General features: G+C 45.9%; 54 protein-coding genes (2 of these 54 only partly in view). 26 read left to right on the top strand and 28 right to left on the bottom strand.

Features of this window, described 5'->3' with window-relative positions; all coding sequences use genetic code 11:
* The 6 genes from VIC_RS25675 to groL all read left to right on the top strand — a co-directional run.
* Positions 1-1,345, top strand: the 3' portion of a protein-coding gene (locus tag VIC_RS25675; protein WP_006963354.1) for a phosphomannomutase. It extends 86 nt beyond the left edge of the window; the window shows 1,345 of its 1,431 coding nt (coding positions 87-1,431); its start codon lies beyond the left edge, outside the window; its stop codon occupies positions 1,343-1,345.
* Between the two features lie 114 nt (positions 1,346-1,459).
* Positions 1,460-1,888: a GNAT family N-acetyltransferase gene (locus VIC_RS25670; RefSeq protein ID WP_006963353.1), complete on the top strand. Its 429-nt coding sequence runs from the start codon at positions 1,460-1,462 to the stop codon at positions 1,886-1,888.
* A gap of 160 nt (positions 1,889-2,048) precedes the next feature.
* Entirely contained in the window at positions 2,049-2,381 is a 333-nt protein-coding gene (locus tag VIC_RS25665; RefSeq protein WP_006963352.1) for a DUF3135 domain-containing protein, read from the top strand.
* Positions 2,382-2,510: 129 nt separating this feature from the next.
* Positions 2,511-3,662 carry an LPS O-antigen chain length determinant protein WzzB gene (locus VIC_RS25660; RefSeq protein ID WP_006963351.1) on the top strand — a complete coding sequence of 384 codons (1,152 nt, stop codon included), beginning with the start codon at positions 2,511-2,513 and terminating at the stop codon, positions 3,660-3,662.
* A 197-nt stretch (positions 3,663-3,859) separates the two neighbouring features.
* Entirely contained in the window at positions 3,860-4,150 is a 291-nt protein-coding gene (locus VIC_RS25655) for a co-chaperone GroES (protein ID WP_006963350.1), read from the top strand.
* A 75-nt stretch (positions 4,151-4,225) separates the two neighbouring features.
* Complete coding sequence (gene groL / locus VIC_RS25650; RefSeq protein ID WP_006963349.1) at positions 4,226-5,872, top strand: chaperonin GroEL; 1,647 nt, start codon at positions 4,226-4,228, stop codon at positions 5,870-5,872.
* Positions 5,873-5,988: 116 nt separating this feature from the next.
* Here the strand turns inward: groL and glpX are convergent, their stop codons facing one another.
* Positions 5,989-6,996: a class II fructose-bisphosphatase gene (gene glpX, locus VIC_RS25645; RefSeq protein WP_006963348.1), complete on the bottom strand. Its 1,008-nt coding sequence runs from the start codon at positions 6,994-6,996 to the stop codon at positions 5,989-5,991.
* Between the two features lie 303 nt (positions 6,997-7,299).
* Here glpX and zapB point away from each other — a divergent pair, with 303 nt between their 5' ends.
* Positions 7,300-7,542 (top strand): cell division protein ZapB, encoded by a 243-nt coding sequence (zapB, locus tag VIC_RS25640; RefSeq protein ID WP_006963347.1) that lies wholly within the window; start codon positions 7,300-7,302, stop codon positions 7,540-7,542.
* A gap of 72 nt (positions 7,543-7,614) precedes the next feature.
* Here zapB and metF read toward each other — a convergent pair whose 3' ends face one another.
* The 3 genes from metF to VIC_RS25625 form a co-directional block, all read right to left on the bottom strand.
* Positions 7,615-8,505, bottom strand: a complete 891-nt coding sequence (gene metF, locus VIC_RS25635) for a methylenetetrahydrofolate reductase (protein WP_006963346.1) — start codon at positions 8,503-8,505, stop codon at positions 7,615-7,617.
* A 213-nt stretch (positions 8,506-8,718) separates the two neighbouring features.
* Positions 8,719-11,130 carry a bifunctional aspartate kinase/homoserine dehydrogenase II gene (locus tag VIC_RS25630; RefSeq protein ID WP_006963345.1) on the bottom strand — a complete coding sequence of 804 codons (2,412 nt, stop codon included), beginning with the start codon at positions 11,128-11,130 and terminating at the stop codon, positions 8,719-8,721.
* Complete coding sequence (locus VIC_RS25625) at positions 11,127-12,296, bottom strand: O-succinylhomoserine (thiol)-lyase (protein ID WP_006963344.1); 1,170 nt, start codon at positions 12,294-12,296, stop codon at positions 11,127-11,129. Before VIC_RS25625 ends, VIC_RS25630 begins: the two co-directional genes overlap by 4 nt.
* Positions 12,297-12,517: 221 nt before the next feature.
* Between VIC_RS25625 and metJ the strand changes: the two genes are divergently transcribed.
* Positions 12,518-12,838, top strand: coding sequence for a met regulon transcriptional regulator MetJ (gene metJ, locus VIC_RS25620; protein WP_006963343.1), 321 nt, complete (start codon positions 12,518-12,520; stop codon positions 12,836-12,838).
* Between the two features lie 87 nt (positions 12,839-12,925).
* Here the strand turns inward: metJ and VIC_RS25615 are convergent, their stop codons facing one another.
* Both VIC_RS25615 and rpmE read right to left on the bottom strand, forming a co-directional pair.
* Positions 12,926-14,203, bottom strand: coding sequence for a malic enzyme-like NAD(P)-binding protein (locus VIC_RS25615; protein WP_006963342.1), 1,278 nt, complete (start codon positions 14,201-14,203; stop codon positions 12,926-12,928).
* A 251-nt stretch (positions 14,204-14,454) separates the two neighbouring features.
* Complete coding sequence (gene rpmE, locus VIC_RS25610) at positions 14,455-14,673, bottom strand: 50S ribosomal protein L31 (RefSeq protein WP_006963341.1); 219 nt, start codon at positions 14,671-14,673, stop codon at positions 14,455-14,457.
* A 290-nt stretch (positions 14,674-14,963) separates the two neighbouring features.
* On the opposite strand from rpmE, the gene priA reads away from it, so the two are divergent.
* The 6 genes from priA (at position 14,964) to VIC_RS25580 (ending at position 22,012) form a co-directional block, all read left to right on the top strand.
* Positions 14,964-17,165 carry a primosomal protein N' gene (priA, locus tag VIC_RS25605; protein WP_006963340.1) on the top strand — a complete coding sequence of 734 codons (2,202 nt, stop codon included), beginning with the start codon at positions 14,964-14,966 and terminating at the stop codon, positions 17,163-17,165.
* Positions 17,166-17,413: 248 nt separating this feature from the next.
* Positions 17,414-18,421 carry a DNA-binding transcriptional regulator CytR gene (gene cytR / locus VIC_RS25600; RefSeq protein WP_006963339.1) on the top strand — a complete coding sequence of 336 codons (1,008 nt, stop codon included), beginning with the start codon at positions 17,414-17,416 and terminating at the stop codon, positions 18,419-18,421.
* A 114-nt stretch (positions 18,422-18,535) separates the two neighbouring features.
* Positions 18,536-19,084, top strand: coding sequence for an SPOR domain-containing protein (locus VIC_RS25595; protein WP_029236296.1), 549 nt, complete (start codon positions 18,536-18,538; stop codon positions 19,082-19,084).
* A gap of 161 nt (positions 19,085-19,245) precedes the next feature.
* Complete coding sequence (gene hslV, locus VIC_RS25590; RefSeq protein WP_006963336.1) at positions 19,246-19,791, top strand: ATP-dependent protease subunit HslV; 546 nt, start codon at positions 19,246-19,248, stop codon at positions 19,789-19,791.
* Positions 19,792-19,828: 37 nt separating this feature from the next.
* Positions 19,829-21,163, top strand: coding sequence for an HslU--HslV peptidase ATPase subunit (hslU, locus tag VIC_RS25585; protein ID WP_006963335.1), 1,335 nt, complete (start codon positions 19,829-19,831; stop codon positions 21,161-21,163).
* 165 nt (positions 21,164-21,328) lie between these two features.
* Positions 21,329-22,012 carry a nitroreductase family protein gene (locus tag VIC_RS25580; RefSeq protein ID WP_006963333.1) on the top strand — a complete coding sequence of 228 codons (684 nt, stop codon included), beginning with the start codon at positions 21,329-21,331 and terminating at the stop codon, positions 22,010-22,012.
* A gap of 58 nt (positions 22,013-22,070) precedes the next feature.
* Here VIC_RS25580 and frdD read toward each other — a convergent pair whose 3' ends face one another.
* Genes frdD through frdA form a run of 4 tightly spaced genes read right to left on the bottom strand, consistent with a single transcriptional unit; the run spans position 22,071 to position 25,427 of the window.
* On the bottom strand, positions 22,071-22,448 hold the full coding sequence (gene frdD / locus VIC_RS25575) for a fumarate reductase subunit FrdD (RefSeq protein ID WP_006963331.1): 378 nt from the start codon (positions 22,446-22,448) through the stop codon (positions 22,071-22,073).
* Between the two features lie 12 nt (positions 22,449-22,460).
* Positions 22,461-22,844, bottom strand: a complete 384-nt coding sequence (frdC, locus tag VIC_RS25570; RefSeq protein ID WP_006963329.1) for a fumarate reductase subunit FrdC — start codon at positions 22,842-22,844, stop codon at positions 22,461-22,463.
* A 1-nt stretch (position 22,845) separates the two neighbouring features.
* On the bottom strand, positions 22,846-23,610 hold the full coding sequence (locus VIC_RS25565; RefSeq protein WP_006963326.1) for a succinate dehydrogenase/fumarate reductase iron-sulfur subunit: 765 nt from the start codon (positions 23,608-23,610) through the stop codon (positions 22,846-22,848).
* A complete protein-coding gene (frdA, locus tag VIC_RS25560; RefSeq protein WP_006963324.1) occupies positions 23,610-25,427 on the bottom strand; it encodes a fumarate reductase (quinol) flavoprotein subunit in 1,818 nt (605 codons plus the stop codon). The genes VIC_RS25565 and frdA overlap by 1 nt, the downstream gene beginning before the upstream one ends.
* Before the next feature lie 390 nt (positions 25,428-25,817).
* Here frdA and epmA point away from each other — a divergent pair, with 390 nt between their 5' ends.
* Positions 25,818-26,789: an elongation factor P--(R)-beta-lysine ligase gene (gene epmA, locus VIC_RS25555; protein WP_006963322.1), complete on the top strand. Its 972-nt coding sequence runs from the start codon at positions 25,818-25,820 to the stop codon at positions 26,787-26,789.
* Positions 26,790-26,833: 44 nt separating this feature from the next.
* On the opposite strand, the gene VIC_RS25550 is transcribed toward epmA, so the two are convergent.
* From VIC_RS25550 to VIC_RS25535, 4 genes are all read right to left on the bottom strand, one after another.
* On the bottom strand, positions 26,834-29,017 hold the full coding sequence (locus tag VIC_RS25550) for a YjbH domain-containing protein (protein WP_006963320.1): 2,184 nt from the start codon (positions 29,015-29,017) through the stop codon (positions 26,834-26,836).
* Positions 29,017-29,757, bottom strand: a complete 741-nt coding sequence (locus tag VIC_RS25545; RefSeq protein WP_006963318.1) for a capsule biosynthesis GfcC family protein — start codon at positions 29,755-29,757, stop codon at positions 29,017-29,019. Before VIC_RS25545 ends, VIC_RS25550 begins: the two co-directional genes overlap by 1 nt.
* Before the next feature lie 5 nt (positions 29,758-29,762).
* Positions 29,763-30,425: a YjbF family lipoprotein gene (locus VIC_RS25540; RefSeq protein WP_039952728.1), complete on the bottom strand. Its 663-nt coding sequence runs from the start codon at positions 30,423-30,425 to the stop codon at positions 29,763-29,765.
* Positions 30,426-30,501: 76 nt separating this feature from the next.
* Positions 30,502-30,756 (bottom strand): hypothetical protein, encoded by a 255-nt coding sequence (locus tag VIC_RS25535; protein WP_006963314.1) that lies wholly within the window; start codon positions 30,754-30,756, stop codon positions 30,502-30,504.
* Between the two features lie 241 nt (positions 30,757-30,997).
* Between VIC_RS25535 and VIC_RS25530 the strand changes: the two genes are divergently transcribed.
* The 7 genes from VIC_RS25530 (at position 30,998) to cysE (ending at position 39,270) form a co-directional block, all read left to right on the top strand.
* The gene (locus tag VIC_RS25530) at positions 30,998-32,266 is read left to right on the top strand and encodes a hypothetical protein (protein ID WP_006963312.1); all 1,269 of its coding nucleotides are present in this window, start codon (positions 30,998-31,000) and stop codon (positions 32,264-32,266) included.
* Between the two features lie 41 nt (positions 32,267-32,307).
* Positions 32,308-35,010, top strand: a complete 2,703-nt coding sequence (locus tag VIC_RS25525) for an SLBB domain-containing protein (protein ID WP_039952726.1) — start codon at positions 32,308-32,310, stop codon at positions 35,008-35,010.
* 55 nt (positions 35,011-35,065) lie between these two features.
* Entirely contained in the window at positions 35,066-36,028 is a 963-nt protein-coding gene (locus VIC_RS25520; RefSeq protein ID WP_006963308.1) for a Wzz/FepE/Etk N-terminal domain-containing protein, read from the top strand.
* Between the two features lie 121 nt (positions 36,029-36,149).
* On the top strand, positions 36,150-36,584 hold the full coding sequence (locus tag VIC_RS25515) for a rhodanese-like domain-containing protein (RefSeq protein ID WP_021457395.1): 435 nt from the start codon (positions 36,150-36,152) through the stop codon (positions 36,582-36,584).
* A gap of 152 nt (positions 36,585-36,736) precedes the next feature.
* Positions 36,737-37,204, top strand: a complete 468-nt coding sequence (secB, locus tag VIC_RS25510; protein WP_006963304.1) for a protein-export chaperone SecB — start codon at positions 36,737-36,739, stop codon at positions 37,202-37,204.
* A gap of 150 nt (positions 37,205-37,354) precedes the next feature.
* Complete coding sequence (gene gpsA / locus VIC_RS25505) at positions 37,355-38,389, top strand: NAD(P)H-dependent glycerol-3-phosphate dehydrogenase (RefSeq protein WP_006963302.1); 1,035 nt, start codon at positions 37,355-37,357, stop codon at positions 38,387-38,389.
* 59 nt (positions 38,390-38,448) lie between these two features.
* Positions 38,449-39,270, top strand: coding sequence for a serine O-acetyltransferase (cysE, locus tag VIC_RS25500; RefSeq protein ID WP_006963300.1), 822 nt, complete (start codon positions 38,449-38,451; stop codon positions 39,268-39,270).
* A 65-nt stretch (positions 39,271-39,335) separates the two neighbouring features.
* Here cysE and VIC_RS25495 read toward each other — a convergent pair whose 3' ends face one another.
* From VIC_RS25495 to VIC_RS25480, 4 genes are all read right to left on the bottom strand, one after another.
* Positions 39,336-39,875 carry a PadR family transcriptional regulator gene (locus VIC_RS25495; RefSeq protein ID WP_006963298.1) on the bottom strand — a complete coding sequence of 180 codons (540 nt, stop codon included), beginning with the start codon at positions 39,873-39,875 and terminating at the stop codon, positions 39,336-39,338.
* Between the two features lie 400 nt (positions 39,876-40,275).
* On the bottom strand, positions 40,276-42,909 hold the full coding sequence (gene ppc, locus VIC_RS25490; RefSeq protein WP_006963294.1) for a phosphoenolpyruvate carboxylase: 2,634 nt from the start codon (positions 42,907-42,909) through the stop codon (positions 40,276-40,278).
* 148 nt (positions 42,910-43,057) lie between these two features.
* On the bottom strand, positions 43,058-43,690 hold the full coding sequence (locus VIC_RS25485; protein ID WP_006963291.1) for a uracil-DNA glycosylase family protein: 633 nt from the start codon (positions 43,688-43,690) through the stop codon (positions 43,058-43,060).
* Positions 43,690-44,610 carry a D-2-hydroxyacid dehydrogenase gene (locus VIC_RS25480; protein ID WP_006963289.1) on the bottom strand — a complete coding sequence of 307 codons (921 nt, stop codon included), beginning with the start codon at positions 44,608-44,610 and terminating at the stop codon, positions 43,690-43,692. The genes VIC_RS25485 and VIC_RS25480 overlap by 1 nt, the downstream gene beginning before the upstream one ends.
* A 70-nt stretch (positions 44,611-44,680) precedes the next feature.
* On the opposite strand from VIC_RS25480, the gene VIC_RS25475 reads away from it, so the two are divergent.
* Positions 44,681-45,268, top strand: coding sequence for a YjaG family protein (locus tag VIC_RS25475; RefSeq protein WP_006963287.1), 588 nt, complete (start codon positions 44,681-44,683; stop codon positions 45,266-45,268).
* A 32-nt stretch (positions 45,269-45,300) separates the two neighbouring features.
* Here the strand turns inward: VIC_RS25475 and VIC_RS25470 are convergent, their stop codons facing one another.
* Entirely contained in the window at positions 45,301-46,401 is a 1,101-nt protein-coding gene (locus VIC_RS25470; protein ID WP_006963285.1) for a CNNM domain-containing protein, read from the bottom strand.
* Between the two features lie 352 nt (positions 46,402-46,753).
* On the opposite strand from VIC_RS25470, the gene hupA reads away from it, so the two are divergent.
* Complete coding sequence (gene hupA / locus VIC_RS25465) at positions 46,754-47,026, top strand: nucleoid-associated protein HU-alpha (protein ID WP_006963283.1); 273 nt, start codon at positions 46,754-46,756, stop codon at positions 47,024-47,026.
* Between the two features lie 45 nt (positions 47,027-47,071).
* A complete protein-coding gene (locus tag VIC_RS25460; RefSeq protein WP_039952769.1) occupies positions 47,072-47,767 on the top strand; it encodes a DUF1481 domain-containing protein in 696 nt (231 codons plus the stop codon).
* A gap of 46 nt (positions 47,768-47,813) precedes the next feature.
* On the opposite strand, the gene purD is transcribed toward VIC_RS25460, so the two are convergent.
* Positions 47,814-49,103 carry a phosphoribosylamine--glycine ligase gene (purD, locus tag VIC_RS25455; protein ID WP_006963279.1) on the bottom strand — a complete coding sequence of 430 codons (1,290 nt, stop codon included), beginning with the start codon at positions 49,101-49,103 and terminating at the stop codon, positions 47,814-47,816.
* Between the two features lie 274 nt (positions 49,104-49,377).
* A complete protein-coding gene (gene purH / locus VIC_RS25450) occupies positions 49,378-50,970 on the bottom strand; it encodes a bifunctional phosphoribosylaminoimidazolecarboxamide formyltransferase/IMP cyclohydrolase (protein ID WP_006963278.1) in 1,593 nt (530 codons plus the stop codon).
* Between the two features lie 273 nt (positions 50,971-51,243).
* Between purH and zntR the strand changes: the two genes are divergently transcribed.
* Positions 51,244-51,678, top strand: a complete 435-nt coding sequence (zntR, locus tag VIC_RS25445; RefSeq protein ID WP_006963277.1) for a Zn(2+)-responsive transcriptional regulator — start codon at positions 51,244-51,246, stop codon at positions 51,676-51,678.
* On the opposite strand, the gene VIC_RS25440 is transcribed toward zntR, so the two are convergent.
* From VIC_RS25440 to aroQ, 7 genes are all read right to left on the bottom strand, one after another.
* Positions 51,675-52,661 (bottom strand): sensor domain-containing diguanylate cyclase, encoded by a 987-nt coding sequence (locus tag VIC_RS25440; RefSeq protein WP_006963276.1) that lies wholly within the window; start codon positions 52,659-52,661, stop codon positions 51,675-51,677. The genes zntR and VIC_RS25440 overlap by 4 nt on opposite strands.
* A gap of 283 nt (positions 52,662-52,944) precedes the next feature.
* Positions 52,945-53,241, bottom strand: coding sequence for a DNA-binding transcriptional regulator Fis (gene fis, locus VIC_RS25435; RefSeq protein WP_000462885.1), 297 nt, complete (start codon positions 53,239-53,241; stop codon positions 52,945-52,947).
* 72 nt (positions 53,242-53,313) lie between these two features.
* Positions 53,314-54,276 (bottom strand): tRNA dihydrouridine synthase DusB, encoded by a 963-nt coding sequence (gene dusB / locus VIC_RS25430; RefSeq protein WP_039952766.1) that lies wholly within the window; start codon positions 54,274-54,276, stop codon positions 53,314-53,316.
* Positions 54,277-54,415: 139 nt separating this feature from the next.
* Positions 54,416-55,303 carry a 50S ribosomal protein L11 methyltransferase gene (prmA, locus tag VIC_RS25425; RefSeq protein WP_006963274.1) on the bottom strand — a complete coding sequence of 296 codons (888 nt, stop codon included), beginning with the start codon at positions 55,301-55,303 and terminating at the stop codon, positions 54,416-54,418.
* Positions 55,304-55,440: 137 nt separating this feature from the next.
* A complete protein-coding gene (accC, locus tag VIC_RS25420; RefSeq protein WP_006963273.1) occupies positions 55,441-56,784 on the bottom strand; it encodes an acetyl-CoA carboxylase biotin carboxylase subunit in 1,344 nt (447 codons plus the stop codon).
* Positions 56,785-56,799: 15 nt separating this feature from the next.
* Complete coding sequence (accB, locus tag VIC_RS25415) at positions 56,800-57,270, bottom strand: acetyl-CoA carboxylase biotin carboxyl carrier protein (RefSeq protein ID WP_006963272.1); 471 nt, start codon at positions 57,268-57,270, stop codon at positions 56,800-56,802.
* Between the two features lie 82 nt (positions 57,271-57,352).
* On the bottom strand, positions 57,353-57,671 hold the 3' portion of the coding sequence (aroQ, locus tag VIC_RS25410; RefSeq protein WP_006963271.1) for a type II 3-dehydroquinate dehydratase. 131 nt of this gene lie beyond the right edge of the window; only the last 319 of its 450 coding nucleotides appear in the window; its start codon lies off the right edge, out of view; it ends in the stop codon at positions 57,353-57,355.

Genomic DNA, 57,671 nt, shown 5'->3' with positions numbered 1-57,671 from the left:
GTTCACTCCTGAAGTGTGCGCTGCGTTTACCGTAGCATTTTTAGATGTTTTAAAAAGAAATTTTAACTTTGAGACGATCGCATTGGCGATTGATAATCGACCAAGTAGTGAATTGATGGTGAAGGCTTGTGCGAGTGCTGCCAAGCAAGCCGGTATCAAGGTTGTGTATTATGGTGTCGTGCCAACTCCAGCCCTGGCTTTAATGTCTATGAAGCATCAAGTTCCATCAATCATGGTTACCGGTAGTCATATTCCCTTTGACCGAAATGGTTTAAAGTTTTACCGACCCGATGGAGAAATTACTAAGCAAGATGAATTGTCTATCCTAGAGTCGGAAGCTAGTGTTAGAGATATATCACTAATACCAGAATTAGAAATTAATAGTGAAGCGTCTAAAGATTATATAGATAGAAATACCCTTATTTTCGATGGGCTGCCACTTTCAAGAATGCGTATAGGTGTTTATGAACATTCCAGTTCAGGGAGGGATTTATATTCTTTGATTTTATCGAAGCTTGGAGCAGAGGTGATTTCGTTAGAGCGCAGTGACATCTTTGTTCCTGTGGATACCGAAGCAGTAGGAGAAGAGGAGCGTCGAAAGGCAAAGGTATGGTCTACCAAATATAAGCTCGATGCTATTTTTACAACGGATGGTGATGGAGATCGTCCTATGTTAGCTGATGAAAACGGAGATTGGCTTAGAGGTGATATTTTAGGTTTGCTCTGTGCAGAGGCCATTGGGATAGAGGCTGTCGCAATTCCGATTAGTTGTAATACGTCAGTTACCGAGTCAGGAAAATTCTCACATACAAGCTACACACAGATTGGTTCTCCATATGTGGTAGCTGAAATTGAAGAACTTAAAAAACGTTATTCAAGAGTAGCAGGCTTCGAAGCCAACGGTGGGTTTATACTGGGCTCTGATGTTTCAATGTCGAGATCACGCTTAGATGCGTTGCCAACTCGTGATGCAGTCTTACCTGCAATTGTGGTATTAGCTAAGTCTGCTGAACTGGATAAGAAAATTTCTCAGTTAGTGGAGGAGCTGCCAGACCGTTATACAGCTAGTGATCGCATACAGAACTTTGAGTACAATCGAAGCAAAGAGTTACTAGCTTTGGGCCATACTAGACCAGAAGAGCTGGTCGCTTTGTGGCAGCTTGGGCTTTCAGGTATAAAAAGAGTTGATCAGACTGATGGGCTCAGAATTTATTTCCACAATGATGATATTGTTCATATTCGTCCCTCTGGAAATGCGCCCGAGCTGAGGTGTTACTCTGAATCATGTACGCAAGAAAGGGCAGATTGGTTAGTACGCAATGTTCTATATGCGTTAGTGCATTAAGTGGTGTTGTGTGTAGAAAACCTAATTGTTAGCTCGAAATGGTAAACAACCTTTTCAATTGTTATTTAAATGATAAGAAAAGGTTGCTGTATCTTTGCTTAAAAGGTGTTCAGTGTGATTCTAAAAATCGACATACTCGACCCAGTATACACTCCAATTATCTCTCGTATATACAAAGCCTATTACCCTTCAGGTAAGGCGAAAAAAGATGAGCTGACCATTGCAGGATCAATCGATCAACAGATTGTCGCTCTAGTTCGCTTCAGAAATATTGAAAAATATCGTTTGCTGACCGGAATGTTAGTGATACCAGAACACAGGAGAGCTGGCTTGGGGCATCAGCTAATGGACTACTGTGTTGAATATGTTTTATCAGAGCAAGATTTCTGCTTTGCTTACGCTCATCTTGAAACATTTTATGCTCAACATAACTTCGAGACGATTGACGCGAGTCAGTTACCTAACTCGCTAAAAGGACTGTTTGAACGTTATAGCCTTAAGAAGCAACTCGTAGCGATGAAATACGTCAAACCAACTTGGTAAAGTTTTTTACATCATTACTGTTAGTAGAACGAATCGTCCATGATGATGCAGCTTTCAGTCTCAGAATTGAGAAGCTAGGGTTGACGTGTTTCATTTCTAATATTCTTCATCTAAGCTCTTTTTATGGTGTTGATAAAACTATCACCATTAAGGGGCAATTATGAGCGCGACGTTAATCAATCAAACCTTACCCACTTTTGATGAACTTATGGCTCTGGCGCAAGATAATCCAGAAGCCTTTAATCGCTTCAAAAAAGAGATGTGTGAAGAAATGATTCAGTCTGCTTCTAAAGATATGCGAGATAGGTTGTGGGCTCAGCAAAGTCATATTGATAGGGTCGTCGGTCATTGTAAAAACCCCAACCATACTAATGTAGTCTTAATGAGAGAGCTTGTCAGCCAGATGGGCAAATTTCACGAAGCTCTTGAAGGTGATGTTCGAGATAAGTTTGATAGGGACGTAGAAGTGATTCTGCTAGATGAATGGCGTTAAGATAATAAGTGTAATCTATTGTTCAAGTTAAGCCGAAGTCCTGTTCACTATATATTCGCTATGTTACACTCCCGCGCTGTATACAAATTTTAGAATAGTTAAGGTGCTATCGCCTTAAAAGGATCAAGTGTGAGCGGGCAAATTCAACAATCACCTAACGAGCAGCAATACTCACCTCAATTACCAAATTCTTTCCCAGTTAGTGACGAAATTGATCTTAGAGAGCTGCTCGAAGCTCTTTGGAATGGTAAGTTAATCATCATTATTACCACGTTAGTCTTCGCTGTAGGAGCTGTGGTCTTTGCACTTAACTCGCAGGAATGGTGGTCATCTAAAGCGAAAGTTACTAAAGCTCAACCTCAAGACATCGCAGCATATCAGCAGCAAGTAAAACAGTTTCAACCCGTATTCGATATCTATCAAGATGATGGCACAGTTTTAGTTAGCGAAGAGTTGGATAATCTAGTCGATACGGAGGTTTTGTTTAAACGTTTTGTTGACGCTTTTAATTCGAGTAATAACAAAAGAGATTTCTTAGACTCAAGCAGTGAGTTTAGAGCCTTTAAAGCGAAACTTGAGACTGAGACTGAGACTGAGACTGAGACTGAGGCTGAGGCTGAGGTAACTAGACAACTATATGCTGCATGGTTCCAAAAGATCACAGTTAAACAAGATGGCATAGGTAAGCAGAGTCCATATGATATCTCGCTTCAATCAACAACCAAAGAAAGTAGCTACTCTTTGCTAAATGAATATATTGGGATTATTAAACGTAAGGCTCATCAAAATGCCTTAAACAACTTACAGGCAGTGGTAGATGGCAAGCGCAATGAGCTTATTCAGCAGAAGCGAATTTTGGAAAGCCAAGCAGTTAACAAGTTAGTTGTTGAAATAGAAAGAGCTAAGTTCGCAATGGACATTGCGAAAGCTGCGGGTGTTACGCAGCCTATCCGCACTAATAGTAGTAATGAAATCTTTGGCATTGACTTAGGCACTAAAGCTCTTGAAGCTAAAGTCAAAGCATTAGAATTGGTAAAAAACTTAAGTGTAGTAGAGCCTCGCCTCCAACAAATTAATGCAAAATTGGATATGCTAGAGTATCTTAAAATAGATCGCTCGATTCGGTTTCAAACTTTTCGCTTCTTAGAAAGTGTTGATAAACCAATAAGCCGTGATAAACCAAAACGCACTCTGATTGTTATCTTGGGGACATTACTCGGTGGAACATTAGGTGTGGCTATCGTGCTGATACGTTTTGCTTTCCGTCGAGAGCAAGATTAAATAAATACCAACTTTTAGCCGGGCTCATTTAGCAATGAATCCGGCTTTTTGATTCTAAATCGCATCTAAGAGCTAGATCACACAAAAATTTTCATTTCCCCCTTGGGTTTCGCCTGTCTTTCCCTCATATAGACACCATTAGGCTGTTATAGCCATTCATCATATCAAATATGGAAACTAATCAGGAGAGACGACCGATGAACATTCGTCCATTACACGACCGAGTTATCGTAGAACGCCAAGAAGTTGAGTCTAAATCAGCGGGTGGTATTGTTCTGACTGGTTCTGCTGCAGAGAAATCGACTCGCGGCGTAATTCTAGCTGTAGGTAAAGGCCGCATCCTAGAAAACGGCACTGTGATGCCACTGGACGTTAAAGTCGGCGATACGGTTATCTTCGTTGAAGGTTACGGTACGAAGACAGAAAAAATCGACGGTAAAGAAGTGCTAGTGATGTCTGAAAATGACATCATGGCGATCGTTGAGTAATAGCAATCATTGAGTAATTTTTTGCTCAGATTCAACTGCAAATCAAAACAAAGAATTTAGAAAAGGAAACTAAAGATGGCTGCTAAAGACGTTAAATTTGGTAACGATGCACGTGTAAAAATGCTAGAAGGTGTAAACGTTCTGGCTGACGCTGTAAAAGTAACACTAGGTCCTAAAGGCCGTAACGTAGTTCTAGACAAATCTTTTGGTGCACCAACGATTACTAAAGATGGTGTATCTGTAGCGCGTGAAATCGAACTTGAAGACAAGTTCCAAAACATGGGCGCACAAATGGTTAAAGAGGTAGCGTCTCAAGCAAACGACGCTGCGGGTGACGGTACAACAACTGCAACAGTACTTGCTCAAGCTATCGTTAACGAAGGCCTGAAAGCGGTTGCTGCTGGCATGAACCCAATGGATCTTAAGCGCGGTATCGACAAAGCTGTCATCGCAGCGGTTGAAGAACTAAAAGCACTGTCTGTTGAATGTGCTGATACCAAAGCGATTGCACAGGTAGGTACTATCTCTGCAAACTCAGATTCAAGCGTAGGTAACATCATTGCTGAAGCGATGGAGAAAGTAGGTCGTGATGGTGTTATCACGGTCGAAGAAGGTCAAGCTCTACAAGATGAGTTAGATGTTGTTGAAGGTATGCAGTTCGACCGCGGTTACCTATCACCTTACTTCATCAACAACCAAGAAGCAGGTTCTGTTGACCTTGAAAACCCATTTATTCTTCTAATCGACAAGAAAGTTTCTAACATTCGCGAACTTCTTCCGACTCTAGAAGCGGTAGCAAAAGCATCTCGCCCACTTCTGATCATCGCTGAGGATGTAGAAGGCGAAGCACTAGCAACTCTAGTTGTGAATAACATGCGTGGCATTGTGAAAGTAGCGGCTGTTAAAGCGCCTGGCTTCGGTGATCGCCGTAAAGCTATGCTACAAGACATCGCTATTCTGACTGGTGGTACAGTGATTTCTGAAGAAGTCGGCCTAGAGCTAGAGAAAGTCGTTCTAGAAGACCTAGGTCAAGCGAAGCGTGTTGCTATCACTAAAGAAAACACTACCATCATTGATGGCATTGGTGAAGAAGTAATGATCTCTGGTCGTGTTGCTCAAATCCGTCAGCAAATCGAAGAAGCGACTTCAGACTACGACAAAGAGAAGCTACAAGAGCGTGTTGCTAAACTGGCAGGCGGTGTTGCAGTAATCAAAGTTGGCGCAGCGACTGAAGTTGAAATGAAAGAGAAGAAAGACCGCGTAGAAGATGCACTACACGCAACTCGCGCAGCGGTTGAGGAAGGTGTTGTTGCTGGAGGTGGTGTTGCACTAATCCGCGCAGCTTCTAAGATCACTGAACTTCAAGGTGATAACGAAGAGCAAAACGTTGGTATCCGCGTTGCTCTACGTGCAATGGAAGCGCCTATCCGTCAAATCACTACAAACGCAGGCGACGAAGAGTCTGTGGTTGCGAACAACGTGAAAGGTGGTGAAGGTTCTTACGGTTACAATGCGGCAACTGGTGAGTACGGCGACATGCTTGAGATGGGTATCCTAGACCCAACAAAAGTAACTCGTTCTGCACTTCAGTTCGCGGCATCAGTTGCTGGCCTAATGATCACTACAGAAGCAATGGTTACAGACCTACCTCAGAAAGATGCTCCTGCAATGCCTGATATGGGTGGCATGGGCGGTATGGGTGGCATGGGCGGTATGATGTAATCCCCCTGAGCTACTTCAGCCAAATAAAAACGGAGCCTTTAGGCTCCGTTTTCGTATCTGATGATCTGTGTTTATATAGCCAGAAACTTATTTGTCATCATACAAGCCCTCTGTCTCTAGAGAATAATCTCTCTTACTTCAGCGTCTTTGCGCTCAAGATAGTGAGTGGACTTAATACGGCGAATGGTGCGACATCGACCACGGATAAGCAGCGTTTCTGTTGTGGCAATGTTACCTTGGCGAGTGATGCCTTCGAGCAGGTCACCTTTAGTAATCCCCGTTGCTGAGAAGACCACATTATCACTCTTGGCCATGTCTTCCATCGTGAGTACGACATTTGCTTCTACGCCCATTTCTTTGCAGCGTGTTAGCTCTGCTGTCCCGTAAATACGGTTTTCTTCCGTATCGCCTTTGATTTCATGACGAGGCAGTAAACGGCCGTGCATGTCACCATCCAGAGCGCGGATGACTGCAGCAGACACCACTCCTTCAGGTGCACCGCCAATACAGTACATTGCATCAACTTCGCTGTCAGGCATACATGTCAGAATCGAAGCGGCCACATCACCATCTGGTACAGCAAACACACGCACTCCCATTGCCTGCATTTCTGCAATCACTTTGTCATGGCGTGGTTTAGCGAGCGTAATGACGACTAACGTATCTAGCGTTTTATTCAACGCTTGGGCGATGTTCTCTAGATTGTCTTTCAGTGGTTTGTTGAGGTCGATGCAGCCTTTCGCACCTGGACCTACTACCAGCTTTTCCATGTACATGTCAGGTGCTTTTAGGAAGCTGCCTTTCTCACCTGCGGCGAGTACTGCTAACGCATTTGATTGCCCCATAGCTGTCATGCGCGTGCCTTCAATGGGATCGACTGCAATATCGACTTCATCACCGCCAATTCCGACGTTTTCACCTATGTACAGCATAGGTGCATCATCAATCTCGCCTTCACCAATCACAATTTCACCACTGATATCGGTCTTGTTGAGCAAGATTCGCATCACTTCAACGGCAGCGCCGTCGGCCGCATTTTTGTCACCACGCCCTAGCCATTTATAACCAGCCAATGCGGCGCCTTCTGTTACTCGGGAAAATGCCATTGCCAAATCGCGTTTCATGATGACTCCAAATCTAGAGAATAGGGGAATGAATTAAACGCGCAGGATTTTAGCATAGTTGCAAGTAAACGTTTGCCATTTTCGCCCAGCGGAATTGAACTCGATCAAAATGAGGTGAAAATCGACAAAAAATTTGGCCTCAGCGCTTCTCCGTCAGTGCATTGTCAATGTATGCTGTTTTTTTGACCGAATGGTGCGAAATATAGAATATAGGGCGTGTTTATCACTCTCTGCCTGAGTAGAATGAGGACATTAGGTGGAGAAAGCTCTTCACAATAACCGGACAATACAAGGTAGGCTAAGATGTCTTTTGAAGTACTAGAAAAACTAGAAGCGAAAATCCAAACTGCAGTTGACACCATTGCACTTCTACAAATGGAAGTGGAAGAGCTGAAAGAAGAAAAAGAGAAGCTGGCAGTAGAAGCAAATGAGCTTCGTTCTAGCCGTGAAGAGATCGAACAAAAAGCGCAGCAGATGCAACAAGAGCATTCAGCTTGGCAGGAGCGTATTCGTAACCTGCTAGGTAAGATGGACGAAGTTGAGTAAGCATCGTCTAATGACAAAAAGGGTGGCCATGGCCACCCTTTTTGGGTTTTTAGAGGATAATGAGGGCTCAGGTTACACTTGAGGGCGCACGCCTAACGTATGGCACAGCGCGTAGGTCATTTCTGCGCGGTTTAGTGTGTAGAAGTGGAAGTCTTTCACACCTTCACGGCTCAGCACTCGAATCATATCGATGGCTTGGCTTGCGCCAACCAGCTGACGTGTCGTCGGGTCATCATCCAGACCTTCAAACTGTTTCGCCATCCAGCTTGGTACTTTAACGTTGTTTTGAGCGGCAAAGCGTGACGCTTGCTTAAAGTTCGAAACCGGTAAAATACCCGGTACGATTTCAACGTCGATGCCTGCTGCAACACAGCGATCACGGAAACGAAGATAGCTTTCAACGTCAAAGAAGAACTGAGTAATAGCGCGGTTTGCGCCTGCATCGACTTTACGTTTGAGATTGAGTAGATCCGCCTGTGCACTTTTGGCTTCTGGGTGCACCTCAGGGAAAGCGGCAACGGAGATATCAAAATCATGACGCTCTTTTAGAAGTTTCACCAGATCGGAGGCGTACATTTCTGGTTTACCGCCGCCCGGTGGGATGTCACCACGCAGCGCGACGATGCTCTGAATACCGTTTGCCCAGTAATCATCAGCAATGCGTGCTAGCTCTTCACGTGACGCGTCAATACATGTTAGATGAGGAGCGGCAATTAGCCCTGTTTCAGCTTTAATTTCTTTAATGATGGAATGTGTGCGGTCACGTTCACCTGAGTTCGCACCGTAAGTGACGGAAACGAATTTAGGCTTTAGCGTTTTGAGGCGATGGACTGAGTTCCATAGGGTTTCTTCCATCTTTTCACTGCTGGGTGGAAAAAACTCAAATGACACATTGATGTTGTCAGAAAGTTCCGCAATATTCTGGTTTAAGGCATCTATATGGCCGGCGTGCGTATATCCCATCTTACTCTCTCCATGTGGCAACTGGACCACAAAACTCAAATCCTCAAATCGACGTTTAGACGTCTATATGTCCACAGGATGTATTGAATACGATTTAAAGTCAACAGTACGATTATGAATTTTTTTCAAGTTAAATATTAGACGTTTTCAACTTGAAAGGTAATGGTATGACTGAGAAAGAAAAAGCGCAGCTAAGAGCTGCGCTTTAGTCAATTATAAGAAGCTGGAAAGCAGATTGAGGTCTGACTGAATCGCACCTGCGGTTACCTCTCGGCCTGCGCCGGGGCCGCGAATAACCAGTGGGTTATCCTTGTACCATTTGCTTTCGATGGCGAAGATGTTGTCACATGGCAGCAAATTAGCCAGAGCATGTTCTTTACTTAGCGCTTCAACACCGACCGTTGCTGAACCGTTCTTCTCCAGTCTTGCAACGTAGCGCAGTATCTTGTCTTCGCGCTGAGCTTTCTCTAAACGCTTGGCTAACAGCTCACTTAATAGTTGGCTTTTATCGAGGAAATCGTCCAGCGACAGATCGGCAAGCTCAGCAGGAACCAGACTTTCCACTTTAACCGCTTCTGGTTCCAGATCGAGCCCGGCTTCACGCGCTAAAATAACTAGCTTACGCATTACATCAGAGCCATCCAGATCGCAGCGCGGGTCCGGTTCAGTCAAACCTTGCTGCCAAGCGAGATCCACTAGTTCTGCAAAAGGTACATTACCGTCATACTGCTGAAACAGCCAAGAAAGCGTGCCAGAGAAAATGCCTGATAAGGCATGAATGTCATCGCCACTTTCACGTAAGTCCTTCACCGTGTGGTTAATCGGTAAACCAGCTCCGACAGTTGCATTGTAAAGCCAGTGGCGGTTTATCTTGGCAAAGGCATCTTGCACCTGATGATAATAATCACTGGATGCGGAGCCAGCGACTTTGTTGGCAGAGATAAGGTGCATGCCTTGTTCTGCGATGTTCAGGTAGCGCTCGGCCAGTTGCTGGCTAGCCGTCACATCGAGCACAACGACATCATCGTAGCCCTGAATCGCGCCAAGCTTTCTTACCCACTCATCGCCTTGATACTCAATCGCTTCTTCTTCGTAGTGAGCGCTGACGGTGCTGGCATCAATACCTTTAGGATTGAACCAGTAGTTTTGACTGCCAACGACAGCAACCAGTTCGAAGTTCATGCCGCGACGTTTTTCCAGCTCGGCTTTTTGCTCAGCAAAAAGTTCAAGCCAGCTTGAGCCAATATTACCTTTGCCACACAAAGCGATACCAACGCGCTTTTGAGCCTGGAACAGTTGGCTGTGGATCGATTTGACCAGAACAGAAGTATCTGTACTGCGCAACACTGCGACCAAGCTTAATCCTGACTGAGATTCTGAAATAAACTCCACAGGAGAAGACTTAAGCTTCTGGTAGAAACCGTAGCAGTGGTTGGCATTTTTAGTTACACCTGCACCGACTGCTGCAATCAACGAATAGCCCTCTTTGAGCTTAATTTCAGCTTCTATCGCGGCGTCTTGGAGGTATTCGAGTGCGCCGCCTGCAATCTCAGCGGTATACGCTAAGCGCAGCGTTTGTTGGTCTTCCTGTGTTTCATAGGTCAGTGGCTCAAGTTGAGCGCGTTTCAGCCCTGCAAGTGTTTCTTGTTCAAGGCGACTGAAATCGTGGCCAGAGGCAAAGTTGAGTTGGATTAGCAGCACTTCTTTCAATGAAGAAATGATTTTAGCGCCGCGACCTGAGGCCAGCACGCGTTCAATGCGTGTGGAGCCATCTTCTGGCTCATAGCTGCAACGCAGGTGTAAATCCATCGCACTTTGTGCGACCGGCTGAAGGGTGCGGCTGTGCAGGACTGGTGCCGCAAGTCGGGCTAATTCGCTGGCTTCGTCTAGGCGAAGCAATGGCAAAAGACACGCATCAGAGACTAAACGCGGGTCTGCGCTGTAGACACCCGCAACGTCACTCCAGATGGTCACGCGTTTTACTTCGGCTAGCGCACCAATGACGGTGGCGGAGTAATCTGAACCATTACGACCAAGCAGAACGGTATGGCCTTGCTCATCCTGTGCCATAAATCCTGTGATCACAACACGGTGATGGGCGTGTTGAGCGAGCACTTCTTTGATCAGTGGATAGGAGGTGCCCCGGTCAACTTCAGGTTGTGTGCCTGCTTCGGCACGTAGGAAAGCTCTTGCATCCTGAGCGACAGCCTGTAGATCATTTTGATTCAGTAATGCCGCCAGCAATCGAGAAGACCAAACCTCTCCGTGACCTAAAACGGCTGCGCGCTCGGCCGTCGTTAAGGGAGCCGTTAGCTCACCCAGTGTGCTGAATTCGTCGTTGAGTGTGGCAAGAAGCTGCTGTTGGCTTTCACCTTGTAACAGGTCTTCGACCAGCTGTACCTGAAACTGACGTAATGACTGCAAAGCTTCGTGGGCGAGGCGGCCATCTTTGTTCAGTGAGTCTAAAAACTCAATCAAACGATTGGTGGTCTTGCCTGCCGCTGAGACAACAATTAAATCTTCTTGATTAGAATATTCTTTGAGAATACTGACTACGCGGCGGTAACACTCTGGATCCGCGAGGCTACTGCCGCCAAATTTATGCAATTGACGCTGCTGGCTCATGACAACGCCTCCTGAGTTTTACTGAATGCTTGATCTAGATCGGCTATCAGGTCATCAGCGTCTTCGAGGCCGACAGAAAGGCGGAGAAGCTGTTGTGAGACTCCGGCTTCTGCTAATGCGGCTTCACCCATTGCTCTATGTGTCATTGACGCTGGGTGGCAAATCAGGCTCTCCACGCCGCCAAGTGATTCGGCGAGTGAAAACAGTTCTAGCTCACCAACAAAGTGTTTGAGCTGTTCAAAGCTGCCTGCAAACTCAAAGCTGAGCATAGAGCCGAATCCAGACTGCTGCTTTTTCGCAATCTCATGGCCCGGGTGTTCAGGCAAGCTTGGGTGATAGATGTTGCCAACCAGAGACTGAGATTGCAGGTAGTTGAGAATGTGTGCTGAGCTTTCTTCATGCACTTTCATGCGCGCACCCAAGGTGCGAATACCGCGTAATGTCATGTAGCTGTCGAATGGTGTGCCGGTAGCGCCGATACAGTTACCCCACCAAGCAAGATCTTCAGCATGCTGCTCAGTTTTGGTGATTACCACGCCACCTATGACATCAGAATGACCGTTAATGTACTTGGTTGTCGAGTGAATGACGAAGTCAGCGCCGAGTTCAAGAGGCTTTTGGAACACAGGTGTCAAAAAGGTATTATCGACGCCGACCAGAGCACCAACCTGGCGGGCTTTTTCACATACTGCAGCAATGTCGACTACTCGAACCAAAGGATTAGACGGTGTTTCCAACAGAATCAGTTTAGGTTTCTTTGCTATAGCGTCGTTCAGGGCTTTTTGATCTGATTGATCGACAAACTGAACCTTGAAGTCACCTTTCTGAGCGCGGGTGTTAAATAAACGGTACGTACCGCCGTAGCAATCGTGTGGCGCGATGATCAGGTCATCTGGGCCAAGAAATGCAGAGACCCATAAGTTTAACGCTGAGGTTCCACAGTTGGTCACTACCGCACCTTTACCGGACTCCAGCTCATACAGAGCTTTTTCTAATAAGCCACGGTTTGGGTTACCCGAGCGAGTGTAGTCATATTTTGGCACTTCGCCGAAGGCGGGAAATCCGTAGTTAGTCGAGAGGTAAATAGGTGGCACAACGGCGTGATGCTGAGTGTCTGACTCGATACCAGTACGTACCGCGATTGTGGCTGGTTTACGGGCGCTCATAAGTGTTTCCTTTCGAACTGTAGTGACTTGGCTGGAGATTACACTATACCTGTTTGCCGGATGTTAGATATATGTTATTCCAATCGTATATCTCTTCACTTTACTTCTCATTTTTTAAGACGTCAACACTTCTAGACGTCTATATGTCTTTGCTTGTGGCCATAAATCCCGCTAAAATTACGCTTTCTAATTTTATACATAATGAATCATAAAGGTGCGCAATGGCAGATTGGAACGGCGAATACATTAGTCCGTATGCTGAACATGGAAAGAAAAGCGAGCAAGTAAAGAAGATCACGGTTTCTATTCCATTGAAAGTATTGAAGGTTTTAACTGATGAGCGAACGCGTCGTCAGATTAATAACCTGCGCCATGCGACGAACAGTGAGCTGCTTTGTGAAGCGTTTCTGCACGCTTATACAGGCCAGCCATTACCTACCGATGAAGATTTGCGTAAAGACCGCCCAGATGATATTCCTGCGGAAGTGAAAAAACTCATGACTGAGATGGGCATTGAATTCGAAGCGTATGATGAAGAGTAACAACTGGCAGCGCGCCTGGTTTTTATTTTGCTGAAAACTAAAAAACCGCTGAATGTTCAGCGGTTTTTTAGTTGCCGAGAGGAACGCTTACGCTTCCATGTAATTCTCTGGCATTTCAATGCGAGCCACACCTGACTCTACTGCTGCTAGAGCAACTGCTTTTGCAACACGTGGCAATAGGCGAGAGTCCATCGGTTTAGGAATGATGTAACCAGGACCAAATTCCAGCTTATCCACGCCAGCGGCTTTCAATACTTCCGCTGGAACTTCTTCTTTCGCCAGTTCACGAATGGCATCTACCGCAGCGAGTTTCATTTCATCGTTGATTTCGCTAGCACGAACGTCAAGAGCACCACGGAAGATGAATGGGAAACACAGTACGTTGTTTACTTGGTTCGGGTAGTCGCTGCGACCTGTACCCATGATTAAATCATCACGAACTTCATGTGCCAACTCTGGTTTGATTTCCGGATCTGGGTTTGAACACGCGAAGACAACAGGTTTGTCAGCCATCAGTTTGAGTGCTTCAGGCGCAAGCAAGTTCGGACCAGATACGCCCAAGAACAGGTCTGCACCTTCGATAACGTCTTCCAGCGTACGCTTGTCAGTGTTATTCGCAAATAGTTGCTTGTATTCGTTGAGATCATCACGGCGAGTGTGGATAACGCCTTTGCGGTCAAGCATGTAGATCTTTTCACGCATTGCACCACACTTGATCAGTAGCTCCATACAAGCTACTGCGGCAGCGCCTGCGCCAAGACATACAATCGTAGCGTCTTCTAGCTTTTTGCCTTGCAGTTCAATCGCGTTAAGCATGCCTGCTGCGGTTACGATTGCTGTGCCGTGTTGGTCATCGTGAAAAACCGGCACATCACAGCGCTCAATCAACTGCTTTTCAATTTCAAAACAATCTGGCGCTTTGATGTCTTCAAGGTTGATACCGCCAAACGTATCGGCAATGTTAGCGACCGTGTCGACAAATTCTTCGATTGTGCGGTGTTTGACTTCAATGTCGATAGAGTCCAAACCTGCAAAGCGTTTGAACAAAAGAGCTTTACCTTCCATGACTGGCTTTGATGCCAGTGGACCTAAGTTACCAAGACCAAGAATTGCTGTTCCGTTAGAGATAACCGCTACCATGTTACCTTTAGAGGTGTATTTGTAGACATTATCTGCATTCTGTGCAATTTCACGTACAGGCTCAGCCACGCCTGGGCTGTACGCTAACGCCAGATCACCTGCCGTTTCGGCTGGTGTTGTCAGCTCAACCGAAATTTTACCTGCTGTTGGGTAAGCATGGTAATCCAGCGCTTGCTGACGGAATTGTTCTTCAGGGGATAGTTCTTGGCGATTGTCATCGGACATAGGTGTAGGTACTCGTTAATAATAATTAGGATAGGGGGTAATCCATTCTAGAGTAACTAAGTCAAGCTGCCTAGGTCAGAATGCGAGCTAAAGCAATAAAATGTGCTAAATGACTGGAGATAAGACCAGATGGGTAGAGATATGGCTAGCGAATATCAAACAGTGGAAGATATTACTCTGAATGAATAGCTGAAGAAGCAGATAACAAAAAAGGACGCCGTAGCGTCCTTTTCTCTTCATCTAAAAAGAAATTACTTCTTAGAAGAAAGAGCACCGAAACGCTTGTTGAAGCGATCTACACGGCCGCCAGTATCAACGATACGCTGCTTACCAGTGTAGAATGGGTGACATTTGTCACATACGTCTAGGTGGATTGACTCTTTAGTTAGAGTTGAGTTGAACTCGAAAGAGTTACCGCAAGAACAAGTTGCTTTAACTGCTTTGTACTCTGGGTGGATACCAGCTTTCATGGGAGAACCTCTAAAATAGGCCGTGTCGCTATCCGATTCTATGCCGGACACCACACGTAGTTAATAAAATTTCCTTTGGATACCGCTGTTCAAAAACAAGCCATATCACTAAGGCGCGATATAGTAATGAATACGGCCTCAGGGATCAACCGATTTACCAATAAAGTTGCTACTTTTTTAGCCGCTGATGTGTATCCATGCTAGAAATCGGCTTAGTGATGCTGTTGCTTCCCCGCTTAGCGCTTTTCCCTTAGACTAATTGCGTTCCTTTCATTTTGTTTTAAGCCTATATGCGACCGACGATTGCCCGAGTGGCCTTACCTGTACCGCTCGACAAACAGTTTGACTATCAGATTCCTGCTCACCTGTTTCCTATTATTGGTGGGCGCGTGTCTGTCCCCTTTGGTCGTCAGACGCTGGTCGGTGTGGTTACGGCGCTGGTGAATCAGTCTGAGTTCAGTTTTGACAAGCTCAAACCGTTAAAACAAGTGTTGGATTCTCAGCCTGTTTGGCCAGATAGCCTCTACGAGTTACTGCAATGGTGCAGTCAGTTTTACCAGTATCCTCTTGGAGACACCTTGCTCAATGCGATGCCAAGTGCACTTCGTAAAGGCAAAGAAGCCGATTTTGCAACGCTGGTGGAATGGCAGTTGACTGCAGCTGGGCGTAATCAGCTGATGTTAGGTTTTGGCCGAGCCGTCAAGCAAGCCAAAGTCATGCATATGCTTGAAAGTGGTTCAGTACCACACCAGCACTTCATTGATGAAGAAATCAGCTCTAGTGTTCTCAAAACCTTGCAAGAGAAAGGCTGGATTGAGTCGATAGAGTGCAAACCGGAGATGCGCGATTGGAGTCGGCAGGTTGAAGCGGATGTGGATAAGCCAAAGCTTAATGAAGAGCAGGCTGTCGCTATTGCGACCGTTAATAGCTTTGATGGCTTTGGTTGTTTCTTACTGGAAGGAGTGACCGGTTCAGGTAAGACGGAAGTTTATCTTAACCTTATCAAGCCAGTGTTGGAGAAAGGGCGGCAAGCTCTCGTTTTAGTACCGGAAATTGGTCTGACGCCACAAACCATTAACCGTTTTCGCCACAGGTTTGATGTGCCAGTCGAAGTGATTCATTCTGGGCTTAACGACAGCGAAAGATTGAACGCTTGGTTAAGTGCCCGAGATAAAGCCGCTGGCATCGTCATTGGCACACGCTCAGCACTACTGACGCCTTTTGCTGATCTCGGCATCATCATTGTTGATGAAGAACACGATGCTTCTTATAAGCAGCAAGACAGCCTTCGCTATCATGCGCGCGATGTTGCTGTGATGCGAGCCAACAAAGAACAAATTCCAATTGTACTAGGCTCTGCGACACCGGCATTGGAAACTCTGCATAATGCTTTATCGGGCAAGTACCACCATCTGACACTAACCGAACGCGCCGGTAATGCTGTACCGACGTCAAACAAGGTGCTGGATGTGAAAGGTCAGTATCTGGAAAGTGGTTTATCCGCCTCTCTGATTGCGGAAATGCGTCAACACCTCAGTGCCGGTAATCAGGTGATGTTATTCCTCAATCGTCGCGGTTTTTCGCCAGCCTTGATGTGCCATGATTGCGGTTGGATTGCAGAATGTAAGCGATGCGACGCTTACTATACCTATCACCAATACAGCAATGAGATTCGTTGCCATCATTGTGGCTCTCAGCAGCCAACGATTCATCAGTGTCAGGGGTGCGGATCGTCAAATCTGGTCACTGTGGGCGTAGGGACAGAGCAGCTTGAAGCGCAGCTTGGTGAGCTTTTTCCTGAATATCAAACCATTCGTATTGACCGTGACAGCACTCGGCGTAAAGGCAGTTTGGAATCGGCTCTTGGAGACATTCGCAGCGGCAAGTACCAGATATTGATTGGTACCCAAATGTTGGCGAAAGGCCATCACTTCCCTGATGTGACATTGGTAGCGCTGCTGGATGTTGATGGCTCGCTATACAGCAGTGACTTCAGAGCATCCGAGCGTTTGGCTCAGCTGTTTATTCAGGTGGCAGGGCGAGCAGGGCGTGCCAGCAAGCCGGGAGAAGTGATCCTACAAACGCACCACCCTGAACACAGTTTACTTCAGGCTCTGCTGACCAAAAGCTATCGACATTTTGCTGAGACCGCATTGCAGGAGCGTAAGTTTGCCATGTTGCCTCCTTATTCTTATCTGACCTTGTTCCGTGCTGAGGCGAATAACTCCCAGCATGTGGAAGCGTTTTTGCGTCAGGTTCGCCATACCTTAGAAGCCCACCCGCTCTTTGATGGGTATTGTCAGGTTTTGGGCCCCACTCCGGCCCCACTTGCAAAACGTGCCGGTAAACATCGTTGGCAATTGATGCTACAGACGCAAACTCGGCCAACCATGCAAAAGTTACTTTCCAGTGCGAAACCGGCGATCCAAATGTTACCGAATGCGAAAAAGGTGCGTTGGTCTTTAGATATTGAGCCGCAGGATTTGAGCTGATTTCTCACCTTTTTCATTTAATTGTGATTCACGTCTCGTCTCGGGATTTAAATTTGTTAATCTTCCCGTAACTTTCTGTTTCGAAATGAATAAACTATGGATTAGCTCAATTGAAAAGGTTGAGTGATATAAGACAGGTAAACGATTGCTATAGGCAATAAACATAAGAATGGGTTTGAGCTCATCAATATCGGTTTAGGTGGCACTAGGCGCTACCGTGTTTAGGAAATGAAGAGGGTAATTAATATATGGCGACAATGAAGGATGTTGCTCAGCTAGCAGGCGTTTCAACTGCAACAGTATCGCGTGCTCTAATGAACCCGGAAAAAGTATCTTCAGCTACAAGGAAGCGAGTAGAAGATGCGGTATTAGAAGCCGGATATTCACCAAATTCTCTGGCGCGTAACCTGCGCCGAAATGAGTCCAAAACCATAATTGCAATCATCCCGGATATTTGTGATCCCTACTACACAGAGATCATCCGTGGAATTGAAGACGCTGCGATGGAACATGGCTACATCGTGCTGCTGGGAGACAGTGGTCAGCAGAAAAAGCGTGAGAGTTCTTTTGTCAATCTTGTCTTTACTAAGCAGGCCGATGGAATGTTGCTGCTTGGTACTGATCTGCCGTTTGACGTCAGCAAACCTGAGCAGAAAAACCTGCCGCCTATGGTGATGGCATGTGAGTTTGCACCTGAACTGGAGCTGCCAACGGTGCACATTGATAATCTGACATCTGCATTTGAAGCTGTGAACTATCTTACGCAGATGGGTCACAAGCGCATAGCGCAGATTTCAGGCCCTAGTTCTGCGGTGCTGTGCCAGTTCCGTTACCAAGGGTACCAGCAAGCGCTACGCCGAGCTGGCATCAGTATGAACCCAAATTACTGTATCTACGGTGACTTCTCATTTGAAGATGGTGCGAAAGCCGTCAGACAATTGTTAGCTTTACCTGAGCCGCCAACCGCGATTTTCTGTCACAACGATGCGATGGCTATTGGGGCAATTCAAGAAGCGAAGAAGTTGGGCTTGCGCGTCCCGCAAGACCTGTCTGTCGTTGGCTTTGATGATATTCAGTTTGCTCAGTACTGCGATCCACCACTGACGACCATTTCTCAGCCACGTTACGAGATTGGCCGACAGGCAATGTTGATGATGCTTGAGTTGTTGCGCGGCCATGATGTTCGTGCCGGTTCTCGATTGCTGGAAACTCAGCTGGTTGTCAGGGAAAGCGCTGCTCCACCGCGAGTCATCTGACGATTGCTTTCACTCAGCGGCGCATTTTGATGCGCCGCTTCCATTTCCCCTCTGTAATCAGGGCGCATTCTGCATTAACATAGCGGCAGAGGTAACAGACATTGATGTACAGCAGTGGCAAATAGAGATTATGTGAAACGCGGCCGTGGTAACAGCGGGCGTAAACCAGCGCGTAAAAAGTCGGCACCAAAAAGAAAACCCTGGCGCAGTGGATTGTTAGCGATTCTACTGGTAGGTGGTTTTGGTTACGGGCTTTATACGTTGAGTAATGATCCTGAGCCGCCACAACCAGTTGTGCAGCAAAGCAAGCCTAAGCCAAAACCAAAGGCAGAAAAGGTGCTTCCTCCTCCTCCGGAAGAGAAATGGGACTACGTCGATTCTCTGCCGAGCCGTGAAATCGAAGTCACGGCGAAAAAGCAGGTAGTGTCTGAGATCCCTTATATCATGCAGTGTGGCGCGTACACCAATGCCTCACAAGCCGAAGCGCGTAAGTTGGATATAGCCTTTCAGGGGATCAACAGTAAGATCCGCAAGAAAGAAGGCAGCAAGTGGTATCGCGTTGTACTCGGGCCATATAAGTTCAAACGTGACGCTGAACGAGATAAGCACAAACTTCAGCGGGCCAAGATCGAGCCTTGTGCCATTTGGAAAGACAGTCAGTAAAGAAAACGAGCCATCAGGCTCGTTTTTTGTTCATTGGATTGTAGATAGAACACGCTCTCAACGAGGAGCGTAATCCCAGCCACTGCTGCCCTTGAATTCCCCTTAAGCCAGCCTCATATATCTCTTAACACCAAGATGAAAATAATGATGAGGCCCTACTCGTGACTACTATTGTATCTGTACGTCGAAACAACAAAGTCGTCATTGCCGGCGATGGACAAGTATCACTGGGTAACACTGTGATGAAAGGCAACGCACGTAAAGTACGTCGTTTGTACAACAACAAAGTGCTTGCTGGCTTTGCTGGTGGTACCGCAGACGCATTTACGCTGTTTGAAAAGTTTGAAAGCAAACTGCAAATGCACCAAGGTCACTTAACTAAAGCTGCTGTTGAGTTGGCCAAAGACTGGCGCAGTGACCGTGCGTTACGCAAACTTGAAGCTCTGCTTGCGGTAGCAGACGAAACTGCCTCGCTTATCATCACTGGTAATGGTGATGTGGTTCAGCCTGAGAACGATCTGATTGCGATTGGCTCTGGTGGTAATTTCGCCCAAGCAGCAGCGACAGCTTTACTAGAGAACACAGAGCTAGATGCTCGTGACATCGCGGAGAAATCACTAAAAATTGCTGGTGATATCTGTGTGTTTACCAATCATCACCACACTATCGAAGAACTAGAAATCCCAGCGGAACTTAACGCTGAATAACCCAAGATAGTGGCTACCGAATTTAAGGAATTTGATTATGTCTGAAATGACTCCCCGCGAAATTGTTCATGAACTTAACCGCCATATCATTGGTCAGGATAACGCTAAACGCTCAGTGGCCATTGCACTGCGTAACCGCTGGCGCCGTATGCAGCTTGAAGAAAGCTTACGCGTTGAAGTCACGCCAAAGAACATTCTGATGATTGGTCCAACTGGTGTTGGTAAAACGGAGATTGCCCGCCGTTTAGCTAAACTGGCCAATGCACCGTTTATTAAAGTAGAAGCAACAAAATTCACTGAAGTGGGTTACGTTGGTAAAGAAGTTGAGACTATCATTCGCGATCTGACTGATGTCGCTATTAAGATGACGCATCAGCAAGCGATGGAAAAAGTTAAATTTCGTGCCGAAGAGCAAGCAGAAGAACGTGTTCTTGATGCGCTTTTACCACCCGCGCGAGATGCTTGGGGTCAAAGTGAGCAGCAAGACGAAAGCTCTTCGAATACGCGTCAAATCTTCCGTAAGAAACTACGCGAAGGCAAGCTCGACGATAAAGAGATCGAAGTTGATGTTGCTGCGCCGCAAATGGGTGTAGAAATCATGGCACCTCCTGGTATGGAGGAGATGACTAATCAGCTTCAAGGTATGTTCCAAAACCTCGCTGGTGACACTAAGAAAAAGCGTAAGCTGAAAATTAAAGAAGCGTTTAAAGCGTTAACGGAAGAAGAAGCGGCGAAACTGGTTAATCAGGAAGAGCTGAAAGAACAGGCGATCTTCAACGTTGAGAACAACGGTATCGTGTTTATCGATGAGATTGACAAGATCTGTAAGCGTGGCGAAAGCTCAGGCCCAGATGTGTCTCGCGAAGGCGTTCAGCGTGACCTGCTTCCTCTGATTGAAGGTAGCACAGTATCAACCAAGCATGGCATGGTGAAAACAGACCACATCCTATTTGTGGCATCTGGCGCGTTCCAGGTGGCTAAACCTTCGGATCTGATCCCTGAACTGCAAGGTCGTCTGCCAATCCGTGTCGAGCTTGAAGCGCTTTCAAGTAACGACTTCAAACGTATTCTGACTGAGCCAAAAGCGTCGTTGACAGAGCAGTACATTGCGCTGATGAAAACCGAAGATGTGGATATCGAATTTACGGAAGATGGCATCACTCAAATTGCGGAAGCTGCATGGACTGTGAACGAAACCACTGAGAACATCGGTGCTCGCCGTTTGCATACGGTGATGGAGCGTCTGATGGATGAAATCTCATTTGAGGCAACGGATAAATCAGGCTCGAAATTGACGATAGATTCTGACTATGTGAAAGCCAAGCTTGGCGATACAGTAGAAGATGAAGATCTAAGTCGTTTCATTCTTTAATCCGCACCTAAGGAAAAAGCCGATCGCAAGATCGGCTTTTTTGTTATTAATCGTTGAAGGAAGTTTGCGTTCTCTCTCACTCTTCTGTTTCCCTTCATATACTACCTCGCGAGATAGCCAGATGGCGCTATAGTGGAATGACTTTTAACTGTGCAAGGAAGCAAAATGTCGACCACAGAATCTCATTTTCCTCTGAACGATTTTATTGAATTTCCTGCTGAGGAAATGTCAGCGCGTGCCGAGCAAAACTACCAACAGCTGAAGCGCCGTCACTCGATTCGCCGCTTTTCAGATCGCCCAGTAGCGAAAGACATCATTGAAAACTGCATCCGTGCGGCCGGAACGGCGCCTAGCGGAGCGAATCATCAGCCTTGGCACTTTGTCGCCATCAATAGTGCGGAAGTGAAAGGCCAGATCCGCCAAGCTGCAGAGGAGTTAGAGCGCTCTTTCTATGAAGGTAGAGCCGGGCAGGAGTGGTTGGATGCTCTAAAGCCTTTAGGGACTCACGCGAGTAAACCCTATCTTGAGACAGCGCCTTGGTTAATTGCGGTTTTTTCACAGAAGAAAGGTGGCATGAGCAATGATGGGGAGCAAACCAACTATTATGTGCATGAATCGGTCGGTATCGCGACGGGCTTTTTACTGCAAGCACTGCATAATGCTGGCCTAGGAACGTTAACGCATACCCCGAAACCAATGAGCTTTCTGAGTAAGATTTGTGGCCGTGATAACGATGTTGACAGGCCGTACATGTTGATTGTGACGGGTTATCCTGCGGAAGATGCAACGATTCCTGATCATGCGACCCACAAGAAACCTTTGTCTGATATCGCAACTTTCATGGAATAGAGATGACTTGCGAGCAATAAAAAAGCTGGCATTAAGCCAGCTTTTTCTTCTAGTTTTCTCAGAGCATAAAGATAAAAATCACGCTCAAGGCCGAGATGAGCCCTGCAAAGGCGTAACAGCCGACTTTCCCAGCTAGCCCAGCATGAATTTTGAGATCATGCATACCATGATGAACACGATGCATAGCATGCCACATTGGTAATGCGAGAGTACCAATGATAAACAGAGCGCCGATAATGCTGGTGGCGAATGCGGTGACACGCTCGTAGCTCATAGCTTCAGCATCAATTACACCCATGGGAACAAGAATACCAAGTATCAATACCGTCACCGGAGTGATCATGGCAAACCAAGTACCGCCTGCGCCAAATAGACTCCACCAGATAGGCTCATCAGAACGCTTGGGAGCACGATCTATGGAAAAATTAGGTTTCATAGTCATAGCTCCTTATACGATTACTAGCACAACCAGTGAAATAAATGCTACAGCAGCCCATTGAGTCAGAACGATAATTTTCTTATCAACAGGTTTGCCTTTCAGACGAATTGGCATAACTTGCGGCATCATGCTGAAGAAGGTCTGTGCGTGCAGCAGGCTGCCAAGTAAAGCGACGATATTGATCGCAATGACAACAGGGTTCGCCATGAACTCTAACCAGCCTTGCCAAGCTTCAGGACCTTTCACCAGTGACCCAAGCCCGACAGTCAAGAATAAAGTGAATAGGACTAACGGTAATACCGTGGCTTCACGCAGCATGTAGAAGCGGTAAAACGGATGATCTTTCCACCAAGTTCGTTTTACCTCGCGAACGTAAGGTTTACGGTTACTCATCTTACGCCTCCTGTGTAGTCTTTGTTGGTGTGCCATCAGGCTTGAACATTGAGATCACGAAGTCCATAGAAGACTCGACCTTACCTTGGTTTACCGCCGCTGCAGGGTCTACATTCTTCGGACAAACTTCAGAACAGTAACCCACAAAGGTACAGCCCCAAGCACCGTTCTCGCCATTAATGAGTGCCATACGCTCATCTTTACCGTTATCACGGCTGTCTAGGTTGTAACGATGCGCAAGTGTCAACGCAGCAGGGCCGATAAACTCAGGGTTTAAACCAAACTGAGGACATGCCGCGTAGCAAAGACCACAGTTGATACAACCAGCAAATTGCTTGTACTTGGCCATTTGCTCAGGTGTTTGTAGGTTAGTGCCATCTTCAGGCTTGCGGTCGTTACCAATGATGTATGGTTTGATGGCTTCTAGGCGCTCGATGAACGGCGTCATGTCGACAATCAAATCTTTCTCGATTGGGAAGTTTGCTAAAGGCTCGATCTTCACACCATTTGGGTAATCACGGAGGAAGCTTTTACAAGCGAGCTTTGGCACGCCGTTAACCATTATGCCGCATGAACCACAGATCGCCATACGACAAGACCAACGGTAAGACAGGTCTTTATCTAGGTTATCTTTGATGTAGCCAAGTGCATCAAGGGTCGACATGGTTTCGTCGAATGGTACCTCAAAGGTTTGGAAATGCGGTTCTGCGTCTTTCTCTGGGTCATAACGCAGAATCTCTACTTTTTGGATGCGATTTGCTGACATTATGCTTGCTCCTCTGCGTTCTTCTGTGCCGCTTTTGCTGCTTCTTCAGCGGCTGCTTTCTCTGCGGCTTCACCGTATAGACGAGCTTTAGGCTGTGACTTAGTGATGGTCACCTTGCTGTAGTCGATACTTGGCGCTGCATCTGGTTGGAAGAAAGCCAAAGAGTGTTTGAGGAACTCTACGTCATCACGCTCAGTACAGCCATCGTCTAGACGCTGGTGGGCACCACGAGACTCTTTACGTAGAATCGCAGAGTGAACCATAGCTTCTGCGACTTCTAGGCCGTAACCGACTTCGATAGCGTAAAGAAGGTCAGTGTTGAATACTTTTCCTTTGTCTTTGATGCTGATGTTTTTGTAGCGAGCTTTCAATTCAGTAATCTTATCAATCGTCGCTTGCATCAAATCTTCTTGGCGGTAGATACCACAGCCCGCTTCCATGGTATGACCCATTTCAGTGCGGATGTCAGCCCAGTTTTCATCACCTTCTTGGTTCATTAACGCGGCGATACGCTGCTCAACATCTTTGACTTGAGTCGCGATAGACTCTTCATTCCAACCTTTGAATTCCGCTGCACGCTTCACTGCCTGTTCACCAGCAACGCGGCCGAATACTACGAACTCAGCCAGCGAGTTAGAGCCTAGACGGTTTGCACCGTGCAGACCAACTGAGGCACATTCACCTACTGCGAATAGACCTTTAATGCGCGTTTCACATTCGCCGTTAGTTTCAATACCACCCATGGTGTAGTGCACCGTTGGACGAATTGGAATCGGCTCTTTCGCAGGGTCAACGTTAACGTATGCTTTCGCTAGCTCACAGATAAACGGTAGACGCTCTTGAAGGTACTCTTCACCCAAGTGGCGAAGGTCTAGATGAACCACATCACCTAGAGGATGTTTAATGGTGTTGCCTCTCTGCTGTTCGTGCCAGAAAGCCTGTGAAACCTTGTCGCGAGGACCCAGTTCCATGTATTTGTTCTTTGGCTGGCCAACTGGAGTTTCAGGGCCCATGCCGTAATCTTGTAGGTAACGGTAGCCATTCTTGTTAACGATGATACCGCCTTCACCACGACAGCCTTCAGTCATCAGGATCCCTGTGCCTGGAAGACCTGTTGGGTGGTACTGAACAAACTCCATATCACGTAGAGGTACACCATGACGGTAGGCCATTGCCATGCCATCACCTGTTACGATGCCGCCATTGGTGTTGCAGTGGTAAACTCGACCTGCGCCACCCGTTGCTAGGACTACTGATTTGGCTTTGATAGTGATCAGTTCGCCTTCCGACATGTGAATGGCGATCAGACCTTGCACTTCGCCTTCATCGACAAGCAGATCCACCACAAAGTACTCATCAAAGCGTTTGATGTTGTCGTACTTCATTGATGTCTGGAATAGGGTGTGAAGCATGTGGAAGCCGGTTTTATCAGCCGCGAACCATGTGCGCTCAACTTTCATTCCACCGAATCGGCGTACGTTGACTTCACCGTTTTCTTTACGACTCCATGGGCAGCCCCATTGCTCCATTTGGATCATTTCGCGAGTCGCGTTTTCTACAAAATATTCAACAACGTCCTGTTCACATAGCCAGTCACCACCGCCAACAGTGTCGTTGAAGTGGTTGTCTAGGCTATCTTCATCCTTGATAACTGCTGCTGAGCCACCCTCCGCTGCGACTGTGTGAGAACGCATTGGGTAAACTTTAGAAATCAGTGCGACTTCTAAGTCAGGGTTTGCTTCAGCTGCTGCAATAGCAGTGCGAAGACCAGCGCCGCCTGCGCCGATGACTGCGATATCTGTGGTGATAGTTTGCACAGTTATCCTCCAGTGTGAATTTGCGGAGTATTCCGCTTGTTATCGTTAAATGGGTAATTCCCCAAAAGTGGTAGGGTTAGTGTAGAAGAGCATCATTATGGAAAAATTGATGTATTTAGGTTTTTGCTCCGGTAATGCATATGAGAGCATAGAAAATATAGGTTATGTGATTGCTATCACGGCAAAGCCATATCGATACTAACCCTTTGCTGTGCCAGCTGTTACGGAGATGTTGCGAGTGAGATTTGTTATTAATTTCCCCAATGATTAATGGAAGGAATTATTGGCTGTGAGACGTAATTTAAGCGCTTCAGGCTAAGTACAACTCATTTGCATTTTGAGTGAAAGATGATAGTTTTCGCCACAATAAAGCATCATGAGAGATTAGGTATGCAGGCAGATTGGCAACCCACAGCAAGCATTGAACAGTTAAAGCAGCGAGCTAATTTAATTCGACAGGTACGCCAGTTTTTTGATGATAGAGATGTCCTCGAAGTTGATACACCTGCGATGAGTCATGCGACGGTAACGGACATCCATCTTCATACATTTCAAACTGATTTTGTCGGCCCGGGCTATGCGAAAGGCAAGAAGCTCTACCTGATGACCAGCCCAGAGTTCCATATGAAGCGCTTACTCGCGGCGGGAAGTGGTTGTATCTACCAGATCTGCAAGTCTTTTCGAAATGAGGAAAATGGTCGATATCACAACCCTGAATTCACCATGCTTGAATGGTATCGGATCGGATTTGATCACCACCAGTTGATGGATGAAATGGATGACCTACTGCAGCGACTTCTGAAAGTTGGCGCAGCGGAGCGTATGACGTATCAGCAGGCGTTTCTACAAGTGCTAAGTGTGTGTCCTTTAGAGGCGTCGATGGATGAACTGAAGGTGACTGCTGATAAGCTCGGGCTTAGTGATATTGCTCAACCAGAACAAGATAGAGATACCTTGCTGCAACTATTATTTAGTGTTGGAGTTGAACCTGAAATAGGCCAGCATGTCCCCGTATTTGTATATGATTTTCCTGCGTCACAAGCCGCATTGGCAAGGATAAACCGTCAAGACAGCCGTGTTGCGGACCGTTTTGAGGTTTATTTTAAAGGAATAGAGTTAGCAAATGGCTTCCATGAGTTAGACAATGCAACAGAACAGCTTAAACGTTTTGAGTCAGATAATGCCAAACGAGAACAAATGGGATTAAATACGCAGCCTATTGATAATCATTTGATCAAAGCACTAGAGGCAGGCTTGCCAAAGTGTGCGGGAGTAGCATTAGGTATCGATCGCCTAGTTATGTTGGCGACCAGCAATGATCACATTGATAAGATAACCGCATTCCCTTTCCCTAGAGCATAATAGTAAAAAGGCTGACATTGCTGTCAGCCTTTTGGTTCTTTACGCTACTCAACAGTGCTTGGTTTCTGATACCACTGAGAACGAACGTCTGTTTTATCGAACAGATTGTACTGTTTCTTCAGCATTTGTCCGCCATCTCGGGTAATAGGTTCCCATGAAATGTCTGCGCGACTAGTGCTTGGTTTTATCGTCATGATGTCCAAAGGAATCGAAATATAGAAACCTTTGTTGTAACTTCCTTCGCCATATTCTTCTGCCGTTAAATCGGTAAATGTTGCGTAAGCACCGACAATCACGCCAGACTTGAATTGCTTAGAAAAATCGAAGCGAGCACCCATGTCTCCTCCCAAGAACTTACCTGCACTAATCTTAAACAGCGTATCTCTTAGGAAGTCCCAATTTGGCATATAATAACCCGTGACATGACCTGTCGTACCTTGACTTAAAACATATGCTTGGCAAGACGGTGTTGGGTCATTACAGGTTGCTTCATCATAGAAGAAGTAATCTTCACCATATGTGCCAAACCATGAATCAGGGTCGCGTTGGCTGACTAGGTTAGCGTCGAAGCCTACTGCCCAGTTTTTATTCATTGGTCTGTATAGTACTTCACCGCCGACACCAGCAAACATCATTTCGAGATAGCCACCGTACATCTGGGTGTAAATTTCTTCGAATGGCTGCTCAAACCATGTGAGCTGAAGATGGTTGAGCCTGACTGGATTATCATGCACATAGGCACGGAACATGGTTCGGACTCTAGGTGTTGAGTAATTTCTTACATGTGGTGAGTTTTCGATGTAGTTAAACTTGTCGTAGTTGTCGACCAAGTTGAAGATGATTGAACCGCCAAACTCAAGGTTATCCGTTAGCCAGTAGTTCGAATTTGCGCTGATGCCTAAACTGTACAAATAGAATGACTCTGGACCACCGATGCTCTGCTTTAGGACAGGTTCTAAGCCATAATCCCAGCGCTCTTTGTTTTCTGCTATAGGGTCCTTGGTAATACTCTTAGGCTCAGATTCCTCAAAACTGTCTTTGACTTTTGCTTCGGTTGATAAGTAATTCGCTGCAGTGAGGTATTTCTGTTTATCGATGGTGGTTTCTTTAAGGTCCATACCGTCTTGTTGTTCTACGATTTTAAATACGCGAATCAGGTCATTTGAATTGTTAGACAAAATGGCTGCGGTCCGATCTAGCGCTTCTTCTCTGTCGCGGTACTTCTTCTGTTGGCCTTTGACTATGATGGTATCGCCATCAAGTGCAATCGAGTTTTTCTCAAAGCCTGCGTTTAACTCAATCTGCTTTGCTGCCGATTGCCAGTCAGGGTTATTATTGTTAACGTTGGTGACAGCCTGTTTGGGCTCATCACGCCATGTTGCTCTCATGTCGTTGAAATTGGTGTAGATATTGATACCAAAAGTGATCGTATCTCCGCGCTGATAGCTGGCTTTTGCGTCCCCCCAATCTCCTAAACGATAGTTAATGCCTACATTCCACGGAGTGTGCTGAGGCATTGGTTTACCTGAGCGTACGGGGTAGTCTTGTGTATAGTCATTGCCATCGTATTCGAGTTTTAAGCGGAGTGGTGTGTAAGGTGTTTGGTACTCAAGACCACCAAATACAGCTGCAGGGCCTTTAAACCATCGCTCGTAATCGACACTACCGCCTGTACCTCTGAAATCACTGTCGCGAGTACAGTATTCATCGCTTGCTTTACAGAAAGGATTGGTCACATTACCACGCTGGCCTAAGTAACCCCAGCCAAGGCCTAGGGTTACGTCCAAATTGCCAAAGCGTTTTGTCGCAGCAATAAATTCACCGTCAAATAGGCCGGTCCCACCAAAATCACGAACACCAATTGAAGCCTCAGGTAGCCAGTAACCTTCTTGCCAAAGGCGGACTTTGAAATCGATGCCTTTGTCAGTATACAAATTATCGCCACTGTAGGAAGGATCGCTACTAAATAACAAGTCTGGTACTCGTGTGTAGCGCACCGTTGACTCCAGCCAGGTCATTAACTGAATTGATGCAGTGTATTGTTGGTAGTCGTCGTTGACGCTAACACCTATATTGAATTCTCCTTCTTCGGCCATACGTCCTGAAGGCATCTGCATTAGCCCCACTCCACCAAAATCGGTTTGGGAGACTTTAAGATTATCGCTTGCCTGAACTGTTGAAACGAAACCAAGAAAGAGGAATAAAGAGGTGATTGCATTAAGTTTCATTAGTAATTTCTTCTCCAGGCAATTAGAGAGACAATATCTTGCTCAAGCTGAGAAAGCTCTTTTGATGGATTGTTAAATCCTAGGAAGATGCTAGAGCCCGGAGGAAGTGGGGTATTCTCATCATTCCAGTAAGCGAAACCAACTTGCTTATAATTGCCATCTGGGTAGATAACCCAAGCATAACTATTGCTGGCGCTAGAAAGCACTCTAGACGTTGATAAGTAATCTTTGACCGTCCAATCAGGCCTTGCTTCTGGCATAGTGGTACTAAAAAATAACCCCTCTAAGTGTATGTTTGTCGGACGATCTGGATATTCGAATTGGTAATGACCGCTAAGCATAGGGTTGGCTGAAGGTGTCAGGCGAACGAAGTCTAGATCTAATGAGACGTTTTCTCTATAACCTACTGACCAAGTTTTCACTTGTTCGCGCAGAATACCCAGACTTTCGTAAAGTGTCGGCTCTTGCGTTTTGAGTTTATCAATTAAGTTCAGTACAGCCTGTTTTTTGTTATTGGCGACTCTTTGTTTATCTATGTTAAATAGAGCGTTATTCAGTGGATAACTAAATGGGGCATTGTTCTCGCTGTGTAATACAGTGTCCGCAATAGCTCTCTCAAGGCGTACAGGTGCAGTGTAGTCAATCACTAATTGCTCACTTGGAAGCTCTAATTTTACGGTGTTAGCAATAGCGTCACTGAAAACACCTAGAGAGAAAAGAAATAAAAAGCTACGAGTCATCTAGATCACCCCTTAAATGGCTTGAGTATTTCTTGCTCGATGAAAAGTTGGTCTGGAATGACCCATTGGGCTGATTTCAATACATCTCCATTGTCATTCACCCAAAAAGTGCTTTGCATGGTTTCACCCAATCTTTCAAATGAAATATACTCATGCCAGATTTTGACCTTTTGAGACCACATCACAGAGTCTAATTTAATTGTTGCCACAGACTCTGTGGTGACTTTTGCTTGGTGATTATATTGGTATTCAGGTTGCCAATCGTATACGGAAGTCCAGTGATACTGAGGAGTGTTAAAATGTATGATGCTATTGGGCGATATTTTGCCAGCTAGGTTTGCCTCTGGGAGGTTATAAGTCCTGACGATACGACCTTCTTCGGTAACAATCATCGCTTTGTCACTGGAGAGCCATTTATGCTGAGTTTTTCCAGATTGTGGATTTTTTTCAACGAATGCAAGCACCATAAAAATTTGTGGCCCATCATTAATCTTAAAATAGCTGCTAGCATAGGGTATTTTTTCGATTGTTTCTTTATTTAAAATTACGTCCTCAAAGCCCCAGAACGCTTCTTTTAGTGTGTCATTAGTGTCTGAAAAACGTTGTGTGCACCCAGTTAAAAAGGCAGAAAGAGCAACTATAGATAGGGCAAGTAGTTTATTTGTCATGATGAAAGCTCGAACTAATAAATATCGCAAAAAAACACCCTTAGCGGAGCTAAGGGTGTTTGTTGGTTAAACTAAATTAATTAGTTGTACCGTCTGTTCCATCATTATCTGATGCAGCAACGGCAACAGCGGCAACAGTAACAGCTGCGCCAACTGCTACTGCTGTTGTTGTCGCTACACCTGCCGCTGCTGTTGAGGCTGCAGCAGTAGAACCTGCAGCAGTACCACCAGCAGTTGAACCGCCAGCAGTGCTAGCGGCGGTACTTTCCTCAGCGAAAGCACCAGCAGACGCGCATAACGCAACTAACATCGTTAGAGCAATTTTCTTCATTGAGTGTTCCTTGTAAATTTACAATTTAACATCGATGTAGGAACAAATTATTTTGTTCCAGTTTTGATTCTATTTCACTTTTTTATATCTGTAAAAATTTAAATTTCTTTAATGCAAGGTGATCACAATATGGTGGATTGCTTAATCTATATCGCCCTTTATAATGAGCTAAAACTAAGGAAATCGGTTCTGAATTTGCTCGTATTGTTTATCGATTCAGAGACATACATAAGTAGGATACATGCCAAGGATTGAAATATTTAGGTTATTTGTACCATTTACATCTATTATGTTAATTAGTAATTATGCCTATTCTTCTCCTTGGATCGAAGCAAGTGATCCTTTTTTAAGGTCATCTATGGTCGCGCTAAGTGATGGAGCAGTGCTTAACGGCGTAACTAGCACATTTCCATTACGTTGGTCATCTGCAGCAGGAGATAAAAGTTTCGTCGATATATCTAGTGGCTTAAATGTCGAATTTTCTCACTTTAATTACGCTCTTCAGACGGCTAAACTTAATCGTGGTAATCGTCGCTTCGCATTATCAGGTGGTAATAAAGAGTTAGACAATGGTTGGTTTGCGGATATAAAGCGTGATAAATGGGCTGTAGAAGCGAGCTATGAATACCTAGCTAACAGTTATGCGTATAGGCTCAACTCTTCTTATTACCTAGAGCATGCTAATGATCAAGAGTTTTCTTTTAAAGACAGTTACATTGCACTGAATGCTGGCCGCGCGTTACTTGATATAAGTATGCTACCTAGATGGTGGGGGCACGGTTGGAATCACAGTCTCATTTTAGCAACGTCAGGAAATGATTTAGATGCTGGTCTGAACTGGATCGGAGACAATCATTTTCTTGGAGTGTGGAGTGTAAATATTGTGACCTCAAAGTTAGAGGATCTCGATTATGAATACAGAACCTCTATGAGATATGCTGGTAAACTGAATTCTTGGTTAGAGCTCGGTTTTACTCAGCATTATTGGTTTGAAGCAAATACGAATTACGTAGCAAAAAATCAGAAGCAATCCGCTGTCGATGTAAAGCTAACTTTACCAAAAGTATATAATGTGCAGCATGGGCTGTATGCTGAAGTAGCCTCAGCTCAAAAGGAAAATAGTTTAGGTGCTTACCTGATAGGTTGGAGTGGACATAAGCCTATATTCAACAGTTCATTTCGTGTAGCGGTCGAATATCAGTCAATGACTTCGAAAGAGCGCAAATTAATTGTGGATGAAGGAATTGATAATTACTTGCAGGCTAGTTACCTGAATGAAAGTAGTTGGTCGTTGAGTAGTTATCTTCAACTAGTCAATGATCATCAGGTTTCTGCGATTGTTTCGACGCAAAAATTATTGAATGACAAAAATGACAGGCAGAGACAATATCAACTGGCTTACCAGCTTCCTGCATTCCAAGGAAGAATTAAGCTTAGCGCAGATTATATCAATAAAGACACCAATGACAGTGAGATGGTATTTGGTTCTAGGTATGAATTTAGGTTTTGATTGTGTCGCTAACACCAGAGAACAGTAGATTATATAATTTAATGAGTATCACAACTTTGAAGTTCAATATACATATGTTGGCTGCCTCAATACTCCTAAGTGCGAGTGTCAACGCAGCAACGCCAACTCAAGATCAGATCAATCAGTTCCAATCTCTCCCTAAAGCCCAACAAGAACAGCTTGCTCGGCAAATGGGGGTCGATCTTTCTGCAATAAATTCTCTCGGTGCTGCTTCTTCTAGTGCAGATACAGAAATCCCTGAAATGAAGAAATCAGAGAGAGCGACCGAAGTTTCAGGGAAAGATACTGAAGCGGTTAATGAACAAAAAGCCTCTGAATTGCCTTATTTTGGGTACGATGTTTTTTCAGGGGGATCACTAGATTTTACTCCCGTCGATAATTTGCCTGTTCCTCATGACTACATTATTGCCCCTGGGGATGAAGTTCGAGTTCAACTGTATGGAAAGTCTTATAGTGACTTAAAGTTAAAAATCGATAGAGAGGGCAAACTCAATATCCCTGAATATGGCCCCGAATATGTTGCAGGACAAACGTTTAGCGAGCTAAAAAGCTATGTAGCATCGCTTATTCAGCGTAAGTCTATTGGTGTCGAAGCGGTTGTCTCTTTGAGTGCCATGCGAACCATGCAGGTGTTTGTTACTGGTGATGTTAAGCAGCCCGGCGCTTATAATGTCAATGGGCTGACTACTTTATCTCAAGCTTTGATAGCAGCAGGCGGAATCAAATTTACGGGCAGTTTACGAGATATTAAAGTAAAACGACTTGGAAAAACTGTGGTGTCATTTGATGCTTATGATTTGATAGTTAATGGTAATTCTAGCCAAGATATTCGTTTACAAGCTGGAGACACTATTCTTGTTCCTGCGAAGCAAGCTGAGATTGTGGTCAAAGGTGAAGTCCTTCGCCCTGCTCACTACGAAATCAAATTAGATAGTCGCTTAAATGGCTTAATCAATATCGCTGGTGGGGCTTTACCTAGTGCTTATTTATCAAAAGTTAGTGTGAAAAGGCGCAGCGTAAAGGGCATTGAGCCGCTGACATTAGATTTGTCATCCCCACATGGGGAAAATTTTAAATTACAAGCAGGTGATGAAGTCTCTTTATTGCCAGTAGGTGATAAACTGGATAATGCCATCGCACTTCGTGGTGAACTATTCCGTCAAGGTGCTTATCAATTTGTAGAAGGGCTTAGGATCAGTGATGTGATCAGCCGAGTTGATCTCAAAGAAAACGCAGACCTGTCTTATGCGCTACTGGTTAGAGAAAAGCCTGACAGCCGTGATATTAGTGTATGGCAATTTAATTTAGGTAAGGTGTTAAAGTCGCCAAGCTCGGTCGATAATTTTTCTCTTCACAAAGGTGACCAGTTATTTGTATTTGATAATGGCTTAAACGTAGATTACTGGTATAGAGAGCAAAAATCTACTAGCTCCAAGAGAGCGAAGAAGCTCAGTGAGAGTATTGATAGGAACACTGTTGAGCAATATCAAGATAAAACGCTCCAAAATGAGCAATTACCATCAGTTGACTCGAAGAGCGTTGTTGTACTGGACTCAGAAACAGGCGCTCTTGTAGAAAAAGAGCAGCAAAAGAAACTTGATATTGCTGACGATGATAAGTTTGCGCTAGCGGATGATTTTCGCTTGTCTAGTCGAGAGTCCTTGCTAAAACCAATCATTGAAAGGCTTAAAGGCCAAGCTAACATTACCGAGCAAGCAAAAATTATAGAAGTCACAGGCGCAGTAAAATATCCAGGAGTTTATCCTTTGGCTGAGAATGCCAACTTTGAAAAACTGATTGCTTCTGCTGGTGGTTTTGCTGAGCAAGCATTTATGTATAGCGCTGAATTAAGTCGTTCGGAAAAAGTAAAGCAAGACTTTGTTGTTCAGCACTACTCTTTCTCCCCGAATGAGATTCTGAGTGGTCAGGAAAAGCTTGATATTCAGGCACAAGATCACATTGTGATCAAGACTCAGCCAAATTGGCAACGTGGCAATTCAATTGAATTACAAGGTGAAGTTGTTTTTCCGGGAACCTATACCTTCCAGCGCGGTGAAACGATTCAAGACCTTATAGAGCGTGCAGGTGGATTAACTCAGTTTGCCTATGCTCAAGGAGCGGTATTTAGTCGTGAAAGTTTGCGCCGTCAAGAAGAAGAGAGGTTGAAGCTACTCAATCTACAATTGAAACAAGAAATTGGTAACTTAGCGCTACGTCGGCAAAACTCAAGCGCTACCTTTACTACTAGCCCAACTGAAGCGATGACTATTGCCGATGAGCTTGCATCGACTGAGGCCATTGGTCGTTTAGTCATTAACCTTCCTGAAGCGCTAGCTGGAAATTCTGATGCTGATATTATGGTTGAAAAAGGTGACAAACTATATGTCCCTGCAAGGCAGCCAATTGTGAGTGTGATGGGAGAAGTGCAGTTTTCCTCTAACCATACTTTTACTCCTGGGATGACTATCGAAGATTATATTTCTTCGGCTGGCGGCACTAAAAAACAAGCGGATACAGACCGAGTTTATGTTGTGCGTGCTGATGGTTCTGTCATGCTGCCCAACAATTCATTTTGGTTCAGTCGTAAATCTAATCCTTTGGAACCTGGGGACACAATCATCGTGCCTTTAGATACGGATTACCTAGATGGCTTGAGCACATTGACTTCAGCGACGCAAATCTTGTACCAAATTGGTGTAGCTTGGAGTGCTGTAAAAGATTAATTAGTTTATTAGCTCTCTATTGTCTAGAGAGCGCTTTTATATTCAAGAAGATATTATGAATAAGCCAGTCATTCATGAACGTAATTTCACTCAAGTCCAAGACTTGTCAATTGTTAATGATGAAATAGATTTAAGGGGGGTGTTCCTTGCCCTTTGGAGTGGAAAGTGGGTGGTAATTGTTACTGCCGTACTATTTACAATAGGCGGTGTTTGGTTTGCTTTATCCCAACCGAATACTTACCGAGCATCTGCAACCTTGGTCTCTGCAAATGATGAAAAAAGTGGTGGGCTAGCTGCAATGGCTAGTCAGTTTGGAGGACTTGCCTCTTTGGCGGGAATTAACGTCGGAGGTGGGAGAACAGACGATAAGTCTGTATCTCTTGCAACGTTGGAATCTCGTAAGTTTATCAATGCATTTATTGATAAATATGCTTTACTTCCAATTTTGATGGCAACGGAATATTGGGATAAGGAGAATAATAAGTTAGTACTGAACCCAGAGTTTTATGATGGTATTCGTTGGTTAAATGATCCCGAGGATCCAGAAAAATCTCTCGAGCCTACAGCTTGGCAAGCTTACAAAAAATTTAAAGGTGTTCTAAATGTGTCCGAAGCTACAGATACGGGTATTGTAAGCGTTAGCATTACTCACTTGTCTCCATACGTGGCACAGCAATGGACTCAGTGGCTGGTTAAGGAGCTTAACCTATGGATGAAAGAAGAGTCTTTAACTGAAACGAATCGCAATATTGAATATCTTGAACAACAGTTGGACAGAACCAAAGTCGTTGATATGCAAAATGTATTTTACCAACTTATTGAGGAGCAAACGAAAACCTTAATGCTGGCTGAAGTGAAAGATGAATATGCGTTTAAAGTTATCGACCCTCCTGTGGTACCTGAAGAAAAGGTTGGCCCTAAACGAGCATTGATATGTATCCTAGCGACATTGTTTGGGGGGATTTTAGGTGTAGCGATTGTTCTTATCCGTTATGCATTTCGTCGAGAGAATGACTAGCTATTTAACTATCAAACTTAAGGTGCTCTCGCCTTAAGTTCTCATCCCCGCTATACTCCCAGTCTGAATTTTAGTCCAGAGCTGCTTAACAAAGCAGCTCTATTATTGAAGAGCACAGGACATGCAAGAATACATCGCATTTTTTCAAGAGAACATGATTCTCTCTCTAGTATGGGTTGGTCTATTGGTTGCCCTTATTATGAATATCGTCAAATCAACGACAGCGGCATACAAAGAGATCACTGCATCACAAACGACACAACTTATGAACCGTGAAAATGGTGTTGTGGTGGATATTCGTAGTAAAGATGAGTTCCGTAAGGGGCATATTACCGATGCAGTTCACATTTTACCTTCTGATATCAAGGCCGGTAACTTTGGCAGCCTTGAAAACCACAAATCTAGCCCAATCATTGTGGTATGCAAAACAGGTCAGACAGCACAAGAGAGTGCTAACCTTCTGGCAAAAGCAGGCTTTGAAAATGTCAGCTTGCTGAAGAATGGCCTGATTGCTTGGAATGAAGCAAACTTGCCTTTGGTTAAAGGCAAAAAATAAATTTAGTGGCTTTACTGAAAACGCTGATTGAAAAATCAGCGTTTGTTATAGAGAGATGTGAACATTTCCACGAATTTTAGCGGAAACCTAGTCATAGCAAGCTCTCTCGGTTAGTCTCCAAGCAGACAACTTGATTATTAAAGGATTTCAAAATGGCTGAAGCAGCACCACAACAAGACGTACAAAACTTTGCGATTCAACGTATCTTCCTTAAAGACGTATCTTTTGAAGCGCCTAACTCACCAAATATGTTCCAGAAAGAGTGGAACCCAGATGTGAAGCTAGATCTAGACACTCAAAGTCGCGAGCTTGGTGAAGGGGTTTATGAGGTTGTTCTACGTCTGACTGTAACGGTGAAGAATGAAGAAGAAACTGCGTTTTTGTGTGAAGTTCAACAAGGTGGTATTTTTACTGCTGACAAAATGGAAGCAGGCCAGCTTGCGCATTGTCTAGGTGCATTCTGCCCTAACATTCTATTCCCATACGCTCGTGAAACGATTTCTAGCCTAGTTGTTAAAGGTACATTCCCACAACTGAACTTAGCGCCAGTTAACTTCGACGCTCTGTTTATGAACTACCTGCAGCAACAAGCTCAGCAAGAAGGCACTGCGGAAGCTTAATTGCTTTACCGCTGTTTCTCGGCATAAACAAAATGCACAGAGCATCAAAGGATGTGATGTGCATTTTTTGTTTATTGCCTACAATAGTTCCTTACACTGAAACCATTCGAAGTTCCAACTTCCAAATTTTTAATACGATCGGGCGGATTAATGACGGACTCAGACATTCAAAACGGCTACGGGAAAGAAATTGCTATGACGGTGCTTGGTGCTGGCTCATACGGTACATCTCTGGCTATTTCACTGGCGAGAAATGGCGCGAATGTGGTGATTTGGGGCCATGACCCTGAGCATATGGCACGTTTGCAGTCGGATAGAGCGAATCACGAATTCTTGCCAGATATTGATTTTCCACAATCACTGATTGTTGAGTCAGATTTAGAAAAAGCCGTGCAGGCCAGTCGCGATTTACTGGTTGTGGTACCGAGTCATGTGTTTGGTATCGTGCTTAACAACATTAAGCCTCATTTAAGAGCCGACTCACGTATTTGCTGGGCAACGAAAGGGCTTGAGCCAGAGACAGGGCGTCTGCTGAAAGATGTGGCTGTAGAAGCGTTGGGGGAAGGGTACTCTTTAGCTGTGCTATCAGGACCTACGTTTGCCAAAGAGCTTGCGATGGGCATGCCAACGGCGATTTCAGTGGCCTCCCCTGATGAAAGTTTTGTTTCTGAACTCCAAGAGAAAATTCACTGCAGCAAGACGTTTCGTGTCTATGCCAACAGTGACTTTACAGGTATGCAGTTGGGTGGCGCAGTTAAGAACGTGATTGCGATCGGTGCTGGCATGTCAGACGGTATTGGTTTTGGCGCTAACGCTCGAACGGCTCTGATTACTCGTGGCCTTGCTGAAATGACGCGTCTTGGCGCTGCATTAGGTGCGCAGCCAGAAACCTTCATGGGTATGGCGGGGTTGGGTGATCTGGTTCTGACTTGTACAGATAACCAATCACGTAACCGTCGCTTTGGCCTAGCTCTAGGTCAGGGTAAAGATGTGGATACTGCTCAAGATGAGATTGGCCAGGTCGTCGAAGGCTATCGTAATACCAAAGAGGTCTGGCTATTGTCACAGCGCATGGGTGTCGAGATGCCAATTGTTGACCAAATTTATCAAGTGTTGTATCAAGGAAAAGATGCACACATGGCAGCAAAAGATTTGCTTGCTCGTGATAAGAAATCAGAGGCGTAAACGTCCAGAGACACGGAAAGCGAAAAACACTTAAGCAAGCTTAGGTGAAGGGTTGAGAAATGAAACATTGTGAAAAACAGAAAGTATGGCAAGCCATTGTTCGCGAAGCGCGAGAGCTTTCAGAACAAGAGCCAATGCTAGCAAGCTTTTACCATGCGACGATCATCAAGCATGAAAGCCTAGCAGCCGCGCTGAGTTATATTTTAGCCAACAAGCTGAATACAGCGTCTATGCCAGCGATGGCCGTGCGAGAAGTGGTTGAAGAAGCTTTTAACGCTGATCACTCGATAACAGAAGCGGCGGCTTGTGACATCTGTGCTACAGTGAATCGAGATCCTGCGGTTTCTATGTACTCAATGCCTTTACTGTACTTGAAAGGCTATCATGCTTTGCAAGGTTATCGTGTGGCGAACTGGTTATGGCGCCAGGGTCGCATTGCGCTGGCCACCTACCTGCAAAACCAGATTTCAGTGGCGTGCCAGGTGGATATTCATCCGGCAGCAAAAATTGGTCATGGCATCATGCTTGACCACGCAACGGGCATAGTGATTGGCGAAACGGCGGTCGTCGAAAATGATGTCTCGATTCTGCAAGACGTAACGTTAGGCGGTACTGGTAAAGAGTGCGGAGATCGACATCCGAAGATCCGTGAAGGGGTGATGATCGGCGCGGGCGCTAAGATTCTTGGCAATATTGAAGTTGGTGAAGGCGCTAAGATTGGGTCTTGCTCTGTCGTATTGCAGCCAGTTCCTGCTCACACCACGGTGGCGGGTGTACCAGCTAAGATTGTTGGTCGCCCTAAAACGGATAAGCCCTCACTGGATATGGATCAACAGTTTAACGGCCGTTCACAAAGCTTTATTGGTGGAGACGGCATTTAACACTGAACCGCTGATAAGAAAACAAAAAAGGGTTGAAGTTTTGGCTTCAACCCTTTTTTATCGCATTAGCCTAGAGAGGCTAATTCAGCGAGTACTTCTTCAGCCCATTCAATCCAAGCTTGGCGAACCAATAGATTACGGCGAAGCGTTAAACGTTCCAAGCGCTGCTGTTTATCCAAAGTTGCAGGAGTTGAATAGTACGCATTTTCTATTTCTTGATAGTGAGCCACTAGCTTGCGTGATTCCTCAACCAATTCAGCCAGTTGTTCACGATAAGGTGCGGAAGGTTGAACGGCGCAAGCCATCAACTTAGCGGAGAATTCATCACGAACTGTTGGGTGCGCTGTTGGCTGATCGAACCATTCACCTAAAGCGACACGGCCTGAATCTGTGATCGAATATACTTTGCGGTCTGGTTTGCCTTCTTGAGGTTCTAATACGCAGGTAACCAACTCATTCTGAGCCATTTTATTCAGCTCGCGGTAAACTTGTTGGTGGCTTGCTTTCCAGAAGTAACCAATAGTGGCGGAAAATTCTTTGGTGATATCATATCCAGTTGCGTCGCGTGTGCTCAGAACTGTCAGGATAACGTGTGGTAATGACATGTCTTCAATCCAAATGGTCAAATAACTACTAACAACTGCTTAGTTACTGTCGTGCTTCTGTGGCACTTATCATCAGTTAATTTCTTTAAGCAGCGCCAACAAAGTTGGCCATGTCACCTTAAAAGCCGTTTTATCACCTAGAGCGATATGTAGATGTTGTTGTGTATCGCAAGGGAGCATTAGTATATCTAAATAATAAGCATAAAGTGGAATAGAAGGACAAAATAACCCAAAAAACTGATAATTTGCTCAATAAATGGATATTTTAGTTTATTGTCCTGCTTGATTGATAGTTTTGCCACTTTTTTGTTTAAATAATGCTATTTGATTTGACGTTTTTAGAATCAGATATAGTAAAGGCTGCCCGTTGAGACAGCCTTTTTTGTACTTTGTTACAAGTTTATCCTGTGTTGCGCATGCCCGCTGCAATACCAGCGATAGTTACCATCAATGCTTCTTCCAGCTCAGGTGACGCAGCGTCGCTCTGACGAGTACGATAAAGCAGTTCAGCCTGCAGCATGTTCAATGGCTCGACGTAAATGTTACGCAGACGGATTGACTCCTGACCCCACGGATCGCTTTGCATCAGGTTCTCGTTGTTTTCAACGTTGAGTACCGCTTTGATATCTTGCTGAAGTTGAGCTCGCAGCTTATCGCCAAGAGGCAGCAGTTTAGGATCAGCTAAGCGCTCATCATAGTAACGTGAGATCTCAAGGTTACACTTGGTGTACACCATTTCCAGCATGCCTAAGCGAGTGGAGAAGAACGGCCACTCACGACACATCTCTTCGAGTAGCGCCTGATGACCTTTATCGATGGAGTATTGAATGGCTTCACCAGCACCTAACCACGCCGGTAGAACCAAACGGTTTTGACTCCAAGAGAAGATCCATGGAATTGCACGTAAGCTTTCTACGCCACCTTTTGGATTACGTTTAGCGGGGCGAGAGCCAAGAGGTAGTTTACCTAACTCCAATTCTGGCGTTGCCTGACGGAAGTACGGAACAAAGTCAGGTTCACCGCGAACAACACTTCGATACGCCTCACAACTGACCTCTGAAAGTACATTCATCAGATCACGCCACTCTTGTTTTGGTTCGGGAGGCGGCAGCAGGTTAGCTTCCAAGATCGCACTGGCATATAGATTGAAGCTATTGACAGCAACTTCAGGTAAGCCCAGCTTGAAGCGGATCATTTCCCCTTGTTCTGTCACTCGCAGGCCACCTTTCAAGCTCTTCGGTGGTTGAGACAATAGAGCTGCATGAGCGGGCGCACCGCCTCGACCAATGGTGCCACCTCGACCATGGAATAGTGTCAGTTCAACCCCTTCTTCTTCAGCGACTTTGACCAGTGCTTCCATCGCATGATACTGAGCCCAGCCCGCTGACATCACACCAGCATCTTTTGCAGAATCAGAGTAACCGATCATCACCATTTGGTGGTTCTGGATAAAGCCACGGTAGAGATCAATGCCCATCAATTGTTTGATCACGGATTCGGCATTATTCAGATCGTCTAACGTTTCAAACAGTGGGCAGACATCCATGCGATATGGACAGCCTGCTTCTTGCAGAAGTAAATGTACGGCCAATACGTCAGAAGCCGTGCGCGCCATAGAAATCACGTAAGCCCCAAAGGCTTCACGTGGCTGGGCGGCGACAATCTTACAGGTATCGAGTACTTCTTGGACTTGCTCGGATGGTTGCCAGTCACGTGGGAGAAGTGGGCGTTTAGAAGCCAGCTCATTGGTCAAAAACGCTATCTTGTCCTGTTCGCTCCACTGGTTGTAATCACCAATGCCAAGGTAGCGAGTCAGCTCTGATAAAGCATCGGAGTGGCGCGTACTTTCCTGACGAATATCGAGGCGTACCAGATGAACCCCAAAGGCTTTGATTCGGCGTAGCGTGTCGAGAAGCGAGCCATCAGCAATGATGCCCATACCGCACTCATGAAGAGATTGGTAACAAGCATAAAGAGGTTCCCATAACTGCTCGACACATTGAAGGGGAGCTTTAACAGCCAGCTTCTGACCATTTACTTTGGCATCCAGTATTTCTTTGGTTTCAGTCAGCAAAGCTCGCAGCTGTTTCAGTACGGCGCGGTAAGGTTCGTGTTCGTCTTCTCCCGCGAGCGAGCGTACCGCGTCATTGCAGCGGGTCATCGACAGTTCACTGACCAGCTCATTGATGTCATTGAGGTAGAGATCTGCGGCTTTCCAGCGTGACAGCAGCATGACTTCTCGGGTAATAGTGTGGGTGACAAATGGGTTACCATCACGGTCGCCACCCATCCAAGAAGAGAAATGCACAGGGCGAGCATCAATAGGCAGGCCTTCTTCAAGATAACCACGCAGACGACCATCCAATTCGCGTAAGAAGTCAGGCACTGCTTCCCACAGGGAGTTCTCGACGACGGCAAAGCCCCATTTGGCTTCATCAAGAGGGGTTGGACGCTGCTGACGAATAGTGTCAGAGTGCCAGCCTTGGGCAATCAATTGTTCGAGGCGACGTTCAGTCTTCTGGCGTTCTTTGGCTGACAGGTCGTTTAACTCTAGTTTCGACAAACACTTATTGATTTTGACCAGCTTGTTGATCATGGTGCGTCGAGTGATTTCGGTTGGGTGCGCAGTAAGCACTAACTCAATGTTGAGAGCTCGCACCGCTTGAGCAGTGTCGAGTTTGCTTATGTCGTTTTGGCTAAGTTTGGAAAACAGGTTGTTGATGGCGTCTGGTTCGCAGACATGTGCATCGCAATGACGTGAAATAGTGTGGTACTGCTCCGCCATGTTCGTCAGGTTGAGGAACTGGTTGAAAGCGTGGGCAACAGGCGTCAGTTGCTCATCGGGTAGGCTTTTAATTTCCTCAATCAAGCTTTCACGATCTGATTGATTGCCAGAAAGCGCAGACTTAGAAAGCTTACGAATCGTTTCTACTTTTTCCAGAAGTGCATCACCATGGGCGTCCTTAATGGTATTACCGAGCAAGTGTCCCAACATGCTCACGTTGCTTCTGAGTGCAGAGTATTTCTCGTTCATTGTCGTCCTGCCTTGTAAAAAAATTACATCCATTGTTCCTTGTTAAGTAGACAATCTAGCGAAAAATATCGCTGTGAGTCAAATGCTGTAGGCTAAGATTGCAAATATTGTGCAAGTGAATGCAACTAAGGTGATGTGGCTATTTTTTCTATATTTGTTGAAACTTTATTACAGAAATACGAGCTGATTCAAAACTCGTTTCTTGTTCAAGCCCTATATGAGCATGAACGTATTCGCGGATAAAAGGCACCACTTCGGCTTCGAACCAAGGGTTACGCTTTAACCACAAAGTATTTCTCGGAGAAGGGTGAGGTAGGGGCAAATAGTGAGGTGCCCACTGCTGCCACGCTCTGACGGTTTCGGTGAGTGTTTTCGGTTTGTCTTGCAGATAATAGTTTTGTGCATACTGGCCTATCAACAGCGTCATACCGATGTTAGGCAGTTGTTCGAGCACCTTACTGTGCCATTGCGGGGCACACTCTTTTCTTGGAGGGAGATCACCGCTTTTGCCTTTGCCGGGATAACACAGCCCCATGGGCATGATGGCTATCTTGGTCGCGTCATAAAAGGCCGTTTTATCAAGCTTAAGCCATTGTCTTAACCTGTCACCGCTCGGGTCATTCCAAGGGATGGACGTTTTGTGCACTCGGGTCCCTGGCGCTTGGCCGATGATCAGTAGCTTGGCTTCTTTACTCGCCTGAATAATGGGATTGGCTCCCAGGGGTAGATTAGGCTCGCACAGCCGGCATTGGCGAATTTGTTGGAGCAGATCTTCTAGCATCAGTAACCTTTGTCGAGATCGACTTCATTCAGTAGAGAAAACCCATCTCGCCAACGTTGATAGTTGTCAGCAAAGATCTCGACTACCTGTTCAGGGAAGCTAAGAGCGGCGATATGCGGAGTGATTGTAACAGCTGGGTGGTGCCAGAATGGATGGCTGGCTTCGAGTGGCTCGTTTTCAAACACATCAAGAAAGGCATGGGCAATGGCTTGCTCTTCTATAGCGGCAAGTAAACCGTTCTCACACACGACATCACCGCGGCCCACATTGAATAGTAAGGCGGATTGGCAGTGACTGAGAGACTGATGATTAAGTAGATGATGTGTTTCTTTGGTACTGGGCAGCGTGTTAACTACCACATCGACTCGGCTCAGTACACTGTCTAGCTCCTGAATATGGTAAGTTTCGTCAAAAGGAGAATGCATGGACGGAATACCACTGCGGTTAATACCGATCACTTTTATGCCAAATGCCTGAGCCGTTTTGGCGAGATGGTTACCTATTGAGCCAGTCCCTAAAATCAATAAAGTGAGTGCGCTTAGAGATTGATAGGGTTTGGGCTCCCATTTGGCCTGATTCTGACTTTCTTGATAGTGCAAAAAGTGGCGATGATGTTGAATAAGGTAACCGAGAACGTATTCCGAGATTTGCTGACCAAATATCCCCTTCACATTGGTGAGGAGAAAATTCGGGGTGTTGGTGGTGAGAGCGTCGACTCCAGCATAAACCGATTGCATCCACTCTACGTTGGGAAAATCACTAAGCCGTTTGGCGACCAGTGGTGGAGAGGCGAGTAAAATAGAAGCATCTTCTGGATTGTCGGTGATCTCGAGATCCGGTAACTGCAGCTTGTCGATCTGCTGCTGGTAAGTTTCGTTGTGCTCAGTCAGTAAATAGACTTTGTTGGTGAAATTGTTCATCGGCTTCGCTTTTTTCCACTATGGTTATCAAGTACACTTCCGCTGTCTTTTTCTGAACCAATGAGTCCTTATGCTACAGAACCCTCTTCAACTTCGTCTTGAGAAGTTAGAACCTTGGAAGCAGATTACCTTTATGGCGTGTCTGTGTGAACGTATGTACCCTAATTTTGCGATGTTTTGTGACAGCACGGAATTTGCAGAGCCACGTATTTATCGCGATATTCTGGATAGCATTTGGGAGCAACTAACAGTCAAGAGTGCCAAGGTTAATTATGAGCGCCAGTTGGAGAAGTTAGAAGAGATTATTCCAAGTTCTGAAGATTTTGATTTTTATGGTGTCTACCCCGCGATTGATGCCTGTATTGGTTTGTCTACCCTGCTACACGGCCTGTTGGATCGCGATGACTTATTTGAAAGCATGCAAAAAATCAGTCAACAGTCGGTACAGACGGTGGCTCAGCTAGAAGAAGCGCAAACTGGCCTCGAAATAACTAATGATAATCAGAAAGACAATGAAGCGGTTTGTGAAGAGTGGGATGTGCAGTGGGCTATTTTCCGTCCACTGAAAGATGCTCAGGAACGAGACATTGAACTGATTAAAGATCTTCGCTTTGAGCTGAGAGAAGATGGTATCAGCAATATTGGCGTCAGCCTTTAATGTGAATCGGGAGCCATAGGCTCCCGATTTTATTAGTGGTCTTCTTTCTTGGTTTGTAGTTCAGAAACCTGATTTTCTTCATCGTCATCACGACTTTCAATCACGCCGTGTGTCTCTTTCCATTTCTCCCAACGCTCAAACGCAAGCTCTTGCATGTCGGTAGCTCTGTCCGCTTCATCGACGATCTCTTCTCCAACTAAGTGCTCGAAGATATCTTCCAGCGTTAGGATTCCTTGAATGGTGCCGTATTCATCAACAACCATCGCCAACTGGAGGCGCTTCGCCATCATCTGCTCAAACGCTTTTGGCAAAGATAAGTTGTTCAGTAGTACGTGAACCGGACGCATCACTGCTCCTAACTGCTTCTCACCACAACCTGCCTGCTGAAGTTTAAACATCTCTAAGCGGTGTACAAAACCGATGATATTGTCTTTGGACTGGCTGTAAACCAGTGGGCGAGAAAACGGTGTGTCTTTATGCTGAGCCAGAAATTCATTGATGCTCATTTCAGCGTCAACACGGAACACGACCGGACGTGGTGTCATGACCTGAGTGACAGGAACGTCCTGAATGCCAAGCAGGTTGTTGAGAATTTTCGTCTCACCTTCTGCAAATTCACCGCTCTCTTTAGCCAGAATCGCCATCGCAGAGAGTTCATCACGCATCTTTGGTGCTTGGTGACCGCGGGCAAGGCGTTTAGTGATCTGCTCTGAAAACCACACAAACGGTGTCAGTGCCCACACCATCCAACGTAACGTAATGGCTGCAAGAGGAGACAGCTGACGCCAGTATGTTGCGCCAATGGTTTTAGGCACAATTTCCGATAGCACAAGAATACCCAGAGTTAATACACCTGAGAATACACCTAGCCATTCGCTACCAAAAACTACAGCAGCTTGTGCACCTGCACTGGCGGCGCCGATAGTGTGAGCGATGGTATTCAGTGTCAGAATTGAAGCTAGTGGGCGGTCGATATCCGCTTTTAATTTTGATAATTTCTCTGCGGCCGGATGGCCTTGCTGACGCAGTTGTGCCAGATAGCTGGGAGTAATACTCAGTAGAACCGCTTCGAGGACCGAGCAGATAAAGGATACGCCAATCGCAACAGAGACGTAGATGGTTAGCAGTAACATAAATGTCCTATATCAGGTTTATACCACCACCGAATTTTGCAATGTACTCATCAAAATTATCAATTATGAAATGAGTCACTATGCCTGGGCATTATTGGTGTGAGTATTTTATATTCGCTTCAGGCCCCACAATATCAGGCTTCGTGGACTATCCGCGTTTTATAAATAAGGTTAATTATGATTAAAAACAAGCCTTCGCATAGGAGAGGAAGGTAACAAATTGTGAGTTATTACTCATATTATGGTTAAAAGTACGTCATGAAAGCTAAAGATCGCTTACAAACCTTTGCCAGATGGGGCATTTATGCTTTAGAGTGAGTTGAATTCGATAACATATGAGAAGGGAAACCTAATGAACAAGACCCAATTAATCGACTTTATCGCAGAGAAAGCAGATCTATCTAAAGCACAAGCTAAAGCTGCTCTTGAAGCAACTCTTGACGGTGTGACTGATGCACTTAAAGAGGGTGACCAAGTTCAACTAATTGGTTTTGGTACGTTCAAAGTAAACCACCGTGCAGCTCGCACTGGCCGTAACCCAAAAACTGGTGATGAGATCCAAATCGCTGCTGCAAACGTTCCTGCATTTGTTTCAGGTAAAGCTCTGAAAGACGCAGTGAAATAATTTATAATGCGCCAAGGTAGTCTTCTGTCTTGGCGCATCACTGTCATGAAAAAACGTTTATTCTCTTCACTAATCACTTCTTTTATTGTTGGTTGTTCTTCCAGCGTTCCTACTCCTAACTTAGATCAGTTCGCTTATTACACGGGCGGGAAAAGCATGGGCGATGCCACAAGCTTATACTGGTATACGGAAAAGATTGCTTCTCCTAGCGCAGCCGCAGACTATGTCACAGCAGGAGATTACGGTTGGTATAAAACCGACTACAGCTGGACGGAAGGGGAGCTGAGAGAACTGATTCGTGAAGGCGAACAGCTTAAAGGCGAACAAGGGCTGGTGAAATACCGAGTGCATGTTCGTTTCAATAAGGACGGTGAAGCGGTTTATCAGCAGTACCGATTAGATGGCAAAGTGCTTCCGGTCAAGCCAGCTGAACTCGAACGCTACAAAAATGATGCGATGACTGTGGTAACCGTGACGAAAGAGCAGGATAAAAAAGGTCAAGAGCTGATTCAAGGCTACTGGGACGGTTCAACATTTGAAACCTGTTCTGGACAGAGCTACTCTCGATTGGAGTTTAATCAGACACTGCCGTCATTTGTGGTGAATCGCTTAGCTGGAGTGGACAACTACGTAGCTTTCCTTGGTTCGACACGCACCAACCGAGTTATTGTTGAAGACTTACTCATGCTGGCAGATGAAGATCACTCCTGTATTGAAAGGCCTAGTCTGCTATCTGATTAAAATATAAAAGGCGCCTAAAGAGGCGCCTTTTTGGGATACAGAGCGATTATTTGCTTTGTTCGCGCTCTATCGCTCTGTAACCAATGTCATTGCGGTGGAACATACCATTCCAGCTAACTTGCTTAGCCAGCGCATACGCTTGCTGCTGAGCGTCTGAGACGCTATTTCCCAGTGCCGTTGCACATAGAACACGACCGCCATTCGTCACAACTTCGCCTGCTTCGTTATTCGCTGTACCTGCGTGGAAGATTTTTTGGCCTTCAACATCGCCTGTAGGAAGTGAAATTACATCACCTTTCGCGTAGTCAGCAGGGTAGCCGCCAGCTGCTAGAACCACACCGATAGACGCACGTGGATCCCATTTAGACTCGGCTTCATCAAGTTTCTCGTCGATAGCCATCAGGCAAAGCTCAACAAGGTCAGATTCCATACGCATCATAATAGGCTGGGTTTCTGGATCGCCAAAGCGGCAGTTGTATTCGATAACTTTTGACGTGCCGTCTTTGTCGATCATAAGACCAGCGTAAAGGAAACCAGTGTATGGGTGACCTTCCGCATCCATGCCGCGCACGGTTGGGTAGATAACTTCTTCAAGAATACGCTCGTGAATTTCTGGCGTTACCACTGGTGCAGGGGAGTAAGCGCCCATACCGCCGGTGTTAGGGCCAGTGTCTTTGTCGCCAACACGTTTGTGGTCTTGGCTGGTGGCCATTGGCAGAACGCTCTGGCCGTCAACCATCACGATGAAACTGGCTTCCTCACCGTCTAGGAATTCTTCGATCACCACACGGCTGCCGGCTTCACCAAACGCGTTACCTGCGAGCATGTCTTTGATTGCGTCTTCTGCTTCTTCTAGCGTCATCGCAACGATAACACCTTTACCTGCAGCAAGACCGTCTGCTTTTACAACAATAGGAGCACCTTGTTCACGAACGTAAGCAAGAGCTGGTTCAATCTCAGTGAAGTTAGCGTAAGCCGCAGTTGGAATATTATGGCGTGCAAGGAAATCTTTGGTGAACGCTTTAGAGCCTTCTAGCTGCGCAGCGGCTTGAGTAGGACCAAATATAGGTAATCCCGCTTCACGGAAAGCATCAACTACACCAATAACGAGTGGCGCTTCTGGGCCAACAATCGTCAGCTCGATCTTCTTCTCTTGAGCGAATGCAACCAGCTCAGAGATTGCTTCAACACCAATGTTTACGTTTTCTAGCTTTGGCTCAAGCGCGGTACCTGCGTTACCAGGTGCAACGAATACTGTCTCAACGTTTGGGTTTTGTGCTGCTTTCCAACCTAAAGCGTGCTCACGACCGCCGGCACCAATAATCAATACATTCATGTTTTAAAATCCTTATAGCTGCTTCAGAGCCTTTATTTCTGTGTCAAACATGCTCACTTATGGTCATAAGCTCCGCGTGTTTTCCTTGAACTAAAGTCACTGACTTGCTCTACGTATTTCAAATATCGGAATATTTAAAAAACAAAATTATAAGTCTTGCTCAAAGTAATTGGTGATGTGGCTAGGTAGCAATTGAGCCCATCCCCGGGAGCATAGCCAGCTGGGGTGGGCGAAAGCCGCTAACGACGCCACAGTGCCAAATACGAAGAGGAAATTAGTGGCGGAAGTGACGCATACCGGTAAAGATCATCGCCATGCCGTGTTCGTCCGCTGCAGCGATAACTTCGTCATCACGCATAGAACCGCCCGGTTGAATTACACACTTGATGCCCGCTTCTGCCGCCGCATCGATACCGTCACGGAATGGGAAGAATGCATCTGATGCCATCACACAACCTTCAACCTGCAGACCTTCGTCTGCCGCTTTGATGCCTGCGATTTTCGCTGAGTAAACGCGGCTCATTTGGCCGGCGCCTACACCAATCGTCATGTCACCTTTCGAGTAAACGATCGCGTTAGATTTCACGTACTTTGCTACTTTCCAGCAGAATAGGGCATCTTTCAGTTCTTCTTCTGTTGGCTGACGCTTAGAGACCACTTTAAGGTCATCTAGGCTTACCATGCCTTGGTCGCGGTCTTGAACCAGCAGGCCACCGTTAACGCGTTTTACGTCGAAGCCAGTTGTTTTAGTTGTCCATTCGCCACATTCAAGTAGGCGAACGTTCTTCTTCGCTGCAACAACCTCGATTGCTTCAGCAGAAACAGATGGTGCGATGATAACCTCAACGAATTGGCGCTCAACAATCGCAGATGCTGTTGCTGCATCAAGTTCGCGGTTGAACGCGATGATGCCGCCAAATGCCGATGTCGGGTCAGTCTGGTAAGCACGGTTATATGCTTCAAGGATGTCTTCGCCAAGTGCAACACCACATGGGTTCGCGTGTTTTACGATCACACACGCTGGTTCAGCGAACTCTTTCACACACTCAAGCGCCGCGTCCGTGTCTGCGATGTTGTTGTAAGAAAGGGCTTTGCCTTGGATCTGGCGAGCAGTGGAAACCGAAGCTTCTTCAGGGTTTGCTTCAACGTAGAAAGCCGCTGCTTGGTGGCTGTTCTCACCGTAGCGCATGTCTTGCTTCTTCTCGAACTGTTGGTTGAATGTGCGAGGGAATTTGCTCTCTTCGTCACCTTCTTTGTTCTCGCCGTAGCTAGGAACCATAGTGCCGAAGTAGTTTGCGATCATACCGTCATAAGACGCTGTGTGCTCGAATGCCGCGATAGCGAGATCGAAGCGTGTTTCTAGCGTAAGAGACGTTTCGTTTGCGTCCATTTCTGCGATGACGCGGTCGTAGTCGTGTGCATTTACTACGATAGTCACGTCTTTGTGGTTTTTCGCAGCAGAGCGAACCATTGTTGGACCACCGATATCGATGTTCTCAACCGCGTCAGCAAGCGTACAGCCTTCTTTAGCCACAGTTTCAGCAAATGGATATAGGTTAACGACAACCATATCGATAGGATTGATGCCGTGTTTTTCCATCACGTCATCGTCTTGACCGCGACGGCCTAAAACACCACCATGAACCTTTGGGTGAAGCGTTTTAACGCGTCCGTCCATCATTTCCGGGAAACCCGTATAATCGGATACTTCTGTGACAGCAATGCCTTGCTCAGCTAGTAAGCGGGCAGTACCACCTGTGGATAGGATATCGACACCGCGTTCAGCGAGAGCTTGGGCAAACTCAACAATACCTGTTTTGTCTGATACGCTGATTAGGGCGCGGCGAATTGGACGAGCGTTGTTCATGCTTCCATCTTCCTCAAAGTCATGGAGTTAAAACTAAAGATATTTGCCAAAAATGAACTTGTTTTTATCTCGTAGGGATAAAATATTGGCCAGTTTTGGTAAAGACCTTTTTGCCAGTCGAGACCGGACAGATATTAGACTCTAAACTTGATGGCGCACATTCTAACTAATTTATTACAAAAAAGCTCGCGCAATCGTTTGGCATCTCAAAAATAATTATGAAAACCATGCTTTTTAACTTAAAAAGTAACGAGATAGTTAATAAGGAAAGTTATGTTCCAGATTGGAGAACTGGCAAAGCGTTGTGGTGTGACCACCGATACTTTGCGCTTCTATGAGAAAAATGAACTGATCCGCCCCATGGGGCGCAGTGAATCGGGTTATCGTATTTATAACGAAGAAAATCAAAAACAGGTCGGTTTTATCTTAAAAGCTAAAGACCTAGGGCTAAGCCTGGAAGAAATTCGCGAACTGTTAGAGATAAAGCTGGAAGCCACCGAGCACAGTTGTGCAGAAGTAAAAGCCATCACCTCGGCAAAACTCGAAGTGATTGATGAAAAGATTGCGGAGTTGACCCGTATTCGCCATGCATTGAAGAAAATCAACGATGCGTGTTGTGGTCATATTGATGACGATGCCAGTCATTGTTCGATTTTAGGGGCGCTGGGCAGTGAAGAGAGCCCAGCGACTTGCTGTGATGAGCCTTAACTCGCTTGTCGAATTTTGGCTTGAATCGCGGACTGAACCTTCATATCCGGCAAGTTATCGTGGTAGAGCGTGACTTGATTGCGACCCGTCTGTTTAGAGTAATACATCGCTTTATCTGCCTGAACCAAGAGTTCTTTCACATGAGAGATGCCTGAGGTAACTTCTGCGATACCAATACTGACGGTTGGATGAATGATATGGTCGTCGACACTGCAGGGGGAACTTTCAATTGATTGTCGTATGCGTTCGGCAATATCGTAAGCCTGAATGGCATTTGTGTTTGAGAGTACAATGCCAAACTCTTCGCCGCCCAGTCGACCAATGTAGTCACTGCCACGGATCTGTTTCTGACAAATTCTGGCAACCTGAGTGATGACTTCATCACCCGAAAGGTGACCGACTTGATCGTTGATTTCTTTAAAGTGATCGATATCGATCATCAAGCAAGACAAATTACGCTGAGTCTCATTGTAGCTTTGTAATTCCTGCTCAAGAGCTTCAAGGAAGGCGCGGCGGTTGAAGATGCCGGTTAGCTCATCGGTTTCAGACAGGCGCTTCAGCTCTTCCTGACGGCGATAGTTGCTCGTGATGTCACGTTCTTGCCACAGGACATACTGGGTGCCATCTACTAAGCACAGTGGCTTAATGGTAGCTTCGAACCACATGTCTTCAGGGCCATCTAGTGTTTCCAGCTCATCAATAGACAGTTGCAAGCATTCGATAGGGTTGACACTGTACTGTACAACCAGAGGTTTGGCTGACTCACTAACATCTTGTATGTAACTGAGTAACTGGTCGGCTTTATCCTGTGGAAGGATGTCGTGAAGCGTTTTGTTGGCGTAACCATTTTTTTCTAGACGAACGGAGTGGAACGTTCCCCCAAAGCCCTCGACAAAGCGCCCCGACTGCTCTAAAACGAAAAGTCGGTCAGGAAGTTCATTCAGAATCAGGCTTAGCCATGCTTCCCTTTGCTTATCAAGCATATAGTTTTATCCAACAACAGATGAACACCGCATTATATCTAGACAGGTAGTGATGGCAATCGTGATAGATCACAGTTTGCTTACTATTTGCTCAGTTAGATGGCACGAAAGTGAGACTTAATATGCGTTTGGTTTCTCTGCTCTTTGGGAGTCTCAAAAGTAAAACATGCTGAGCAGTGAGTGTGCAAATTAATTGAATTTTATAAAGTAATGGCGACTAGAAACGGAAAAAGCCGAATCCATTTGGAATCGGCTTTCTCAAAACAAAATTCGTCAGAACGTATTAGTTCATGCCGTATTTTTTAAGTTTCTTGCGAAGAGTACCGCGGTTGATACCCATCATAGTTGCTGCGCGAGTTTGGTTACCGCGAGTGTACTGCATGATGGTATCTAGTAGTGGCTGTTCAACTTCAGCTAGAACTAATTCGTATAGTTCTGTGACTTCTTGGCCGTTTAGTTGAGCCAAGTAGTTTTTAAGAGACGCTTTAACAGAGTCACGTAATGGTTTCTGAGTAATCTGGTCCTGTGACGTTACTGTAGTTACTGTTAATGCTTCTGAAGTCAGATTTTGTTCGAACATATTCGGTCTAGCTCTTCTCTTAATTATGATGCAACGTTTAGCCATCGTATCTGAAGCGTTCGCTTCAAATAGTTAGGCTTTATCAAAATACTCTTCTAACGCTTCAAGTTGCAGCTCTGCTGCCTCAATCGCGTTGAAGGCACGGCGAAACTCACTTGCTTGCTCATGCTCTTTTAGGTACCAACCTACGTGCTTACGCGCGATTCGTGGTCCTAAGTACTCTCCATAAAAATCGTGGAGCGCATTCACATGACCCAGCAGAATGTCTTTCACTTCCGCGGACGGAAGGTCAGGCATCGTGGTGCCGTTTTCCAAAAAGTGTTGGATTTCCTGGAAAATCCACGGACGACCTTGGGCGGGACGTCCAATCATCAGAGCGTCTGCACCGGTGTACTCCAGTACGCGCTTGGCTTTCTCTGGGCTATCGATATCACCGTTTGCGATAACCGGTATCGAAATTGCCTGCTTGACCGCTCTGATGCTGTCATATTCGGCCTCACCTTTGTACATACAGGCTTTTGTTCTGCCATGCAGAGCAAGCGCTTGTATGCCGCAGTCTTCGGCTAATTTAGCGATTTGGACACAGTTTTTATTATCTGGGTCCCAGCCTGTTCGGGTTTTGAGTGTCACTGGGACATCGACTGCATTGACTACCGCTTTCAGGATATCTTCGATGATATCTGGGAAGCGAAGCAGTGCAGAACCGGCAAGCTTCTTATTCACTTTTTTTGCTGGGCAGCCCATGTTGATATCGATGATTTGCGCACCGTTTTCAACGCTAAACTGAGCAGCATCGGCCATCAGTTGTGGATCCGCACCCGCAATCTGTACAGAGCGAATGCCCGATTCACCTTCATGCACCATGCGCTGCTTGGACTTTGACGTTTTCCATAGCTTTGGGTTTGAGGACATCATTTCACTGACGGCCATCCCAGCACCATAGCGGAGGCATAACTCTCGAAACGGTCTATCGGTCACTCCCGCCATCGGGGCGACGATGAGATTATTCTTAAGTTGATGATTTCCGATTTTCAAAACGTCTTCACAGCTTAGTACCAGCAAGGGCGCGCATTTTACGCATTTTTTTCCGCTGTGAAAAGACTAATATTTGAGCATTTACAAATTGTTTTTGTAATTTGTATGAATTTCAAACAATTAGCCCTGAAAGTCTTATCTAGCCTTGCTTTCGACCAGAGATGCGACACCATTCACTTTGCTCCTTGATAGGATCAATGTGAAGTTCATCACGGTAATAGTTAGCCACATCTTCTGCTTGTGTATCCAGCACGCCAGACATCGCCAGTTTACCGTTCGGTTTGACTAGAGACTTGATAATCGGCGACAACTCACGAAGTGGGCCGGCAAGGATGTTCGCGACGACGACGTCAGCAATCAGGCCCTCTGGCTGATCTTGAGGTAGGAAAACTTCGAGCTTATCGGCAACGCCATTGCGCTCGGCGTTGTCTTTTGAAGCGATGAGAGCCTGAGGATCAATATCGATCCCGATGACCTTTTCGGCACCGAGTTTGATCGCAGCGATCGCTAAGATGCCAGATCCACAACCAAAATCGATCACGGTTTTACTCGACAGGTCTAGCCCTTCCAGCCACTCCAGACACAGAGCAGTAGTTGGGTGAGTACCAGTACCAAAAGCGAGGCCAGGGTCTAACATCACGTTGACCGCATCCGGCTCTGGGACGTCTCGCCAGCTTGGGCAGATCCATAAACGCTCACCAAACTTCATCGGGTGGAAATTGTCCATCCACTCTCGTTCCCAGTCTTTGTCTTCCAACTGCTCCACTTTGTAAGCAAAGCCTTCTGGTAGCAAGTTGCTGTTCTTGGTCTGGTCAATAATAAACTTAGTATCCGCTTCTGCGTCGTACAGAGCGAGAATATCCGTATCACCCCACAGACGAGTTTCTCCCGGCAAAGGTTCAAATACTGGCGTATCCTGCGCGTCTAAGAAGGTTACAGACAGTGCTCCTGTTTCTTCCATTAGCATGTCGCCGATTTGCTCAGCGTTGTCGTTGGTCGCATTGAGTTTGATTTGAATCCAAGGCATGGGTATGTGCTCGTCTAGATAGTTAGATTTAAATTTGCGCAGAGTGTAGCAGAACTCGGGGGGTTATTTGAGTCCAGAGTGCGCTGAAAACAAAAATGCTCACCGAAGTGAGCATTTGTATCGTGTCAGTAATCGAATTACTGCAGACCGAGTTTCTTCTCTAGGTAGTGGATGTTCGCACCACCGTGTTGGAAGTTTTCGTCGTTCATGATGCTTTCTTGCAGCGGAACGTTGGTCTTAATGCCTTCGATGATCATCTCACCGAGTGCGTTCTTCATGCGAGCAATGGCAACATCACGGTTTTCACCGAATGTGATCAGCTTACCGACCATTGAGTCATAGTGCGGTGGCACTGTGTAGCCCGTGTAGATGTGCGATTCCCAACGAACACCCATACCGCCTGGTGCGTGGAAGCGCTCAATCTTACCTGGTGAAGGTAGGAAACGCTCAGGGTCTTCTGCGTTGATACGACACTCAATCGCATGGCCGCGGATCTTGATGTCATCCTGAGTGAATGACAAAGGCTGGCCTGCTGCAACACGAAGCTGCTCTTTGATTAGGTCAACGCCCGTCACCATTTCTGTTACTGGGTGCTCTACCTGAATACGTGTGTTCATTTCGATGAAGTAGAATTCGCCGTTTTCGTAAAGGAACTCGAAAGTACCTGCACCACGGTAACCGATTTCCAAACAAGCACGCGTACAACGTTCACCAATGTACTTACGCATTTCTGCTGTGATACCCGGAGCAGGCGCTTCTTCAACCACTTTCTGGTGACGACGCTGCATAGAACAGTCACGTTCACCTAGGTGGATAGCACCGCCTTGACCATCAGCAATCACCTGTACTTCAACGTGACGTGGGTTTTCTAGGAATTTCTCCATGTAAACCATGTCGTTGTTGAATGCTGCTTTTGCTTCTGCACGCGTCATCGCGATAGCTTCTACTAGCTCAGCTTCAGAGCGAACCACGCGCATACCACGACCACCGCCGCCACCAGAGGCTTTGATGATGACTGGGTAGCCGATGCGTTTAGCGTGCGCTTTATTCGTCGCTTCATCATCGTTTAGAGGGCCGTCAGAACCTGGTACACAAGGAACGCCCGCTTTCTTCATTGCAGTGATAGCAGAAACCTTGTCACCCATGATGCGGATCGTTTCCGCTTTCGGGCCAACAAAGATAAAGCCGCTACGCTCAACTTGCTCTGCAAAGTCTGCATTCTCAGACAGGAAGCCATAACCTGGGTGGATAGCGATCGCGCCCGTTACTTCTGCTGCAGAAATGATACGTGGGATGTTCAAGTAGCTATCGATACCGCGAGCTGGACCGATACAAATTGCCTCGTCAGCAAGAAGAACGTGTTTCAAATCACGGTCTGCTGTTGAGTGTACGGCAACGGTTTTGATGCCTAATTCTTTACATGCGCGAAGAATACGAAGCGCAATTTCGCCTCGGTTCGCGATGACTAATTTATCTAACATAAGAGACAGCCTCTATTATTCGATAACAACAAGTGGTTGGTCGAATTCAACTGGCTGACCATCGTCAACTAGGATTGCAGTAACTACACCAGATTTGTCTGCTTCGATTTGGTTCATCATCTTCATTGCTTCAACGATACATAGAGTTTCGCCAGCGGTTACTGATTGACCTACTTCGATGAATGCTTTCGCGTCTGGGCTTGGAGCACGGTAGAAAGTACCGACCATTGGAGAAAGAACTTGATGACCCGCTGGTACTGCTGGCGCTGCTGCTTCTGCCGCTGGAGCAGGTGCTGCTGCCGGTGCCGCCGCAGGAGCTGCTGCTGGTGCCGCTGCAACTGGTGCTGCTGCGTATTGAATTGGAGCTGGTGCCGCTGAACCGTTACGGCTGATTCGTACCGACTCTTCACCTTCAGAGATTTCTAGCTCAGCAATGCCAGATTCTTCAACTAACTCGATAAGCTTTTTGATTTTACGGATATCCATTTTTTCTTTCTCTTTTATCTTGTGAATAAGACAGCTCTCTGTGAGCTGCAGAGTGTGTTCATTTACTGTGATAGTAATTAAGCTACTGTGCCTGCAATGTGTTTACGGCAGCAGACAAAGCGAATTCATAACCTTGTGCACCTAGGCCGCAAATCACACCTTGTGCCTTATCTGAGAGATAAGAGTGATGGCGGAAAGGCTCGCGTGCGTGCACGTTGGATAAATGTACTTCAATAAATGGGATAGAAACGCCGAGCAGGGCGTCTCGCAGAGCAACACTAGTATGTGTGAAGGCTGCTGGGTTGATGATAATGAAATCAACTTTGCCAAAAGATTCGTGGATTTTCTCAATCAGTTCATATTCGCGATTTGATTGCAGATGCTCTAGTTCAACACCAGCT

It is taken from the genome of Vibrio coralliilyticus ATCC BAA-450, from assembly GCF_000176135.1.
Classification (GTDB): domain Bacteria; phylum Pseudomonadota; class Gammaproteobacteria; order Enterobacterales; family Vibrionaceae; genus Vibrio; species Vibrio coralliilyticus.
This window is presented reverse-complemented; position numbering and strand designations above follow the sequence as displayed.

Excerpts from the sequence above, each read along its gene's own strand:
- VIC_RS25535 (WP_006963314.1), bottom strand. The coding sequence starts at position 30,756 with ATGAAGAAAATTGCTCTAACGATGTTAGTTGCGTTATGCGCGTCTGCT.
- VIC_RS25665 (WP_006963352.1), top strand. The coding sequence starts at position 2,049 with ATGAGCGCGACGTTAATCAATCAAACCTTACCCACTTTTGATGAACTT.
- groL (WP_006963349.1), top strand. The coding sequence starts at position 4,226 with ATGGCTGCTAAAGACGTTAAATTTGGTAACGATGCACGTGTAAAAATG.
- frdD (WP_006963331.1), bottom strand. The coding sequence starts at position 22,448 with ATGAAACCTAATTTTTCCATAGATCGTGCTCCCAAGCGTTCTGATGAG.
- zapB (WP_006963347.1), top strand. The coding sequence starts at position 7,300 with ATGTCTTTTGAAGTACTAGAAAAACTAGAAGCGAAAATCCAAACTGCA.
- VIC_RS25545 (WP_006963318.1), bottom strand. The coding sequence starts at position 29,757 with ATGACTCGTAGCTTTTTATTTCTTTTCTCTCTAGGTGTTTTCAGTGAC.
- fis (WP_000462885.1), bottom strand. The coding sequence starts at position 53,241 with ATGTTCGAACAAAATCTGACTTCAGAAGCATTAACAGTAACTACAGTA.
- prmA (WP_006963274.1), bottom strand. The coding sequence starts at position 55,303 with ATGCCTTGGATTCAAATCAAACTCAATGCGACCAACGACAACGCTGAG.
- cytR (WP_006963339.1), top strand. The coding sequence starts at position 17,414 with ATGGCGACAATGAAGGATGTTGCTCAGCTAGCAGGCGTTTCAACTGCA.
- VIC_RS25525 (WP_039952726.1), top strand. The coding sequence starts at position 32,308 with ATGAGTATCACAACTTTGAAGTTCAATATACATATGTTGGCTGCCTCA.
- VIC_RS25550 (WP_006963320.1), bottom strand. The coding sequence starts at position 29,017 with ATGAAACTTAATGCAATCACCTCTTTATTCCTCTTTCTTGGTTTCGTT.
- purD (WP_006963279.1), bottom strand. The coding sequence starts at position 49,103 with ATGAATGTATTGATTATTGGTGCCGGCGGTCGTGAGCACGCTTTAGGT.
- VIC_RS25480 (WP_006963289.1), bottom strand. The coding sequence starts at position 44,610 with ATGAACAATTTCACCAACAAAGTCTATTTACTGACTGAGCACAACGAA.
- VIC_RS25530 (WP_006963312.1), top strand. The coding sequence starts at position 30,998 with ATGCCAAGGATTGAAATATTTAGGTTATTTGTACCATTTACATCTATT.
- rpmE (WP_006963341.1), bottom strand. The coding sequence starts at position 14,673 with ATGAAAGCTGGTATCCACCCAGAGTACAAAGCAGTTAAAGCAACTTGT.
- secB (WP_006963304.1), top strand. The coding sequence starts at position 36,737 with ATGGCTGAAGCAGCACCACAACAAGACGTACAAAACTTTGCGATTCAA.
- zntR (WP_006963277.1), top strand. The coding sequence starts at position 51,244 with ATGTTCCAGATTGGAGAACTGGCAAAGCGTTGTGGTGTGACCACCGAT.
- VIC_RS25540 (WP_039952728.1), bottom strand. The coding sequence starts at position 30,425 with ATGACAAATAAACTACTTGCCCTATCTATAGTTGCTCTTTCTGCCTTT.
- epmA (WP_006963322.1), top strand. The coding sequence starts at position 25,818 with ATGCAGGCAGATTGGCAACCCACAGCAAGCATTGAACAGTTAAAGCAG.
- purH (WP_006963278.1), bottom strand. The coding sequence starts at position 50,970 with ATGAACAACGCTCGTCCAATTCGCCGCGCCCTAATCAGCGTATCAGAC.
- VIC_RS25470 (WP_006963285.1), bottom strand. The coding sequence starts at position 46,401 with ATGTTACTGCTAACCATCTACGTCTCTGTTGCGATTGGCGTATCCTTT.
- VIC_RS25515 (WP_021457395.1), top strand. The coding sequence starts at position 36,150 with ATGCAAGAATACATCGCATTTTTTCAAGAGAACATGATTCTCTCTCTA.
- VIC_RS25630 (WP_006963345.1), bottom strand. The coding sequence starts at position 11,130 with ATGAGCCAGCAGCGTCAATTGCATAAATTTGGCGGCAGTAGCCTCGCG.
- VIC_RS25485 (WP_006963291.1), bottom strand. The coding sequence starts at position 43,690 with ATGCTAGAAGATCTGCTCCAACAAATTCGCCAATGCCGGCTGTGCGAG.
- VIC_RS25580 (WP_006963333.1), top strand. The coding sequence starts at position 21,329 with ATGTCGACCACAGAATCTCATTTTCCTCTGAACGATTTTATTGAATTT.
- VIC_RS25520 (WP_006963308.1), top strand. The coding sequence starts at position 35,066 with ATGAATAAGCCAGTCATTCATGAACGTAATTTCACTCAAGTCCAAGAC.
- VIC_RS25625 (WP_006963344.1), bottom strand. The coding sequence starts at position 12,296 with ATGAGCGCCCGTAAACCAGCCACAATCGCGGTACGTACTGGTATCGAG.
- VIC_RS25565 (WP_006963326.1), bottom strand. The coding sequence starts at position 23,610 with ATGTCAGCAAATCGCATCCAAAAAGTAGAGATTCTGCGTTATGACCCA.
- cysE (WP_006963300.1), top strand. The coding sequence starts at position 38,449 with ATGAAACATTGTGAAAAACAGAAAGTATGGCAAGCCATTGTTCGCGAA.
- hslU (WP_006963335.1), top strand. The coding sequence starts at position 19,829 with ATGTCTGAAATGACTCCCCGCGAAATTGTTCATGAACTTAACCGCCAT.
- VIC_RS25440 (WP_006963276.1), bottom strand. The coding sequence starts at position 52,661 with ATGCTTGATAAGCAAAGGGAAGCATGGCTAAGCCTGATTCTGAATGAA.
- glpX (WP_006963348.1), bottom strand. The coding sequence starts at position 6,996 with ATGAAACGCGATTTGGCAATGGCATTTTCCCGAGTAACAGAAGGCGCC.
- metF (WP_006963346.1), bottom strand. The coding sequence starts at position 8,505 with ATGGGATATACGCACGCCGGCCATATAGATGCCTTAAACCAGAATATT.
- accB (WP_006963272.1), bottom strand. The coding sequence starts at position 57,270 with ATGGATATCCGTAAAATCAAAAAGCTTATCGAGTTAGTTGAAGAATCT.
- hupA (WP_006963283.1), top strand. The coding sequence starts at position 46,754 with ATGAACAAGACCCAATTAATCGACTTTATCGCAGAGAAAGCAGATCTA.
- VIC_RS25655 (WP_006963350.1), top strand. The coding sequence starts at position 3,860 with ATGAACATTCGTCCATTACACGACCGAGTTATCGTAGAACGCCAAGAA.
- gpsA (WP_006963302.1), top strand. The coding sequence starts at position 37,355 with ATGACGGACTCAGACATTCAAAACGGCTACGGGAAAGAAATTGCTATG.
- frdC (WP_006963329.1), bottom strand. The coding sequence starts at position 22,844 with ATGAGTAACCGTAAACCTTACGTTCGCGAGGTAAAACGAACTTGGTGG.
- priA (WP_006963340.1), top strand. The coding sequence starts at position 14,964 with ATGCGACCGACGATTGCCCGAGTGGCCTTACCTGTACCGCTCGACAAA.
- VIC_RS25460 (WP_039952769.1), top strand. The coding sequence starts at position 47,072 with ATGAAAAAACGTTTATTCTCTTCACTAATCACTTCTTTTATTGTTGGT.
- VIC_RS25475 (WP_006963287.1), top strand. The coding sequence starts at position 44,681 with ATGCTACAGAACCCTCTTCAACTTCGTCTTGAGAAGTTAGAACCTTGG.
- VIC_RS25615 (WP_006963342.1), bottom strand. The coding sequence starts at position 14,203 with ATGTCCGATGACAATCGCCAAGAACTATCCCCTGAAGAACAATTCCGT.
- metJ (WP_006963343.1), top strand. The coding sequence starts at position 12,518 with ATGGCAGATTGGAACGGCGAATACATTAGTCCGTATGCTGAACATGGA.
- ppc (WP_006963294.1), bottom strand. The coding sequence starts at position 42,909 with ATGAACGAGAAATACTCTGCACTCAGAAGCAACGTGAGCATGTTGGGA.
- VIC_RS25495 (WP_006963298.1), bottom strand. The coding sequence starts at position 39,875 with ATGTCATTACCACACGTTATCCTGACAGTTCTGAGCACACGCGACGCA.
- accC (WP_006963273.1), bottom strand. The coding sequence starts at position 56,784 with ATGTTAGATAAATTAGTCATCGCGAACCGAGGCGAAATTGCGCTTCGT.